We start from the raw sequence: 54,862 nt of genomic DNA, 5'->3' as shown, positions 1-54,862 counted from the left end.
GGCTCTATGCTCCGGTGGGCGATAGCGCCGATGAGCACCGCCGCAAGCAGGAAGCCGACGAGATACCCGCCCGTGGGACCCACCACGTACCCCAGGCCACTTCCCGCGTTCGAGAACACCGGCGCGCCGGCGATACCGGCCAGCAGGTACAGCCCGATGGAGAAGCCGCCCCAGCGCGGCCCCAGCAGCAGGCCGGCGAAGTAGACGCCAAAGACCTGGAAGGAGACGGGCGCGGGAAGCCCCGGCAACGGTATCGAGACGTACGCGAACGCGGCCGTCAGCGCCGCCAACAGCGCCGCGAGCGCGATGTTCGAGACGGCCTCATCACCGACGAGGTCGACCGACTGCGTTCCTGACATACCAACGAGTGGCCCGTCAACCAAGAAATAGCTAGTGGTTTACAGCGCCGTCACCGCTGGGAGTCCCGCAGGATAAAGGGGCCGATAGCGAGCGTTCGCTTGGCGACGGTGGCGATGCGGGCGATGTACGACACCAGCAGGAGGAAGGGGAGCAGGGAGACCGTAAAGGCCCCGCCGACGAGCCAGAGGATGTTCCGGACGCCGGCCGTCATCCCGGGGACCGGCCCGCTCCCGAAGAAGGCGAGCATCCCGCCGGCGACGACCAGCGCTGGCACCGCCACGTAGAGGATGAGCTGGGAGAGGTCGATGAGCGCCCACTGGAAGTACAGCGTCTTGATGTGTTCGCGGGCCGGCCCGAACATCGACAGCGTCGTCCGCAGTTCCTGTAGCAGCGTCTCGGTCTCGTCGTCGATGGCGTCGCCGTAGTCGTGGGCGAGTCGCTCCACCTGGAATATCTTCCAGCCGTAGTTGAAATCGAGCGCGGCGAACAACACGTCGAAGGAGCCAAACGTCGCCCCGTCGAGTTCGTCGCCCACCTCGTCGGCGTTGCCGGTGACGCTGTCGGTGAACTCGTCGACCTCCCCGCGGAGTTCGTCGTCGTCGCTGCCCGAGACGGCGTCTCGCAGGGCCTTCGTCCGTCGGCGTGTCTCGTCGACGAGCGTCCGCAGGAACGCCGAGGGGTCCGCCGGCGTCGGCTCGTCGAACAGTTCGCTGGCGTAGTCCCGGACGTCCATCGTGTTGCTCATCCGTTCGTGCTGGTCGCCGAGGGGCCCGTTCTCCTGGGAGATGACGAGCTGACTGATGGTGACGACGAGCGTCGTGCCGGTGATAATCGCGCCCAGCATCGTCGAGAACAGGGTCGCCCGCGTGTCCCCCGACTGGAGCGTCGAGACGGAGTCCGGGACGACGACCGCACCGAGCGCGACGAACGTCGCGAAGACGACGGCGGCGAGGACGCCCGTGATGAGCAGGCGGTTCGCGCTGAGCAACACCCAGAGCTTGAACCGGCTCTCGCCGGCCCGTTCGCGCATCGTGTTGGCCGTGCTGATATCCGTGTCGCCGCTGGTCCGCATGTCGGTGTCGGCGTCGGGGTCGGCGTCGACGTCGGGCTCGGGCTGTTGACTCATTCGTCACCGTCTGTCGCCGGTCGCTTGAACAGGAGGTACTTCGTCCCGCCGCCGACGTACTCGACGGTGTCGACGAGCTCCCACCCCTCGGCGCCGAGGTCGTTCAGCGCCGCTTTCGGGTCGACGGCTTCCTTCTTCGTCGGCCCCCGGCGCGGCCGGAGCGTCTCGTACTCCCAGGTGGTTCGGTCGGCGTCCATACGCCGGGGAGGCGCCCCTCGGTGAAAAGGTCAACGAGGTGACTATAGAGAGCCGGAGCCCGTGCTACCGGGCGTGAGAAAACGGGAGAACGGAAGCGATATTACCGCGCTGCGGCCGCGACGCGCTCTTTCTCTTCTTTCTGGTTGACCGAGTAGGTGCTGACGTCGTTGTTGGCGGCGCCGATGAGCAGGGACGCCAGGGCCTCCTCGGCGCTGGTGGTCGTCTTGAACGAGCCGCCGTAGGTGCCCTCGGCGATGAACTTCAGTGCCTGGTCGACGCGGCGCTGGGGCGCGACGTCGACGGCCTTCGGGACCGAGATACCGCCGTACTTCAGGCGGACGGTCTCCTCGCGGGGCGCGCTGTTCTCGACGGCCTGGACGAGCACCTGCACCGGGTTCTCCTCGGTGCGCTCGTGGACGATGTCGAAGGCGTCGCTGACGATGCTGGTGGCGAGCTGTTTCTTGCCCGTGTTCTCGTCGGTCTGCATCAAGCGATTGATGAGCCGCTCGACGACGCTGATTTCGGACTTCTGGAACTGCTTGTTCGAGTGGCGACCCATCGTGTGAGCGATGGGCGTCACCGTGATGTACCGTTCCGTCGAGGGGTCCGAATACTCGATGTTGGTGACCGACCACTCGCCGAACAGCTCGGCGCGGGCCGGCTCTTCCTCGGGGACTTCGTCGGCCGATTCCTCGGGTTCGGGGGCGTCTTCGTCTGCACTCATGGTTATCGGACCGGTTTCTCGGCGTTACCGCGGACGAGTTCGAGCATCGAGACGCCGTTTACCTTCTCGACCTTGTAGTTGACACCGGAGAGGTCGCCCATCGCGCGACCCTTCGCGCCGCCGATACCGGCGATGGTGACCTCGTCGTGTTCGTCGATAAAGGAGATAGCGCCGTCGCCGGGACAGAACGCGGTGACCTGCTTGCCGTTCTTGATGAGCTGGACCCGCACGCATTTCCGAATCGCGGAGTTGGGCTGTTTGGCCTCGATGCCCACCTTCTCCAGCACGATACCGCGGCCCTGAGGAGCGCCTTCGAGCGGGTCGGACTTCTTGCCGAGCCCGCGCTCGCGTCGCGCGTAGTCCGAGTCGGACCACCGGTGTTTCTGGCGGTCCTTCTTCAGCTTGCGCGCGGCGTATTTGCCGTTTGCCATAGTACACGTCGGTATCCTGCCGAGCTACTTAAGACTCCTCTTTCGTCGTCGCGGACACGCCAGTGTCTGGCGTTCACACGGGACGACCGACGCGTCGACAGCCCGCTCGCGCGCGGCGCGACCGGCCGGGTTTCAGCTGGTGAAGGAGCCGACACCATTAATTGTAATGCTGATGTCTGGGAGACAATGCTGTCCTCGCTCGCGGAGTGTATCGACACCGCGCCCCGGACCGAGAAGGCGCTGGTCACCGTCAACAGACAGGGGCCCGATACGCTCCTGTCGCTGCTCCGTCGGGCGTTCGAGAACCAGGGTGTCAGTCTCGGTGATGTCTACGTCCCCGAGGGCGACGACGACGTGGTCCTGCTGGTCGAGGACGGCCGCGTCACCGCCACCTCACCGATGGCACAGCTCCGCGATACCTTCCTGCTTGTCAACACCGACTACTACCGGACCGGCCCGAACCTCCTCGACGAGCGGGCCGTCCCGGACGTGCTCGCCGGGCTGAGCGACGTCGAGTTCCACGTCCGGGGGTTCCCGGCCTCGGCCAAGGAGAAGCTCGTACTCGTCGTCATCTCCCGGCTCATCGAGGGGCGGGCGCTGTCGGCCGCCGAAGGGACCTACCACGTCGGCTTCCAGTACCTCGCGCGGCTCGACGCCGAGGGCGGGACGCGGGCCGTCCACGAACGGCTCGCGGAGACGGCGCTCGACGTACACATCTACGGGGGGCGCGAGCACGGGAGCCGGGTCGCCGACGCGCTCGACGCGACGGTCCACGCGGCCGGCGGCGAGGAGCTGCGGCGCTCGTGGTTCGTCGTCTACGAGCCCCCCGACGGGGGGCCCGAACACATCGCCCTCGTCGCCGTCCTGGTCGGCGACAACGAGTGGCGAGCCGTCTGGACAGAATCCCGCGAGCTGGTCGAGGAGACCGCCGCCTACCTCGAAACCGCGCTACAGTCGGGTACCCGCGACTGAGTTCGCGAGCCCTCAGGTCAACTCGATGCCGTCGATGTCGAAGTGTCGCTTCGCCAGGGTTCGCGCGGCGTCGATGTTGCGGCCGTCGCGTCCGATGGCCGCCCCGTGGTCCTCCTGTGGGACCTCGACGTAGGCGACGGTGTCGCCGTTCTCCGAGACGGTGACGTTGTAGACGGCCGCTGGTGCCAGGGCGTTGGCGACGAAGTCCTCGGCGCGCTCGGCGTCCTCGATGAGTTTCACGTCCCGGCCCAGTCGCTCCTCGACGCGGGAAACGGTGGTGCCGCCGGGGCCGATGGCGTCGGCTATCTGACCGCGCTTGACCAGGTAGACCACCTGTTCGTGGGCCTCGTCGACGACGCAATCCCGGACGGTGACACCGGCCTCGTCCTCGAAGAGGGCGACCAGCCGCCGGGCTTCGTCCGAGATTTCGACGCCCATCAGTCCTGTGTGGTGCCCATGCGGAGGTCGACGTCGCCGGTGCCCAGCTTGATGGGCTTGCCGACGATGACGTTCTCCGTGACGCCGTCCAGTTCGTCGACCTCGCCGTGGATGGCGGCGTCGAGCAGGTGGTTCACCGTCACCTCGAAGGCGGCCCGCGCCAGCACGGAGTCTTTCGACCCCGAGATGCCGTGGCGGCCGATGGACTCGATGGTCCCCTCGTTGGTCATGATGTCCGCGACCAGCATCAGGTGGCGGACGTTCACGTCGTCCAGCCCCTGCTCTTCGAGCGTGTTCATCGTCTCGTTGATGAGCGTCTCGCGGGCGGCCTCGACGCCGAGGCTCCGGTAAATCTCGTGGATGTTGTTACACGTCGTCCGGGAGGCGTCGACGCCCTCGATGCCGAGGACTTCGCCGAAATCGGAGCCCTCGGTGTAGAGGACGAACTCCTCGCCGTCTTCGAGGTCCTCCTTGCGGATGACGACGCGGGATATCTCGTCGATACCCTTGAAGACGATGTCGCGCAGTTCCTCGACCAACTGGAGCAGGTCTCGGTAGCTGGGCTCCTCGGGGCCGAACTCGATGACAGTCCCGGCCTGGCGGGCCTGGACGCCGAGATTCGACTCGATGGTCTCTGCGATCTCCTCGGCGATGGCCTCGGTGTTGTCGACCGTGGGCCACCGCTCCTGTAAGGTCTCCTCGTTTAAGTCGATCTGGACGAGCATGTCCGCGACGTTCGTGGAGATATCACCCAGCGCGAGGATGCGCGTGGCCTCTATCTTCCAGACGACCTCGTGGGCCTTCTCGCGGTCGTCGGCGTACTCCTCGTCGAGATGGACCGTCATCATCGGCGTGTCCGGCGTCTTCCGGGCGTCCACGAGTTCGATGAGGCGTGGCAGCCCCTGGGTCACGTCGATTTCGGCGACCCCCGCGTAGTGGAACGTGTTCATCGTCATCTGCGTTCCGGGTTCGCCGATGGACTGGGCCGAGACGGTTCCGACCGGGTCAAGCGGGTCGACGCGGGTCTGCATGTACCGGGACTCGACGGCCTGGGCGATGCGGTCGGCGTCCTCGACGCCGACGCCGCGTGCTTCGACCGCGCTGTACACCTCGTCTTTCAGCCGCCGGGGGAGCTCCGTGTCCTCGACGACGGCCTCGATGTCATCTGATACCATTAGTCGTCACCCTCCGCCATCCACCAGTCGTCGGCGTGTTCGGAGAGGTTCGTTCGCTCGGTCCGCTGCCCGAGGAAGCTCTCTTTCTGTTTGTCGCTCTCGAACTCCTCGTCGAGGACGCTGTCGGCTATCCCCTCGACGTCGACGGCGGCCTCGTCCTGGTTCGAGGAGACGTCCACCGGCGAGGTGCCGTCCTCGCCGAACTCGAACTGGACGATGGTGTCGCTCGTGTCCCGGACGGTGCCGTCGTACTGGGTCTCCAGTTCGGAGAGCGCGTTGATGAGCCGGCGCTGGAGGTAGCCGGATTTGGAGGTCCGGACTGCCGTGTCCACCAGCCCCTCGCGGCCACCCATCGCGTGGAAGAAGAACTCCTTCGGACCGAGGCCGGACCGATAGGACGACTCCACGAAGCCGTGGGCGTCCGAGGAGAGGTCGTTCTCCTCGAAGTGCGAGAGGGTGCGGTTCTCGTAGCCGCGGTTGATGCGCTCGCCCCGAACTGCCTGCTGGCCGACACAGCCGGCCATCTGGGTCAGGTTCAGCATCGAGCCACGCGCGCCGGACTCGGCCATCACGACGGCCGGGTTGTCGTCGTCGAAGTGGTCCTCGGCGATGTCACCGGCGGAGTCCCTGGCCTTGCCCAGCGTCTGCATTATCTTCATCTCCAGGGTCTCGTCGACCGTACGGCCGGGCAGCGATTCGAGGTCGCCCCGCTCGTAGGTCTCGATGAGTTCCTCGACGCGGTCGTAGGCGTTGTCGATGGCGTCGTTGATCTGCTCTTCGGCCTCGTGGGGAATCGACTCGTCGTCGATACCGATGGAGAAGCCAAAGTGCATGATGGAACGCATCGCCAGCGCGGAAATCTCGTTGACCAGGATTCGGGCGCGGGTCTTCGAGTAGTCCTTGGCGATGACGTCGACGACCTCGCCGCCGAAGGCGCCCACGCCGTCCTCGTCGATGGTGCCCGAGACCATCTGGCCGTCCTCGATGACGACGGTGTCGCCGGCGGAGGACGTAAATTCGAGGTTCAGGTCGTCGGGCAGCAGCTCCGAGAACAGCGTTCGGCCGGTCCAGTAGGGCTCGCCGGTCTCGTCCTCGCCGTCCGGGGCGGGCAGCTCGTCGATACGCGTCGCCCGGAGCATGTCCAGGGCCTGCGTCTCGTTGAACTGCGGGTTGGTGTGGGTCAGCAGGTAGGTCCCGCTGATGTGGTCCTGGATGGCCCCGATGATGTTCTCGCCGAAGCGCGGCGAGAGCATCTGTTCCTGCACGCGCATGAGGACCCGGGCCTCCGCGCGGGCCTCCTCGTTTTGCAGCGCGTGCATGTTCATCTCGTCGCCGTCGAAGTCGGCGTTGTAGGGCGGACAGACGACGGTGTTGAGCCGGAACGTCTTGTACGGCATCACCACGACCTCGTGGGCCATGATGGACATCCGGTGCAGCGACGGCTGCCGGTTGAAGATGATGATGTCGCCGTCGACCAGATGCCGGGACACTTCCCAGCCGGGCTCGACCTTCTCTGCGAGTTCCTCGCAGTTCTTCTCGGTCACCTTCAGGCGGCGGCCGTCGGGCCGGCGGACGTAGTTGGCGCCGGGGTGGCCCTCGGGCCCGTTGGCGACGTAGCGCCGGGCGTTGTCGAGGTTGCGCTCGTTGACGTTCATCGTCTGGGTCATCTCGCGGGCGACCCGTTCGGGGACGCCGACCTCGTTCAGCGAGAGGGTCGGGTCCGGCGAGATGACGGTACGAGCGGAGAAGTTGACACGCTTGCCCGACAGGGAGCCACGGAAGCGGCCCTCCTTGCCCTTCAGGCGCTGGGAGAGGGTCTTCAGGGGGCGACCGGAGCGGTGTCGCGCCGGCGGCGTGCCCGAAATCTCGTTGTCCATGAACGTGGTGACGTGGTACTGCAGCAGCTCCCAGAGGTCCTCGATGATGAGCTGTGGGGCACCCGCCTCGCGGTTCTCCATGAACCGCTGGTTGATGCGGATGATGTCCACGAGCTTGTGGGTCAGGTCGTCCTCGCTGCGCTGGCCGTTGTCCAGCGTAATCGAGGGACGAGCGGTGACCGGCGGCACCGGCAGGACGGTCAGAATCATCCACTCCGGCCGGGAGCGCTCGGGGTTCATCCCCAGGACCTCGATGTCCTCGTCCGGGATGTCCTCGAACCAGTCCCGGATGTCGGAGGGCATCAGCTTGTTCATGTCCTCCTCGGTGAGGTCGACGGAGAGGGCCTTCTCGATGGCCCGGCGGTCCTCCTGTCGCGGGCGGAAGTCACCGCTGATAATCTCCTGGACGCGGCCGGCGTCGATGCCGGTCTCCTCGGCGAGGTCGCTTGGCGTGATGCGGTCGTCGGCCTCCTCCATGGCCTCGGCGATGCGGCCGGGGTAGTCGGCCGAGAGCACCTGCTGGACCTCGTAGTAGGTCGTCGGCTTCTCGTGTTTGATGTCGTACTGCTTCTCGCCGCAGAACGGACACGTGTCCTTCTTGCGGGCCTGCCGGATGGCGGCCTTGGTCACGTCGTTCAAGTCACGACCCAGGTCGCGGGTCCGCTGGAGTCGGTCGCGGAACTCGTCGCGCTCGTGCTCGTCGAGACAGAGCCGGGAGCACTCCCGGCAGGTGCCCCGAAGCAGGCGGCGAATGAGCTTCGCGAAGCCGACGTGGATGACGGGCGCGGCGAGTTCGATGTGGCCGAAGTGGCCGTTGCACGACCCGCTGTGTTTCCCGCAGGTCTTACACTCCAGGCCGGGGTCGATGACGCCCAGGCGCGGGTCCATCAGCCCCATGTCGATGGGGAAGCCGTCGTCGTCGTAGGTGTCGGCCGTGATCACTTTCGTGGCCGACATCTCGCGGTACTCCTCGGGGTCCATCAGCCCGAAGCTGAGCGACCCGATCTCCTGTGGTGTCTGTTGTGAACTCATACGGCGTCCTCCAGTTCGATGCGCGGGGCGATGCCCAGCGCCTTCATCTCGTCGAGCAGGAGTTTGAACGCGTAGGACATCTCGACCTCGTGGATGTCGGTCTCCTCCTCGCAGTTGGGGCAGTAGATACGTCGCTGTTCGACGTTCTCGACGGCGGTCATCCCACACTTGCCACAGACGTTTATCCACTCGCGGTCGGACTCGTCGAGCAGGCGCTCCTTGAGCGCCATCGCCGCGCCGTGCCCGATGAGCACGTCGCGTTCCATCTCACCCACGCGCAGGCCGCCCTCGCGGGCCCGGCCTTCCGTGGGCTGGCGGGTCAGCACCTGCACCGGCCCGCGCGAGCGGGCGTGCAGCTTGTTCGAGACCATGTGATACAGCTTCTGGTAGAAGATGTCGCCGACGAAGATGTCGGCTTCAATCTTCTCGCCGGTCACGCCGGAGTACATCGTCTCCTTGCCCGAGGAGTCGAAGCCGTGTTCCTCCAGGGAGCCACGCAGTTCCTCCTCGTCCTCCCCGGTGAAGGCGGTGCCGTCCACGCGACGCCCTTCGAGGGCGCCGACCTTCCCGCCGATCATCTCCAGGATGTGGCCGACGGTCATGCGCGAGGGCAGCGCGTGCGGGTTGATGACGAGGTCCGGGACGACCCCCTCCTCGGTGAAGGGCATGTCCTCCTGGGGCGCGATGTGGCCGACGACGCCCTTCTGGCCGTGACGGCTGGCGAACTTGTCGCCCAGTTCGGGGATGCGCTCGTCGCGCACGGAGACCTTCGAGAGCTTGGAACCGTCCTCACCCTCCATCAGCGTCACCGTGTCGACGACGCCGGATTCGCCCGAGCGCATGGTCACGCTGGTCTCGCGTCGCTTCTGGGGCGAGAGCCCGCCCATGTCGTCGGGCTCTTCGAGGAACCGCGGGGGCGACGTCTTCCCGAGCAGGACGGCGTTCTCGCCGACCTGGGTCTCCGGGTTGACGAGGCCGTCGTCGTCGAGGTGCGTGTACGCCTCCTCGCCGCGAGCGCCGCGCACGTCCTCGTCGGGCATCTCGAAGCGGTCCTCCTGCCCGCCGGGGTAGCGCCGTTCCTCGCCCTCGTAGGTCCGGAAGAAGTGGGAGCGAGCCAGCGCGCGGTCGACCGACCCCTTGTTCATCACGAGGGCGTCCTCGATGTTGAACCCCTCGTAGCTCATGACGGCGACGACGAAGTTCTGCGCGGCGGGCCGGTCGTCGTAACCGATTTGCTCCGTGGTCTGGGTCTTGACCATCGAGAGCTGCGGGTAGTGCAGCAGGTGCTGGCGGGTGTCGGGCCGGATGCGGTAGTTCGCGCTGGGCAGGCCCAGCGACTGCTTTATCATCCCCGACCCCATCGTAATCCGCGGGCTGGCGTTGTGCTCGGGGTACGGAATCATCCCCGCGCCGATACCGAACATCAGCTGCGGGTCGACTTCGAGGTGGGTGTGGTTCTCCGTGAGTTCGTCCTCGCTGACCCCGACGAGGATATCCTCCTCCTCCTCGGCGTCGATGAACTCCACGAGGCCGCGCTCGACGAGTTCCTCGAACTCCAGGTCGCCGTTCTTGACGGCCTCGACCTGTTCGTCGGTCATCAGCGGCTCGCCGTTCTCGACGACGAGCAGCGGGCGGCGGGCCCGTCCGGCGTCGGCGTTGATGATGACCTCGTCGGTCCGTCCCTTCACCGAGACGTTGACCATCTGGGAGACGTCCCCCCGGCGTCGGGCCTGTCGGACCTGTTCTGCGAGCTGTTCGGGGTCGGGATGTGTCCCGACCAGGCTACCGTTGACGTATACTTTGGCTTCTCGGCTCTGACTCATGTTAGTCGTCCGCGGGCGTCTGTTCGATGGATTCGATACCGGGGATGCCCTGGACCCCCATGTCCGCGAGTTCCTGTTTCAGCCCCTGTGCGTCCGCGACGTCCTGTGACAGCTCCATCGCCTGTGCGAAGTTCTTCACGAGCCCGCAGTTCGGCCCCTCCGGCGTCTCGGAGGGACAGATGCGACCCCACTGGGTCGCGTGCAGGTCCCGGGCTTCGAAGTGTGGCTGGGAGCGGCTGAGCGGCGAGCGCAGGCGCCGCAGGTGTGAGAGCACGCCCATGAAGTCGGTGCGGTCGACCAGTTGGGAGACGCCCGAGCGACCCCCGACCCAGTTCCCCGTCGCGATGGGGTGTTCCAGCCGTTCGGTCAGCACGTCCGACCGGACCACCGTGGAGACGGAGAGCTGCCGATTCCGCATGTTCGCGCGTTCGAGCTGGTACTTCACGTCCCGGGCGAGCTTGTTCAGCGCGGTCCGGAACAGGTCGGTCATCAGGTCGCCGCTGACCTTCAGACGCTTGTTTGCGTAGTGGTCCTTGTCGTCGGCCTCGCGGCGTTCCAGGGCGAGTTCGAAACACGCCTCGGCCATCCGGCAGAGGTAGTACGCCTTGTTGATGCGGACCTCCTCCTCGTCGACGCCCTCCTCGTGGAGGTGTGGCAAGAGGTAGCGGTCGATGACGTAGTTCGCCCGCTTGAGCTGGTAGTTCTTGCCCTGGCCGGAGGCGACGCGCTGGCCGAGCGTCTCGATTGCCTCCTCGGTCGTCTGGACCTCCGCTTCCTCCAGATTTTCGAGCATGAACTTCACGATTTCCGGGTCCTCGGAGACGCGGTGGACGATCTCCTCGTCGGATTCGAGTCCGAGGGCGCGAACGAGCGTGACGAAGTCGATAGAGCCCGAGACGGAAGGGAAGGAGACCTCAAGAAGCCCGTCGCGGGTCCGCTCACAGAGGACCAGCGCGCGGTAGCCACGGCGCTGGGAGAAGGTCTTGGCGACCTGCACCTCGTCGCCGTACTTCGTGTCGTACTCGGCCAGAATCTTGTTCGGCGCCAGGTCCTCGCTCGTCATCAGGACGCGCTCGGAGCCGTTGACACAGAAGTAGCCGCCGGGGTCGGCCGGGTCCTCGCCGATGTCGATGAGTTCCTCGCGGGTGAAGCCGGCGATGTTACACTTGTTCGAGCCGACCATGATTGGCATCCGGCCAATCTTGGTCTCGGTGCGGTCGACGACTTCCTCGGGTTCCTCCTCGCCGCCCCGGACGATGGCCATCTCCATGAACACCGGCGCGGAGTAGGTGATGTTCCGGAGGCGGGCCTCCTGGGGATAGAGCAGTTCCTCGCTCCCGTCGGCCTCTCGGACGCGGGGCGTGACGACGCGGACGTCGCCCAGTTCGACCCACACCGGCTCCTGGCCTTCCTTGTCGCCGATGTCGGTGTCGATGGTCTCTTTCTCGTCGACCACCTGCTGCATCCCTCGGTCGAGGAAGGCGTTAAACGAGCGGAAGTGGTGTTCTGCGAGCCGTTCCTTCGCGAAGTACTCACGCGATATAGCGCGTCGGTCCTGTGTGTCCATTATTCGACCACCAGTCGATAGACGACTGCCGTGTCGGTGGTTCGCGAGTCGCGTTCGATTCGGATGACGTCACCGACCTCGGCCTCGTCCGGCAGTCCGGGGTCGGCGCGTTTTATCTTCGGGAGGTCGGTCTTCTTGATGTCGTACTCGTCGAGCACTGCTTCGAGGTCTGCCTCGTCGACGACGCTGTGGTCGGGGACGAGGTCGTGTTGACTTACATCTACCATGTGTGTGTGCGTGCGTGGGGCCTGTGGCTGGAGAAGGTGGCTGTCACGAGATACTACAGGTCGCTATAGTCGGCACCCTAATAACACTTACCAACTCGGCCGGCAGTAGCTACTGGACCCCCGACCCACTGCGGGGGAGAACGGCTTGCGTTATCACCGGATTCGCCCAGAACGGATATAGAGGTTTGGGTCCCGTCAAGTGGTTCCATGGCAGGGCGCCCTCCTTTGGAAAGCCTTAATACTAACACCGGGATACGATTGAGTGCAGTAAGGCAGCGTGCCCGGATGGTGTAGTGGCCCATCATACAACCCTGTCACGGTTGTGACGCGGGTTCAAATCCCGCTCCGGGCGCTTCTTCGAAATCAAACTCCCAAGCGACGCGTTTCATCGCGTCGCGTTCTGGTTTCGCTGGACGACCGAGAGGGATTTGAATCACGCGAGACGAACGTGGTGAGTCTCGCTCGGGTTCAAATCCCGCTCCGGGCGAGCAAAAACGGATTTGTAAACGGGGTATAACTATACAGGAAATTGCGTGTACATTCCGTATGCACAACTGGCTCAGATGGAGCGGCATCTGGCTAAGCGCATGGCTACTCACCACCGCGGTCATCGGTATCTTGTACGCCGTGTTGGCTACGGTCGGGACGGTCGCTCTGGTGGAAGTTATCTCGACGCTGTTTGTGATAGCTGTTCTCGATGCTGTCGTCCTCGCCGGGTGCGTAGGGCTGTACGGTATGGACCGTCAAAAGGCGAGTCGGGTCGTCGGGGCCGGAGGTGTCGTTCTCGTCCTGGTGATCGCGCTCGGACCGGTGTCCCCTTCTGGTCCCGACTCCGGTGGGCCGCCGTACAGTGGCACAGTGGCCTCCGAAGATCCGCTCCAAAACCAGTCAGAATCGTACACTCTCAGCGTCGACAGCGGTGACCGAATTACGATCGATTTCTCGGACGGTGCTCGGGGCTACTGGTCGATCGGCCTCCCAGAACCGAAGCAGACGATATCCGGCCGGATACCTGCACGAAAGGATTACGCGACCGTCAGAAAGGTGACACACGACACGGGCACCTTCGTGTACACCGCGAATCAGTCCGGCTCCCACGAGATCAGTATTTCGGCCGAAGTGTACCAATCCGCGAGCTATCGCATCTCCGTAGCCGAGTCCGGATAGCCGCCGGGCTCCGTTGTCCACTGGTAGCGGACCACACAGTTGTCCGAAGCCCCGAAAGTAGGGCAAAAGATAGCCCGGAAGCCACAGCGCCGTCACTCGCCGGAACCACGCGCACCAACGGGGGCAAAGCCCCCCGTCCCTGTCATAGGTCCACCTCGGGGTGGACGTGTGGTACGTCACCGTACCACGGTATATCTTTTGTGCCCGCCGACAGACTGTTTAGTCGGCCGGTACCATGGGCAGGCATGGACGATATCGAGGGTGAGGAGATGCCGGGCGCCATCGTCGAGGCGTTCCTCGACCGGGAAGAGGGGGTCCGGGCGCTGCTGGAGGAACTGGAGAAGCTCACCATCGAGGGGCGCCACGGGGCGGTCCGCGAGCGGCTCCGGAACCTCGCCGACAGCGACGAGGCGGTGTTTTACACGGTGGCGTTCTCGCTCACTAACTCGCGGCAGTTCTTCGGCGACGTCGAGGCCCAACTGGACGTGACCGCCGCCGACCGGCTGCGGGACCTCGCCGGCACCTACCCGACGCTGGCGGAGCCGTTCAACATCGTTCGGACCGAGCGTGCTGAGGACCGCCTGAACCCCGTCACGGACACGAGCTACACCGTCTCGTACCACCACGGGGTCGAGTCGCCGATGATAACCTACAGTCCGCTGTCGGGCGACCAGGAGCTGTACGAGTCCCGGGGGACCCCCAGTGAGGTGTTGCGCGTCTCGACGGATCTGGCGGCCGCGACCACCGACGCCCTGGACGTCGCCCTTGACGAGGACTTCTCGGTCAACACCGAGGAACTGTCGACGCTCATCGACCGCCGTGAGGAACTGGAGACGGAGCTGTCGAAGCTGCGCGACCAGCTCGACGAGTTGCGGCGCAAACCGGTAGAGGAGTAACGGGGGTCCGACCGGAGGGAGGACCCTCGTTACAGGAACGGAGTGACCCGCGAGCAGCGGGAGAGTGAGCGACCGTCACATCCGGACCGCGGCTCTGCGGTTCCCTACGGTCACCGCTTCGCTTCGAGGCCCCTCACTGCGTTCGGGGCCTCGCTCTGGAGGACGGCGCTTATATACCGTCACCGGATACCTCTAGATACGAATGGGCATGGAGCGACTACGCGATCAGGTCGAGAAGGAGAGCCGGGACCTCTCGATACTCGGTGCGGTCATCGACGACGGCCCCATCGGTATCGTGCGGCTGGCCGAGGAGACCGGGATTCCCGAACACAAGGTGCGTTACTCGCTGCGGATGCTGGAGGACGACGGGCTGGTCGAGCCGACGCCACAGGGCGCGGTACCGGCAGACGACATCGCCGAGCGCGTCGCGGACATCAACGCCGGGCTGGACCGCCTCGTCGAGCGCCTGGAGGAGTTGGAGTCGGTCGTCCCGGCGGCCGAGGCGGCGGAGTAACCGGCGACCCGACGAACTGTTTTGTCCCGCGGGCGAGAACCCCGGCTATGGATATCGCGCTCATCAGCGATACGCACATCCCCTCGCGGGCGAGTCGGATTCCCGACCCGTTCCGCGAGCGCATCGCGGCCGCCGACCACGTGGTCCACGCGGGCGATTTCGACAGCGAGGGCGCGCTGTCGAACGTCCGCGCGATGGCCGCCAGGCTGACCGCCGTCGGCGGGAACATGGACCCCAGAATCGGGCTGCCAGACCGCGCGACGGTCGAACTGGGCGGGGTGACGTTCGTCGTCACGCACGGCACCGGGTCGAAGCGCGGCTACGCGGACCGCGTCGCGACCGTCGTCCGCGAGGAAGCGAGTGCGGAGGCGGTCGGCGTGGCCGGCCACACCCACGAAGTGATGGACGCGACCCACGGCGGCGTCCGGTTGTTGAACCCGGGGAGCGCGACGGGGGCGGCGCCGGCCGACCGGGCGACGATGCTGACGGCGACGGTCGACGACGGCGCGCTGGACGTGGAACTACACGAGGCGTAGCGAGGGCGACCGGCGGGAGGCCTCGAAAGCGAGCGGAGAGAGCGACCCGTGAGCAGCGAGGACCCGGACGGAGTGGCGGTCGTCACCGGCCCACGCGTCGCGGACACCGGCAGCCATTGCCACGAACGGCGGGCCTTGCGAGTAACGGCGTCCTTTTTCCCGCGGAGTCCACAGGGAGGGTATGGAGGTCTTCGCGGTCGAGGGGCTGCCGGAGGTTCGCCGCGGCGACGCGGTCGCCGAACTCGTCGCCGAGCAGGCCGACCTGCGCGAGGGCGACGTGGTCTGTGTGGCAAGCACCATCGTCTCGAAGGCCGCGGGCCGGCAGGCGGACCTGTCGGAGTTCCCGGCGGGCGAACGCGCCCGGCGCATCGCCGACGGCATCGCGGAAATCGCGGGCGAGGAGAAGGACCCCCGCTTCGCGCAGGCGGTCATCGAGGAGAGCGAGGAGATACTGACCGAGGCGCCCTTTATCCTCGCCGTGACGCGCTTCGGTCACATCACGGTCAACGCGGGCATCGACCGCTCGAACGTGCCCGACGCGGACCTGCTGCTCCTCCCCGAGGACCCGACGGCCTGCGCCGAGCGAATCCGGGCGGGGCTGGCCAAACAGTGCGGGGTGGACGTGGCGGTCATCGTCACTGACACCTCCGGTCGACCCTTCCGCCTGGGCCAGCGCGGCGTCGCGCTGGGCTGGGCCGGGACGGCCGCCGCCCGCGACTGGCGGGGCGAGTCGGACCGCGACGGCCGGGAACTCGGCGTCACGGTCCAGGCCGTCGTCGACGAACTCGCCGCCGCCGGGAACCTCGTCACCGGCGAGGGCGACGGCGGCACGCCGGTCGCCGTGATTCGTGGCTTCGACTTCGGCGACCACGCGGGCAGCGACGAACTCTACCGCCCAGACGACAGAGACGTCGTCCGGGACGCACTCAGGGAGTGGTCTCATGTACGCGATTGAACTCACACCGGAAGAGCCAGTGGCACAGCTCACCGACTACGCCGTCACCGCCGAAGAGGAGGGGTTCGACGCGGTCTTTGCGAGCCATCACTACAACAACCGCGACCAGTTCGTGGCGCTGTCGTCGATGGCGCAGGCGACCGACGAACTCCTGGTGGGACCGGGCATCGCCAACCCCTACGAGACCCACCCCGTCACGCTCGCCTCGCGGGTCGCGACGCTCGAGGAAGTGAGCGACGGCCGCGCGCTCTTCGGCGTCGGGCCGGGCGATAAGTCCACGATTCGGAATCTCGGGTTCGACCACGACGACGCCTTGCGCCGGGTGCTTGAGACGTTCAAGGTCGCCCAGCGGCTGTGGGACGGCGAGCGCGTCGACCACGACGGCACCTTCCGGGCGGACGACGCCGGGCTGAACTACGAGGTCGGCGAGATTCCGGTCTACGTCGGCGCGCAGGGCCCACACATGACGAAGATGGCCGCCAAACACGCCGACGGCGCGCTGTACAACGGCTCGCACCCGAAGGACCTCGCCTGGGCCCGCGAGCAGGTCGACTCGATGGCCGAGGACCGCGTCGCCGAGAGCGAGTTCGACCTCGCGGCCTACGCCAGCGTGAGCGTCGCCGAGGACGCCGACGCGGCCCGCGAGGCCGCCCGGCCGCCAGTGGCGTTCGTCACTGCGGGCTCACCGCCCCCCGTCCTCGACCGCCACGGCATCGACCGCGAGGTCGCCAGCGACATCGGCGACGCCATCTCCGCCGGCGAGTTCGAGGACGCGTTCGGCCTCGTGACGGAGCCGATGCTCGACGCGTTCTGTATCGCCGGCACACCGGCGGACGTGGCCGAGCGGACCGAAGCACTGCGAGAGTACGCCGACAGCGTCGTCTTCGCCTCGCCGCTGGGTCCGGACGTCGAGGACGCTATTGCGCTTCTCGGGGCGGCGACGGACCGCTTCCCGGCCGAATGACCAGCGAGACCACGGCGCCAAGCGTCAGATAGCCAAAGACCGCCGAGGCGGCGCCGACCAGGACCGCGCCGACGAGGATGAGCACTGCGGAGAGGGGGTCGGCCATCGCGATGTCGATGAACTTCCCGGGCATGTCGAGGACGCTCTGGACGAACTGCGAGACGAGACTTTGCATACCCGCCGCTTTGCGGTGGGCCTACTTTGTGTTTCCGCTCGCCGCTGGTGTGACAGGGCGGAATTGCCGTTCGTCCCGGGACAGGGACACCGTGTAAACGGTTCGAGATGGTCACGCTGGTAGCCACGAGACGATTTTTGTTCCCGTCGCTGTCATGTGTCGGCATGGACGTCCGCGAACTACTCACCGAAAGCGAGCGCCGTGGGGCAGTCCCGATTCTCCGCCAGCTGTGGAGCGATGCCGACCCCGAGGACGTACTGGCATGGACAGGGGACGACGAGTACCACCTGTTCGGGGGCTTCGTCGGCGACGAGTTGGTCGGCGTGGCTGGCGTACTCGTGAGACAGCACCTGCACCACACGCGCCACGCATGGCTCTACGACCTGGTCGTAGACGAAGCGAACCGAGAGCAGGGGTACGGCACGTCGCTCTTACGACACGTAGAAGAGTGGGCTGACGAGCGCGGGTGCGAATCCGTCGCGCTGGCGTCCCCGCTGGCCCAAGCGGAGACACACCAGTACTACGAGAACAGAGACTACGAGAAGTGGGGGTACGTCATCGAGAAGGACATCTGAGTGCTGTCCACGCGGTATCGACCGGACCCCAGACCACGGGGCGGTGGTTAGTTTAGCGGAGAACGACTGATAGAGCCAGAAAGCCCCACCTATAGCCGGTGGAGCTGCTGGCATGGGTGGGGCTTTCTGGCTGTTCGCAGTCTATTTCGCTCATCTACAGACGACCGGCCACGGAAAGCAGACAGCTATTTGCCGCGGGCGGACACAGGGCAAGGCATGAGCGAAGAAGCCTCGCTGGACGATTTTCTCGGCGGCGAGTCGGGCGAGGACGCCGAGGCGCAGCAGGCCGACGCGGAGGCGGGCGAGGCGGCCCACACGGAGTCAGGCGAGACGGATCCGGCGGCGGCCGCCGAGACGGACGGCGTCGAACCGGCGACGACGACCTACGCCTGGGACGGCGCGGGCGCCGAGTGTGGGGCCTGCGGCGAGACGGTTCAGCGGCGCTGGCAGCAGGAGGGCGAACTCGTCTGTGTCGAGTGCAAGGACTGGGAACGGGCCTAGAAGCGGCGAGATTTGCCGAGGGGGCGCTACGTACGTAATAACCTTGCCCTCCAGCAGAGTTACATATTCCCGTGCCGAACAGGCAGGTAACTGGAACCAGACGCCCTGAACGGCCGGGGTTCCGGCCCGATACTCCCCTCAACCCTTATCACCCATGACAGACACGACAGCCAGCCAGCAGTCGGACAGCGCGCTCCGGGACGCGTCACGCCTCGCGACCGGGGTCATCGAGAACGTCGAGGAGGTCATCGTCGGCCACCACGAGGCCATCGAGCACATCGTCACGGCGCTGCTGGGTCGTGGACACGTCCTGCTGGAGGACGTCCCCGGCGTCGGGAAGACGATGCTGGCCCGGTCGGTCGCCGCGAGCGTCGACGGGGAGTTCAAGCGCGTGCAGTTCACGCCGGACCTGCTGCCGACGGACGTCACCGGCGTCAACGTCTACAACCAGAAGACCGGGGAGTTCGAGTTCCGTCCGGGCCCCATCTTCGCCAACGTCGTCCTCGGCGACGAGATAAACCGGGCGCCGCCGAAGACACAGTCGGCGCTGCTGGAAGCGATGGAGGAGGGGCAGGTCTCGGCCGACGGGACGACCCGGGAGATTCCCCAGCCCTTCACCGTCATCGCCACGCAGAACACCGTCGAACAGCACAAGGCCTACGACCTGCCGATGGCCGAACTCGACCGGTTCATGACGAAGCTGCGCCTGGGGTATCCCGACGCCGCCGAGGAGACGGCGATGCTCGGCGAGGTCGTCGGTGACCACCCCATCGACGAGCTCTCCGCGGTCGCCACGCTCGGGGAACTGCAGGCGGCCCGCCAGCGCGTGGGGGCGGTCACGGTCGAAGAGCCGATTCGGGCCTACGCGACGCGACTCGCCGCGTACACCCGCGAGCACGCCCGCCTGGGCGTGAGTCCGCGAGGGAGCATCAACCTGCTGCGGGCCGCGCAGGCGCGGGCGGTCCTCGACGGTCGGGACTACGTGGTGCCGGACGACGTCCAGACCGAGGCCCCGGTCGTCCTCCCCCACCGCATCCGGACCGACGACAGCGAGCAGACCGCCGACGCACTCGTCACGGCGGCCCTCGACCGGGTCGCCGTCGAGTGAATGCGCCCGACCCTCCGGGGCGTCGGCGCCCTCGCTATCGCCGTCGGGGCGACCGTCGTCGGCACGCAGTTCGGCCAGCCGGGGCTGGGCGCCATCGCCGCGCCGCTCTTTGTCGCCCTGCTGGGCGCGGCGGTCCAGGTCTCGCTGACCGGCATCCCGGCCGTCGAACGGTCGTCGCTCCGGCGGGGCTTTGCCGGCGAGTCCCGGACGCTCGAACTCACCGCCGGGGGCAGCGGCGTCGCCCGGCTCACCGACCACCGACCGGACGCGCTGGGCGGGACGGCGACGGCGCGCTGTTCGCTGCCGGCGACCCTCTCGTTCGACCTGCCCTACGAGCGCCGGGGTGAGTACGACCTGGGGCCCGTCGACGTGACCGTCACCGACTCGCTCGGGCTCGTGACTGCCAGCGGTACCGTCGAGGCCACCGACAGCGTGCTGGTGTTCCCGCCGGTGTACCGGCTGGGCGGGCCCGACGCGTTCGTCCGCACGTTCACCCCCGACGCCGAGAACCGAGAGACGTTCGACCGGCTCCGTGAGTACGCGCCCGAGGACTCGCTGCGGGACATCCACTGGAAGTCGAGCGCCAAGCGCGACGACCTGCTGGTCACGGAGTTCGACGACGACAGCGAGGACGAGGAGTTGCTCGTGGCCGCGCGGGCGAAGGCGGGCCACGGGGACGCGATGGCGGCCGCCGCGGCCACCGTCGCCGTCGGCGCGCTCCGGAGCGGCTTCGGGGTCGAACTGGCGACGCCCGACGGGACCGTGCCGGCGGGCTACGGCGAGCGTCACCGGACCCGGCTGCTCGAAGCCCTGGCACGCACCGGCGAGGGCCCGAGCGGCCGCGAGGAAGAAGCGGACGTGCTCGTGAGCGCCACCGACGGCGGCGTCGTCGTCCACGTCGCCGACCGGACCGAGGCGTTCGACGACCTGACCGCGGGCCGCGAGAACCCGCTGGTCTCGGGGGTGGGCGCGTGAGCCGTCTCGCCGGCCGGCTCCCGTGGTCCCAGCCCCGCGTCCTCGCCCTGCTTGCGGTCGCGCTGGCGCTCGGAGCGCCCCTGCGGACGATGTACCACCTCATCGACGTGGTCGGCTCGCCGACGCAGTTCCTGCTCGTGGCCGCCGTCGCGCTGGTGGCGGCCGCGCTGCTGGCCCGACTGGTCCACCCCGTCCTCGCCATCGTCATCGGCGCGGCCCTCTTCGGGGCCGGGCTGCTGTGGTACGTCACGAACCTCACGACCAACCCCTCCTTTGGCGTGTTGCTCGCCGACACCGTCGAGTTGCTGACCGGGCGCCGACTGCTCCAGATTGCGAACGTCCGGCTGTGGGTCACCTCCTTCGTCGCCGCGCCGGTGTTCCTGACGACCTACTTCGCGCTCCGGCGGTGGTACGTGACGGCCGTCTTCGTCGCCAGCCTCACGCTCTCCTTTTTCGTGTTGACGACCGACGCCGGCGTCGTGACGACGCTGCTCGGGGTAGTCGGGGGTATCGCCGGTATCGGCTTTGGCACACTCGATTCGGTCGCGAGCGAGGGGCGCGCGGGGACGGCCCCGTCGGGCGCTTCGCCGACAATCACCGACGGCGAGGACGGTATCGACGCCGGACGGCGGTCAGTGCTGGCACAGCTCGCGGCCGTCGTCGTCCTGCCGACCGTCGTCTCGCGCATCCCCGGCGTCGAGGGAACGGTCCTGTCGGTGCTTGGCGGCTCCGGCGGGACCGTCGAGGGGAGCCTCGTCGACGCCGGCGAGTCGCTGACGGTCCAGGGGTCGCTGTCGCTCTCCTCGACCCACCGCTTCACCGTCACGGCGCCGGAGCCCCGATACTGGCGCGTCGGAACCTACGACCGCTACACCGGCGACGGCTGGGTCCGGACCGGGAGCGTGAGGGAGTACGACGACGGGGAGTACATCGGCGACGGGCCGGCCGACCGGACGCGCGAACTCAGCCAGACCGTCGAGGTCGAATCGGACATCGGCACCGTCCCCGCGGCGTGGAAACCGGTGCGCTACGAGGGCGACCCAGAGGTCCTGGTGACGAGACACGACGGGCTCCAGCCCGAGTCGGGGCTCCGGGCCGGCGACAGCTACCGGGTCGAGAGCGAACTCGTCGACGCCAGCGAGTCGGAGCTTCGGACCGCCGGCGACGACTACCCCGACGACGTGGCGGAGACGTACCTCCAGTTGCCCCAGAGCACGCCCGACCGGGTCGCCGAGACGACCGAGACGCTGACCGAGAACGCCGAGACGCCCTACCAGACCGCGCTGGTCATCGAGCGGTGGCTCAGGCAGAACCGCGACTACTCGCTTTCCGTCTCCCGGCCGCGGCGCAACGTCGCCGACCGGTTCCTCCACGCGATGAGCGAGGGGTACTGCACCTACTTCGCGACGACGATGGCCGTCATGTTGCGCACGCAAGACATCCCCGCCAGGATGACCGTCGGCTACACCCCCGGCGAGGCAGTCGGGCCGGACCGGTGGAAGGTCCGCGGGCTGCACTCCCACGCCTGGGTCGAGATGTACGTCGAGGACTGGGGCTGGGTGCAGTTCGACCCGACGCCGGGCGGTCCCCGACAGGCGGCCGAGCAACAGCGCATCGACGAGGAGGAGGCCGACGACGGTACCGACGAGGAGACGCCCACCGAGAGCGGGCCCACGCCGACACCGACGGCCACCTCGTCCGAGACGCCGGCGCCGGGACGGACCCCCACGCCGACGCCCACGCCCACAGAGACGCGGGAACCAGGGGCGACGCGGACGCCCGGGACCACGGCCACGGGGACGGGGACCGGCGACGACGACAGTCAGTTCCCCGGCCTCCCCTCCCGCGAGGAGGCCGCGCTGGGGGCTATTGCCCTCCTGGGCACCGCGGCCGGACTCCGCCACGCCGGCGTGCCCGAGCGTGTCTCGCGGGGCCTGTGGCTGCGCTATCAGTCGCCCGAGAACCCGGAGCAAGACATCGAGACGGCGTTCCAGCGGGCGATGTACGTCGTCGGCGAGCGCCACCGCGAGCGCCGGCCCGGCGAGACGGTTCGGGCGTACCTCGACGCCGTCGACGCCGACGACGACGTGCGACGGCTGGCCGGACTGCGCGAACGGCTCCGGTACGGCGGGACCGTCTCGGAGGCCGCGGCCGAGGAGGCCATCGACATCGCCGACGCCGTCGTTTCCGAGCGGTAGGCCGGGCTTTCCCCCGACAGTGTTTAATACGAAGGTTTCGTACGGCCCATTGTAATGTCGGAAGTCTGCTCGACGTGCGGGTTGCCTGAGGAGCTCTGCGTCTGCGAAGACGTGGCCAAGGAGTCTCAGGAGATCAACATCCGCATCGACGAGCGCCGCTACGGGAAGGAGGTAACGATAATCGAGGGGTTCGACCCGAAGGACGTGGACATGGACTCGCTGTCGTCGGACTTGAAGTCCAAGTTCGCCTGCGGCGGGACGGTCGAGGACGGCCAGATCGAGCTCCAGGGGAACCACACCGGTCGCGTCGAGGACTTCCTGCGCGACAAAGGGTTCAACGTCGCCTAATCTCCCGTCGTTCGCTCGGTCGTAGCGTATTTCGAGTAGCGGCAGGCGGTTTTTCGAGCGGCGTCACGTCCACAGCCCCGCGTCAGTCACAGGTACGGCCCGAGGATAGCGACGACGAGCAACCCCACGACGAAGCTACTCGTCGCGAAGAGGGTCGTCCGCCGGAGTCGCGACGGGACGGCGTAGCCGGTGCGCTCGCCGAGCGCGGCGAGCGACTCCGAGAGGACGCGCCCGCCGTCCAGCGGGCCGACGGGCAGGGCGTTTAACAGCCCGACGTTCGCGTTCAGCAGGACGAGCCAGAAACAGACGTTCGTCAGCGGTCCCAGCGCCGCGACGGCCGCGGCCGTGGGCGCCGTCCCGCCCGTCGCCGCCCAGCCGAAGTAGGTGAGGAATGCCTCGGTCGGCGAGGCCGTGAGCGGACTCAGGAGGACGGCGCCCGTGAGGAGGGTCACGACGAGGTTGTGCTGGACCCCCAGCGCGAACACGCGCATCCGCGTCCGGGCGCCGGCCTCGTCGAGCGCGTCGGCGGGCAACACGTAGCCCGCCAGCGGGACGACCCCGCCCAGCAGCGCGACGCCCCACTCCTCGATGGGGACGCCCTCGGCCCGGCAGGCCAGCGCGTGGCCGCCCTCGTGGACGACGGTAGCGACCACGAGCGCGAGGGCGATGTAGGGCGTCGAGGCCAGCGGCATGAAGTCGTTGACGCCCGGAATCGCGACGGTGTTGACCGGGTCGTTCAGCGCCGTCGGCTCCCGGCCCAGCGCGTTGCCCGCGGCCACCGTGACCAGCGCCAGCGTCCCGACCTGCAGGGCGAACAGCGTGAGAATAGCGAGGTCCGACCAGCGACGGACGAGGGGCCGGTCCGCGAACGCGTCGAACCGCGCCGATTTGCGGGTCGAGAACCAGTAGAGCACGCCCAGGCCGACCTTCAGCGACGGCGGGAGGTGGTCGTTGAGACGGTCCTCGACGGCCGCGACGCGGTCGGCGATCCGGCCAATCGTCGCACCCATCCCAGCCATGTTGTCGGACCGACAGTGGCCGGCTACTACTGTGTTTCGGCGGTCGCGAAGCGAAGCGCGCTGAGGGCCACGGAGGAGGACCGCACCGGTAGGACAAGCTTCGGTATAGCATACGGCGAGCGAAGCGAGCCGTTTCAACGCGAATCGCCTCTGGCGATTCGCGCTTTTTTCATGAACGTTTTTTGCCCGGGGTTGAGCGCTCGCCGGAGGCGAGCGCGAGGCCCCGGGCGAAAACAGGTTCTTTAGAAGAACTGGAACAGGTCGTCCCGCTCGGCCTCGTGGAGGTGGTGTCGAACCGCGTCGGTCAGCGCCGAGATGTTGCCTCGCTTGGCGCTGATGGGGGCGACGGTCTCCTGCCACTGTTTCCAGGGCGGATAGAGTCCGAGGCGGTCACAGAGGTCGTTCAGCCGCTCGTCGCGGTCGTCGACCTTGTCCATCTTGTTGACGGCGACGACGGGTTCGACGCCAACCTCGCGCAGGAAGTGAAACATCTCGACGTCGTGGGGAATCTCGTCGGGGCCAGAGTGGCGGTCGATGATGTCGATGACGCTCTTGCCGTCGACGACGAGGATGCCGACGAGGATTTTGTCGGCGTTGTCCTCGACGTAGCGGACCACGTCGGTCTTTATCTGCTCGCGGACCTCGTCGGGGACGCCCTTCATGAAACCGAAGCCGGGCAAATCGGTCAGCACGAAGTCGGGGCCGGTCCAGTCGTAGTGGTTGGGGCTGCGGGTGACGCCGGGCCGTTGCCCGGTGTCGAAGGTGTGGCCCGTCAGCTCCCGCATCAGCGTCGACTTGCCGACGTTGGAGCGACCGACCAGGACGACTTCGGCGCTCCGGTCGGGGCGAGAGTCGAACATACCCGCGATACTGCGCCGACGGGGAAAAACGCGTCAGTTTCCGTTTCTGGGACGGTGGGTAATCGGCGAGCGTCGCGTTCCGCGGAACGGTGACCAGCGAGTGCCGACAACCAGCCGTCCGTCCCCGCGTCACCACCCGGGTTTTTATCCACAGCCACCACAGCGGTAGCCGTGCGGCTCGTACAGATTTCGGTCCCGCGGGGCAAACTCGACGCGGTGGAGGGCGTCCTCGACGAGGAAGGGGTCGACTACATCGTCCACGAGGAGGCGAGTGGCAGAGACATCGAGGCCGTCGTCTCGTTCCCGCTGCCGACGAACGCCGTCGAGCCGGTGCTGGAAGCGCTGCGCGACGTGGGGCTTAGCAGCGACACGTACACGGTTATCACGGAGGCGAACACGGTCCTCTCGCGCGATTTCGATGCGCTGGAAGAGCGCTACGCCGAGGCGAAAGACGAGGACCGCATCGCCCGGGAAGAGCTGACCGCGAAGGCCGAGGCGCTGGCGCCGTCGCTGTCGACCTACGTCGTCATGACCGTCGTCAGCGCAGTCATCGCGACGGCCGGACTCCTGCTCGATTCGCCGGCGGTCGTGGTCGGCTCGATGGTCATCGCGCCGCTCATCGGGCCGGCGATGACGGCCAACGTCGGCACCGTCGTCGACGACCGCGAACTGTTCGTCCGCGGCGTGAAGCTCCAGGCCGTCGGCCTCCTGCTTGCCATCGCGAGCGCGACGGCCTTCGCCGTGCTGGTCCGGACGGCCAACGTCGTCCCGCCGATAGCCGACGTGACGACGGTACAGCAGGTCCGCGAGCGGGTCGCGCCCGACTTCCTCTCGCTGGTCGTGGCGCTGGGCGCGGGCGCGGCGGGCGTGTTGAGCCTTACCTCGGGCGTCTCGACGGCGCTGGTCGGCGTGATGATAGCCGTCGCGCTCATCCCGCCAGCGGCGACGGTCGGCATCGGTATCGCCTGGGGCCAGCCGCTGGTCTCGCTGGGCTCGGGCGTCCTGGTACTGGTGAACATCCTCTCTATCAACCTGGCCGTCCTCGTCGGACTGTGGTACCAGGGCTACCGGCCGGAACACTGGTTCCGCGAGAGCGACGCGCGCTCGGCGACGATACAGCGCATCGGCGTGCTCGTCGTCTCCATTCTCGTCCTCTCGGCGTTTCTCGGCGGCGTGACACTCGACTCGTTCACCCGGGCGACGACCGACGCAGAGATACGAGAACAGGTCGAAGGCAGCGTCGAGCCGCCGGCCCGCGTGCTGAGCGTCGAAGTCGAGCAGAGCAACGCCGTCATCTTCCGGGAACCCCGTCGCGTCGTCGTCACCGTCGGTATCCCGCCGGGGACCGACCCGCCCGAACTGGCCGGCCGACTCGACCGCGTAGTCGACGACGCGGCCGGCCGGGACGTGGATACCTCCGTCCACTACATCTCCGTCGAGCGGGCGTAGAAGGGTCAAACGCGGGTTTGAACGTCCGATGCGGTAAATACCGCTGGGGGACATCTGGCACGTATGGATACGCAACCACTCGCGGCGATAGGCATCGCAGCGCTCCTGCTGGCCGGCGGCGTCGGCTTCGTCCTGGCTGACACCGGCGGCGCGGGGACCGCGGCACCGAACGACAGCACCCCTGCGACGGCGAACGCCACCGTCAGCGTCGGCGCCGACGCGACGGTCGAGCGGAGCCCCGACGAGGCGACGGTCACCGTCGCCGCCGTCGGTCGCGGCGAGACGGCCGCCGCGGCCCGGAACAACGTCAGCGGCGACGCCGACGCCGTCAGCGACGCGCTCGAAGCCGAGGGGGCGACCGTCACCTCCTCGCGCTTTACCGTCCGGCCCGAGTACGACTACAGCCAGGACGGCCGCGAACTGGTCGGCTACGTCGCCGTCCACACCGTCGCCGCCGAGACGAGCGACGTCGACACCGTCGGGTCGCTCGTCGACGCCGCCGTCGACAACGGCGCCGACCGCGTCGAGGGCATCGCCTACAGCCTGAGCGACGACACGCGGGCCGACGCCCGGGACGAGGCCCTGACGACGGCGATGGACCGCGCCCGCGGCGGCGCGACGACGCTCGCGACCGCAGAGGACCGCAGCGTCGGTGACGCGCTGTCCATCCAGACGAGCGCCAGCGGCCAGCCGGTGGTCCGCGCCGAGTACGCGACCGCCGCCGACGCCGGCGGCCAGACGAACATCTCGCCGGGCCCGGTCACGGTCGATGTGAGCGTCCAGGTCACCTACGAGCTAGAGTAACACAGCGGGCTCCGCGGCTCGCTCCGTTCGCCGTCGTCGGGCGGCACCGCCGCCCGACTGCCTGCGGGACCTTCGGTCCCGCTCTGTTTCGGTCCGAGGGTGGCGCTACGTGCCGCCCTCGCGACTCGCGGATCACTTCGTTCCCCGCTCGTCTACTCCGAGAATTTCGCTCGCTACCCTCGCTCAATTCTCGCTATCCTCCACGGCTCCCGTCGGTCGCCGTTCCGGTTCGAGGTCGGCGCTACGCGCCGCCCTCGCTATCCTCGAACGGCAGCTCTATCTCCCAGTCGACGGCCTCGATAGCCGCGTCCAGCACGCCCTGGACGTTGTCGTCCTCGGTGACGCTCATGAAGTGGTCCGCCTCTACGTCCGTCGAGCGGTCGCTCTTGTTCCCGACGGTCAGCACGGGCACGTCGAAGCGGGCTTCGATGGCGTCCCGGAGTTCCAGTTGCTGTGCCAGCGGGTAGCCACACTCGCCGCTGGGGTCCACCAGCACGAGGACGGCGTCGGCGAGGTGTTCCAGCGCGCTGACGGCCTGGGACTCGATTTCGTTGCGCTCCTCCGGCGGCCGGTCCAAGAGTCCGGGGGTGTCGACGAGCTGGTAGCGGATGCGTCCCGACTCGACGTGGCCGACGCGAATCTGGGTGGTCGTGAACGGATAGGAGGCGATTTCGTTGTCCGCACGGGTGACGCTGTTGACGAACGACGACTTCCCGACGTTGGGGTAGCCGGCGACGACGATGACGGGTTCCTCCGGGCGGATGTCGGGCAGCCCCTTCAGCGCGTCGCGGGCCTTCGAGACCGCTTCGAGGTCGTCTGCGACCTGCTCGGTGATGTCGGCCATCCGGGCGAAGGCCTGCTTGCGCAGTTTGCGGGACGTGTCCACGTCGCTGCGGACGACCCGACCCTCGTACTCCTGGCGAATCTCCTTGGCCTTGCGTCCGGCCCAGGAGATGTTCGAGAGGTGCTGTTTCAGGGCGTCGACGCCGGGGTCGTCGTCGGCCGGGTCGGTCTCGCTGACGACGGCGTCGGCCAGTTCGACGTAGAAGGGGTCCAGTTCGTCGATGGTCGGCCACTGTGTCGCGACGTTCTCCAAGTTGTCGGAGATGATGTTCGAAGCGGTCATCAGCATCGACTGCTGGGCCTCGATGCCGCTTTTCGACCCGGAGGCCCGCGTCGCCCGCGAGAACGCTTTGTCCAGTATCTCCTCGGCCCGGGGCGTGGTCGGGAGATTCTCGAAGGGATGGCTCATTGCGGTGGTGTACTCTGTCACCGGGTAAAAGGTCGTTCAATCGGGATTCGGGCTACCTTGCTCCGCTGTGAACGGAACCGTGAGCGGCCGGAAAGCCCCGCTAGCTGTGGAGTGAAACGGTGCCGCCGACAGCCAGAAAGCCCCGGCCTGTTGCACTCCCGCGGCTCGCTGCGCTCCAGTGGGTGCTTGCGTCGCCGGGGTTCGTGCAACAGGCCGCCCCTTCCAGTCCCACCCCGCGGTAGTTGTCGAGCCGGCGATACCGGGGCCGACGGTGACCCCGCTCGCAGCGAGCGGGTTGTTGGGCGCGACGGCGTCCGAACCACGTTTTAGTTCGTCGCGCCCTCACACCCGGTATGGCACACATCGACGCCGGCGAGATTCTGCCCAACGAGCACGTCCAGCAGATGGCCGCCGAGGGGAGAGTCACGCAGTTGCACCGCGGCCACGAGTACGCCGAGGAGGGCGACACGTTCGATATCGACGACCAGACGTTCGAGGTGACGGACGTGACCCACCGGACGCTGGGGGATCTGACCGACGAGGACGCCCGCCGTGAGGGGTCCGAGGACCTGGACGCGTACCGCGAGCGACTCGAGGCGGTCCACGACACATTCGAGTGGGACGACGACAGCGAGGTCGTCCGGCACAGGTTCGAGCCGGCAAACGACGAGTGAGGCCTCGAAGCACGGGGGACGCAGTCGCCCGCCGATTCGAGTCGGTCGGGGAGTGACGGAGCGGGCGGGGACGTCTCGGTCGGTGCCCGGCTCGTGGGTCGTCACTGGGACGAGGACGTACTGGGCAGCTTCGGAATCAGCCAGGCGAGGAAGGCGTCGGGACTGCGGGTCTGGGTCCACACCGTCCCGTCGCCGGTGAACTCACAGACGAGCCCCTCGCCGCTGAACAGCGTCGACTTCAGCCCGCCGACTTTGCGGACGCTGAACGCGACGGTGTCCTCGAACGCGACGATGTGGCCCGTGTCGACGGTGAGCGGGGTCCCCGGCTCGACCGTGTGCTCGTCGATGGCACCGTAGCTGGAGAGAAAGGCTGGCCCGCTGCCCGACAGTTTGAGCAGGAACAGCCCCTCACCGCCGAAGAAGGACTTCCCGCCGCCGAACTTCGTATCGACGGCGATGTCCGGATGGGCGGCGATGAACGACGTGGACTGGACGAACAGCGTCTCGCCGTCGAGGTCGTGGTGCTGGATGTCGCCGGCGAGCGCGGGCGCCAGCTGGACGGAACTTGGTCCGTGGGCGGTGAAGGTGTTCATGAAGAAGGACTCCCCGCCCAGCATCGACCGGGAGAGCGATTTCAACAGCCCGCCTTCGGCCCGCGTCTGAATCTCGATATCGCCCGACTGGCTCACCATCGCGCCGGCCTCGGCGCGAACGGTCTCGCCCGCGTCGAGCGAGAGGGTGAGCTGTGCGTACGACGGGCGGTGGCTAATCTCGTGCTCCACGGCTACCGTTCCGATGGCTGACCATTAACGATGCCGGCGCCCGACGGGGCGTCCGCCGACAGCGCGTCGCCGCCTGTCTCGGCCCGAGTTCAGAACCCGCCGTAGCGCAGGTACACCATGTCCGCGATGAGCACCAGTTGCACGAGCCCCTGGACCCCGCCGAGTTTGGCGTTCTGCTGGCCGATGGCCGAGATGACGCTCGCGTCCGGCGACGGCGAGACCATCTGCTTGTAGATGCGAATCTCGCCGGGCATCAGGAAGCCAAAGCCCTGCACTGACAGCAGCGTCACCAGCGCGAGCGCGACGACGAGGGCGGGTTCGGTCATCTCGAAGGCGCCGATAGTCGTCGCGACCCACGCCAGCGAGCCGACGGTGCCGACGGCGAAGGGGACCTGCCAGCGCCAGTCGCCGACGGCGTCGAGCCGCCAGCCCAGCAGGAGCAGGATGGGGACGACGTTGAAGAGGGTAAACAGGGCGAGCCACGGGCCGGCGTTCGGGAAGACGCCGAGCCGTAGGGCCAGCGGGATGCCCGTCGCGATGGTCAGGAAGGCCATCGAGGGCAGGAAGAAGGCGGTTTTGGGCGTGAGCCGTTCGAAGACCGCGGCGCTCGCCTCCTCGTCGAGCCCCCCGATGACCGGCCCGAGGATAGCGCCGATGAAGAGGTCGGTCCCGGTCCAGAGGACGCCGGCCATCACGTGGACGTAGGTGTGGTGCTGGATGGAGGCCATCGTCGTGGCGTAGGCCAGCGCCGCCAGCGCGACGGCGACCACCCCCACGGCGAAGGCCGGATTGGCCCGCTGTCCCATCCCCGCTATCGTCCCGCGCACTGTGGTCGTGCTCATGTCTCACGGTAGCTCGCGTCGAGGATAATAAATCCCGCCGTCAGAAGCGTCACTTGGCCGAGTTACCGCCGCTCGGCCAGTTCCGCCCGCAGGTCGGCGAGGTCCATCTCCTTCATCGACAGCAGGACGAGCATGTGGTAGACGATGTCGGCCGCCTCGTGGGCGAGTTCCTCGCGGTCGTCGTCTTTCGCCGCCAGAATCAGCTCCGTCGACTCCTCGCCGAGTTTCTCCAGGACGGCGTTCTCGCCTTTCTCGTGAGTGAACAGCGAGGTCGTGTACGAGTCCTCGGGGAGGTTCGCCTTGCGGTCCTCGATGACCGCGAACACGTCGTCGATGACGTCGTCTGTGTCGTCGCTCATACCCCCACGTCGGCGGGGACGCCCTTCAGCGCGTCGTTACGTGCGTGTCAGAGCCACGCCGGTTGGGCAGCGAGATTCGCTGTCAAGCCGTGCGGAAGGGTAGCTGTCCGCGGCCGACGGCCGCGGTTCGACCGCGGCGAGCCGACTACCGCGGGCCTATGGCCCGCGACAGGAGGCGAAGCCGCGATTTTTCCCCATGTTTTTGCACGACTGAGGGCGCGCAGCGCCCGAAGGAGTTGCAAAAAGTGGTTAGGACTCCACGCTGTCGAAGAAGGCCAAGTCGTGGATTCTGGGGTCGTCTGTCAGTTCGGGATGGAAGGAAGTGCCGACGACGGGGCCGTTGCGGATGGCCACGGGGCGGTCGTCCCAGGAGGCAAGCACCTCGACGCCCGTCCCGACGTAGTCGATGACCGGCGCGCGGATGAACACCGCCGGGAACGGCTCGTCGAAGCCCGTGACGTCAAGCGGCGCCTCGAAGCTGTCCTTCTGGCGACCGAAGGCGTTGCGCTCGACGGTGGCGTCGATGAGGTTCAGCGTCTCGACGCGGTCGTCGTGGGCGTCCGTGGCGGCGACGATGAGTCCGGCACACGTCGCAAGCACCGGCTTGCCCGCCTCGACGTGGGCCTCTATCTCGCTCGCGATGCCCTCGCGGTGGATGAGCCGGGAGATGGTCGTCGACTCGCCGCCGGGCATCAACAGTACGTCACAGTCGGGGACGAGGCCGGCTTCGCGGATTTCGACGACTTCCGCCGACTTGTCGTGGGCCGCCGCGGCCCGCTCGATAGCCCTCGCGTGTTCGGAGACGTCACCCTGTACGGCGAGGACACCTGCCCGTAGACTCATACCCGCCCTTGGACTGTGACCCCCAAAACCTTCTCGTCTCGCGGGAGTATCGTCGCCGCGATATCGGCCGACTGGCATAGCACGGGCCAAACGTTAGGTGGCGGGGCCCCGACCTTCCGCTATGGCCGAACGACCGCGAGACCCGGTCGAGCGAAAGTCAGACCGGTCGGTTGACCTCTACGAGATAACGGACTGGGAGGTCCGGTCGGTGTTCGACCGACTGGTGTACTTCCTGTACTACGCCGGTCAGTGGGCGTTGCGCGGGCTCGTCATCCTGCTGGCAATCGCGATTCTCGCCGTCCAGATTGCCTTCGGCGGGCTCGGCGCGCTCGGGGCCCAGCCCCTCTTTGCCGCGCTCGCGGCGCTGTCGGCGATTCCGGCGCTCGTGCTGGCGGGCTACATCTACTACGCCGACGTGACCACCGACGAGCCCCTGACGCTGCTCGTCGGCACGTTCATGCTCGGCGTGCTCTTTGCCGGCTTCGCCGCCATCCTGAACACGGTGTTGCGGGGCCCGGTCCAGTTCGTGGGCTCGATAGGCGGCCTCCTGCCGTTCCTGGGACAGGTCACCTTCTTCCTCCTCATCGTCGGGCCCGTCGAGGAGAGCGTGAAACTGCTCGCGGTGCGGCTGTACGCCTACCGCGACGACCGCTTCGACGCGGTCATCGACGGCGCCGTCTACGGCGCGATGGCGGGGCTTGGCTTTGCCACCATCGAGAACGCGCTGTACATCGTCCAGAACACCGAGATGGTCGCCGGAACGCTCCAGGCCATCAGCGCGGGCAGCGGTATCGCGGCGGTGCGGGCGCTGGCCGGGCCGGGCCACGTCATCTACTCGGCCTTCGCGGGCTACTATCTCGGGCTCGCGAAGTTCAACCCCAAGAACGCCGGCCCCATCGTCCTGAAGGGGCTGCTCATCGCGACGGTCATCCACGCGGGCTACAACTCGCTGTCGGGCGTCGTCACCGGGCTGTTGTCGTCGGTGTACGGCGTCCCCCAGTTCGTCGCCTTCGTCGGCTTCGTCGTCGTCTACGACGGCATCTTCATCCTGCTGCTCCTGCGCAAACTCGACGCCTACCGGCAGGCGTACAAGCGGGCCCAGCAGGGCGGGAACCCACAGAGCGAGCCCGGCGTCCCCGACTTCGAGTCCTAGCAGAGCTGTTCGACGTACTTCGCGACCACGTCGACCTCCAGGTGGACGGGGTCGCCGACCGACTTCTCGGAGAGGGTCGTCTCCTCGTAGGTCGTCGGGATGACAGCCACGTCGAAGCCGTCCGCGCGGCGGGCCGCGACCGTCAGCGAGATGCCGTCGACCGTTATCGAGCCCTTCTCGACGAGGTAGTCGCGCTGGGTCTCCGGCAGCGAGAACGAGAAGGTCCAGTCACCGTCGTACTCGCTTCGCTCGGACGACGAGCCCCCACTCGCGTCGCTCGCGGGAACGTCCCCCTCCCGTTCGATACCCACGACCGCCGCCGTCGCGTCGACGTGGCCCTGGACGATGTGGCCGTCGAAGCGGCCGTCGGCCGGCATCGCCCGCTCCAGGTTGACGCGGTCGCCCTCCTGCAGGGTGTCGAAGAAGGTTCGGTCGAGCGTCTCCCGCGCGAGAAAGAGGTCGACCCACTCCCCGTCGGCGTAGTCCTCGACGGTGAGACACGCACCACTGATACTGATTGACTGGCCGTGAGAGAGGTCGGTAAATGGCGTCCCCACGCGGACGCGCCGGCCGCCCTCGCCGTCCGTGACCTGCAGTACCTCGCCCGTCGCCTCGACGATGCCGGTGAACATACCCGCCGGTAGGGAACTGCCGGGCATAGGGGTTTGGCTCTCCGGCGGGGGTAGTCGGGTCGTGAGCGGTACGACTGCCAGAAAGCCCCGCTGCTGGCTCACGCTTCGACGGCTTGTGACTCGACGACGGAGTCCTCACCCAGCGCCAGCCGGACACTCTCCTCGAAGCCCGTCAACTCGGGCCGGACGTGGTCGTCGATGCTGTGGTCGGTGACGACGACGCGGTTTTTCAGGCCGTCGACCAGCGGTTTGGCGACGCTGACGGGCACGTCGGTCACCAGCCCGAGCCAGCGGGCGGACAGCCCCGGCGAGAGGACGGGGACCGGCACGATGAGCGGCGGCCGGCCGACCAGAATCCGGGCCGTCGTCGTCAGTATCTCCTGGTAGGTCAGCACGTCCGGACCGCCGATTTCGTAGGTCTCGCCGGTCGTCGCGGGCGCTTCGAGGACGCCCACGAGATACGCCACCACGTCGTCGATGTAGATGGGCTGGCACTCGGTGCGGACCCACGACGGCGTCACCATCACCGGCAGGCGGGCGGCGAGCTGGCGGATAATCCGAAAGCTCGCCGACCCCTCGCCGATGACGATAGCGGCCCGCAGCGCGGTCAGCGCCGCGTCGCCCCCGCCGAGTAGGCGTTCGACCTCGCGGCGGGACTGGAGGTGTTCAGAGAGCCCTCGCTCCTCGTTGCCCAGCCCGCCGAGGTAGACCACGCGCTCGATACCGGCCGCGTCGACGGCCCGCCGGAAGTTCCGGGCGGCGCGGCGGTCCCGCTCCTCGAAGTCCTCGCCGGCCGCCATCGAGTGGACGAGATAGTAGGCCGCGTCGACGGCCGGGAGCGAGAGGTCGGGGTCCAGCACGTCGCCCTCGACCACCTCGACACCCGCCGGGGCGACGTACGTCGCCGGGTCCCGCGTGAGCGCGACCACGTCGTGGCCCCGGCCGAGCAGGGCGGGGACGAGGTGGCTCCCGACGAAGCCGGAGGCGCCGGTGACAAGGACACGCATACCTGTGGATGGAACTCCAGTGGCTTAACAACAGGCCACGGTGGTTCCAGGTCGGCCACCGAATCCCGGCCGACTGGTCGCGGGTCGGACACGAGACGCGTACGACATCGACGACGCGTCGGCAACCGCCGAGTCAGTCGTCCGCGTCCGTCTGCGCCCGGCGCTGTATCGCCCGCCGGACGAACTCCTCGGGGAGTTCGTCGATTTCGCCGGCCTGAACCGCCCAGAGGTTGGCGTACAGGCCGTCCCGCGCGAGCAGGTCGTCGTGGCTGCCCCGTTCGACGACGCGGCCGTCTTCCAAGACGAGGATTGTGTCGGCGTCCTTGATAGTCGAGAGGCGGTGGGCGATGGCGAAGGTGGTCCGGTCGGCGGTCAACTCGTCGAGCGACCGCTGGATGAGCATCTCCGTCTCCGTGTCCACGTCGCTTGTCGCCTCGTCGAGCACGAGGATGTCGGGGTCTTTGAGCATCGCGCGGGCGATGGCGATGCGCTGGCGCTGCCCGCCCGAGAGCTTGACGCCCCGTTCCCCGACCATCGTCTCGTAGCCGTCGGGAAGGTTACGGATGAACTGGTCGGCCTCGGCGGCCTCGGCGGCGCGGCGTATCTCGTCGTCGCTGGCGTCGAATGTGCCGTAGGCGATGTTGTCCCGGACGGAGCCATAGAACAGGAACGTCTCCTGGCTGACGTAGCCGATGGCCCGCCGAACAGAGGTAATCTGGACGTCCTGAAGGTCCTGTCCGTCGATGCGGACCGCGCCGTCGTCGGGGTCGTACATCCGCAGGAGCAGTTTCATCACCGTCGACTTGCCCGCGCCGGTGGGGCCGACCAGGGCGACGGTGTCGCCGCCCGCAACCTCGAATGAGACGTCGTCCAGCACGGGGTCCTCGCCGTAGCCGAAGGTCACGTCGTCGTACGCGACCGCGCCGTCGGTGACTGACAGCGCCGGCGCGTCGGTGGCCTCTTCGAGCCGTCCCGGCGTCTCCATCAGCCCGAACACCCGCTCGGCGGAAGCGTAGGCCCGCTGGTACATGTTGATGACCTGCCCGAACTGGGCCATCGGCCAGACGAACCGCTGGGTGTAGATGATGAAGGCGACGAACCCGCCCGTGGAGAGCGCGACGCTGAAAAACGCCGGCGCCTGCCCGACGACGATGAGCCCGCCGATGACGAACGTCACGACAAAGCCCAGCCCGGAGACCAGCCGCAGTCCCGGGAAGAAGGTGATTCGGGTGCCGATGGCGTCCCAGTTGGCGTCGAGGTAGTCCTGTGAGCTGTCCTTGACGCGGTCGGCCTCGTAGTTCTCCGTGTTTGCGGTCTTGATTATCTGGATGCCACTGAGGTTGTTCTCCAGCCGGGAGTTCAGCGCCCCGACGGAGCCACGGACCTCGGCGTACTTGGGCTGGATGGTCTCGATGAACCACCTGGTGAACACGGCGATGAGCGGCACCGGCAGCAGCGCCACCAGGGCCAGTTGCCAGTTGATGTAGAAGAGATAGCCCGCGATACCGAGGACCATGATGACCAGCCGCGAGGAGGAGTTCATCCCGTCGTTGAGGAACTTCTCTAACCTGTTGACGTCGTTCGACAGCACCGACATCATCTCGCCGGTCTGCTTGTCGGCGAAAAACTCCATATTGAGCCGCTGCATCGTCTCGTAGGTGTCGGTGCGGACCGCGTGCTGGACGTGCTGGGCGAACTTGTTCCACCCCCAGTTTCGCGTGTAGTGAAAGACCGCACCGAAGCCAAAGGAGGCCGCGATGAGCCCCGCCGTCAGCCAGAGCTGGCCGCTCGTGCTCCCCGGAATCCACGCGTCGGGCACGAACAGCAGGCTGTAGCGTTTGTTGTCCTCGATGACGGCGTCGATAGCCAGCGCGAGCAACAGCGGCGGCAACAGGTCCAGCATCCTGGCGAAAATCGAACTCACCAGCCCGACGACGAAGGCCAGTCGCTGGCCCCGACCGTACTCCGTAAAGAGTCGCCACATCGGCCGCTCGACCCGCTCGCGGGCGTCCTCGAACGCGTCGTCGTCCGACGCCGCCTCGATATCCATTGGCTACGGTTACGGTTCGAGCCGGAAATACGCGTCGGGCTCTGATACGGGAGCGGGCGTCTGTGAATCACCGAGTGGCGGTGCAACGACGGGTTCGACAGCCAGTGACGACGTGGACGGCCAGAAAGCCCCTGCTGGCTGCGGTCGGGGACTCGTTGCGCTGCTCGCTCACTACGTTCGCCGTGGTGTCCGCTCACGGGCCGCAACCCCGTTCGCACGTACCGCGGCGCGTCGCGCCTTACGTCGTCCGCCTTCCCGCAGTCAACCGCCCCTTTCAGTCCCACCCACAGCAGGTTGACCAGTCGGCACGGGTGGGCCCGCGCGGAGCCGGCGGCTCCGCGAAGGTCAGAAGATGCGACGCGTCTTCGGGGCCTTTCTGGCTGTGTACAGTTCCCCGTCGCCCGTTACTTATGCAGGAGGTCCCGCCACCCCGCTTGGCAGTTCCACGCGGTCGCCGACGCCCACGCCGGTCCGGTTGGCCCAGCCGCGGTTCACTTCGAGGACGTACTTCCCGCGGCCGGCGTAGCGCTCGCTGTAGCTCTCGCCCTCCGGCGGCGCTGACGCGTGGTGGACGGTGGTGATGGTCCCGTTGGCGTCGATGAAGATGATGTCGATGTCGAAGGCCATATCCCGCATGACGTAGGCGTACTCGCCCTCCTGGTCGTGGACGAACAGCATCCCCTCGTTCGGGCCGAGCGACTCGGTGTCGCTGAGGCCGGTGTAGCGCTGGGTCTGTGTGTCGGCGATGCGCACGTCGACGGTCGCTAACGTCTGCGAGCCGTCACAGGCCGACACCGCGGTCCGGTTCGGTGGCGCCGTACACGGCGTCGTGTTGTCGCTACCGGCGACCGTCACGGTTCCCCGGTCGTACTCGCCGACCCCGACGACATCGACCCACAGGCCGGTCTGGAACGCGAGAACGGCGACGGCGACTGCGACGATGACTCCGACGAGGGCGGCGACTGCCCGGCGTGCCATATCCGGAGGGTGGGCCAGCCGAGGGGTAAGCGTTCCGACCCAGAGAGAAAGCGTTATTCCTGCCGGTGGAAAAATCGCTAGTGCGGGTCCGTGGTCTAGTTGGTTATGACGTGGCCTTTACAAGGCCGAGGTCGGTGGTTCGAATCCGCCCGGACCCATAGATTCTCCCGCGAACGATACGTGAGCGGTGAATCTATCCTCCGGGCGGTTCGAATCAGGGAACGAAGCGGAGCGGAGTGACCGTGGTTCGAATCCGCCCGGACCCACTATTCCTGTCGCGAGCAATCCGCGAGCGACGGAATCGTGACGGAGGACGGATTCGAACCCCGGAAGACGAACGCAGTGAATCTTCCTCCGGTTCGAATCCGCCCGGACCCACTTCTGACGGCGACTGCGACGAGTGTAACGAGGAGCCAGCGCCGTCTGTGTGGGTGACAAGGGTTCGAACCCTGAGAGACGAGCGAAGCGAGTCTCTCTCCGGTTCGAATCCGCCCGGACCCATCCTACGGCCAGCGTAGCGAGTCGGTCTCCGGTCCAAATCCGCCAGCCCACTGTCACCTGCCGAAAGCCACTTACCCGGGGTCACGGTACCATCACGCATGATAGACGGCTCGACGTGTCCCCACTGTAACGGGCACGTCTCGACGGAGGACGGGACGGAGTACACCTGTGACGACTGCGGAGCGGCCTTCGACAGCGCGGACCTCTTTCTCCCCTAGGGCGGCGGGGTATCGAAATCCTTTTTTCTACCGTCGTCCTCGCTCGACATGCGCCGCCTTAGCTCAGACTGGGAGAGCACTCGACTGAAGATCGAGCTGTCCCCGGTTCAAATCCGGGAGGCGGCATTTTCCTGCGGTTCGTTGCGTATTGACCGTATAGCGCCGGATTTCGGCAGGTACGCCCCCGCGAATCGCGGGGAGATTTGAACCGGCTCACGAACGCACCCTTCGCCGTCGGGCGTTTCATTACATTGTACGTACCGAGGCCCTTTCAGTCCTTCCCCTGTTTCGGAATGGATTGTGTAGATGTGGCTCCTGTGCGTGGCGTTTTCGAGGTATTAAGTTTTCAACGATAGCCGTCTATCCCGAGGTCAGCCGCGCGCGCTCACCGCAGGTGTTCGAGTATCTGTAGGATACGGAATCCGAGTTCCCCGTAATCCTTCTCGGTCTGCCCTGCCCTCTCGCGCAGTGCTTCTATCCGCTCGGTGTACTCTTCATTGATTACGAGTTCGAGTTCCGCGCCAGTTTCGTCTTGGAACTCGTCGGCCATGTCGTAGAGGCCCGCAAGCAGGTACTTTTCGTCACGGTTCCCGCGCACGACGGGCGACCAGAATTGGAACACGAAAGAGTAGTCGTCGGCATCGAAGAGGTCAGTGACGTACTCCCTGTCTGAATTGAACTTCCGCCACAGCCGTTCGAGGGTGTGCTGGTAGTCGCCGTTTCCGTACTCCACCCATCGGTCGGTGTCTGGTGTCCCCGAGTAGTGCAATCCGTCGATGTGGGTCACGACCTCGCAGGTGTAGACGACTCGTTCTCCCTGTTCGGTGCTGTCTACCCCTATCACGTCTATTTCGAGTTGGTCGCCTTGCTTTTGCGAGCGCTGATTGTACATAACCAACTCACATCCTTCTACGAGTCGAAGGTACGAGCCGACGAGAAGTTCGCCTGATTCGGGCTGTTCGGTCATACGTCTACCCCGAAGCGCTTCATGTAAAGCGTTCAGCCCGAGTTACCCGGTCACGCCCCTCTTTGCTTTCTTACCCTGTTTTCGCGCCCGTCGGATGTAGAGGATTCCGAGTGGAATCCCTATGATAGTCGCACAGAGTATCCCGCCTATCAGGGAGTTTTTCCGCTGTTTGCTCTTGTAGTCCGAAGGGTCGTATCCACAGTTTGGACAGCGACTCACACCCTCATTGACGCCTTCACCACACTCAATACAAGATTCTGTTTGGTGGAAGTCCGCAGGAGTAGAACCAGCCGAACCGCTCGTTTGGGGCCGTTCACCACTCGCCTGTTCTCGCATGAACTCCACCATCATCTCCAACTCGCTATCGTCGGGCTTGTCGGCGCGGAACGAGTAGTCCTTTCCTTGTACAGTGCGGAATTTAACGCGCGTACCAGTCAGTCCACTATTGCCAAGGTCGGCACCCGCAATTTCGTCGTACTCAAACGATTCGACATTGGTCCCTATCGTCTTCGGAATTTTCAGGAAGACCCGCTGGTCGGTAACGACCAAGCGTGGGCGTCCTCGGATATAATTGAGGTTGTCCGTTGAACCCCTGTAACTCACCTCCACGTCGTTTCCTCGGGCAATGAATTGTACTTCTTCGTCAGCTCGAACTTCGTCTTCGACCTTGCCAATCGTTTTGTCCGTGACGTAGCTTCCTTGGGGCATTTCAGGACACCAGTTCTGTTAGTACATGACACGTATTCGGCAAATAACTGTCGGCGTAGTTTACGCTATGTTAGCTAAAGTATACGATTCGTGATATGTAACGACATAGGCCGTGACTCCCCGATAATGAGGAAATCGGCGGAGTGGATGAGTATAGCAGATGAGCGGATTCTTGAGTTCTTGAGCGAGAACGACTCTGGTACTCCATCAAGCATGGCCGGGAGTGAATACGTCCGATTCAGCCGCCCTCATATCCACGACCGCTGTCAGAAATTGAAGCGCCACGGACTAATCCGATTTCTCGGAAACGGGGTCTATGTTCTGACCGACGAGGGCCAGCAGTATCTCGATGGCGACCTTGACGCGGCGGAACTCGAACCCTACAACGAAGAGTAGCGCCGGTCAGTGAACCGTTCCCTATTCGGCCATGAACAGCAGTCTTGAGTTCTCTACCTTACCTTTCGGGAACACCTGTTACACCAGCGGAGCCGTAGACCGGCCCATGACCACGCTCACGACGTTCGTCGCCCTACCGAGTGGATTGGGGCGTCGTTTCTGACGTGCGCTCTGCGGCGCTGTACGGCTGTGTGAGTGGGCGCTAATTCTTCTTGCGCATTGTCTATAGCGTTATAATTCCCTACAATTATAATGCCACAGCACCTACTATATTGTACGGAGTCACTGTCTCTTCGGGGTAATCTCGCTACGAGAAAGCCCGGCGCTTGGGACGCCGGACAGTGGCTTTCGGGAGTGAAAGCCAATGCAAACTACGCCTGCCGAGAGACATGAGAGTACCGACCTCGAACAGCGCGATGTACGCGCCCTGACGGAGTACATGACCGTTCTCCCTCTCGGGGGCGACGTGTATTCCGTAACAACCGAGAGCGGGTCAGAGTACCGCGTGGACGCTCTCAAAGAGCGGTGTACCTGCCCGGACAAGCAGTACAACCTCGAAGACGGCGAACTCTGTAAGCATGAGCGCCGAGTTCGATTCGCCACTGGTCAGTGGGCTATTCCCGCGTGGGTGGACGCCGACGAGGTAGACGCCCAACTCGGGGAACACCTCGAAGAGACTCCCAAGGTCGCCGCGACCGACGGAGGTGTGACTCTCGCAGAGTTCACTACCGGGGACACCGACGAAGACGAGTGCTGGTGCGAGGACCACGACTTCCCGTGCTTCAACTGCTACAACGAGGGACGCCGCGACCTTCCGGGTGAGGGCGAATGAGTCGTCCGTCACCCGCGGCGGCTCTGAACGGCGTACAGGTGGGCAACATCTGCGACAAGTGCAACCGTCGGATTCGGACGGGCAACAAGGCTGTCGTCTACGCGACCTACTACGACGCCGATGGATGGTTCGTCCGACGCGTGATGTGCGACTGTGGAAGCCGTACTATCGGACTGCCAACCGACGGGGCCGACGAGGTGATTGTCGAGGCCGTGTACTGGTCGGGACGGCTCGTGGGTGTGAAGACCGTAGACCGAAGCAGACCGTAGACGTAGCAGGCAGATTTTTGACAGTCGGCTCGGTGGTTCGCGTTATGCCAGACTTTGCTTCGCTCGAATCTCAAGAGGTACGCGAGTATTGGGAACACGAGGCCCAAGAGTTCACACCGTGGATAGCGAGTGAGATACGCGCCGAAGACGTTTCCGAGTTGGAAGATTCGTTAGGATTGGACCTTGAGATAATCGAGGAAGAGAAGAGCGTCGGACGCTATAACGTCGATATTCTCGCGGAAGTCGTAGACGACAACCGAAACGTCGTGATTGAAAATCAACTGAATCCTTCGGACCACGACCACTTGGGGAAATCTATTGCCTATGCCTCGGGCGTTGACGCTGACATCATCGTGTGGATTTCGCCACGGTTCCACGACGAACACCGGGACGCGATACAGTGGCTCAATGAGAACAGCCGCGAGGGTGTGGACCTATTCGCTATCCGTCTCGAAGTGTGGAAAATCGGAGACTCTGACCCTGCTGTTCGATTGAATCCTGTCGCAGAACCGAGCGAGTGGAAGGAGAAGGCAAAGCGGTCAGAGGGCGAACTAACGGACACGGAGAAGTTACAGGAAGAGTTTTGGACCGAGTTTCGGGACCTGATTGAGGACCGCGATACTCCCTTGAGCGCTCGAAAACCGTATCCCGAATACTACTACAACAACCCAATTGGGAAGGCAGGGTTTGAACTTCAGTTTACTATCAACTCGCGGGACAACGAACTCGGGACCGGGCTTGTGATTCGAGACGACGCCGAGGCGTACAGGCAATTGGTCGAAGAAGCCCAAGAAATCGAGGCGGAGATTGACCGTGAATTAACGTGGCACGAACCAGAAGAGACGCGTTCCGGAAAAGAACGGAGTCGAATCGCCGTCGAGAAGCCTGCTGACGTGACCGACCAAGACAGATGGGACGAGTACCTCGAATGGATGATTGAACACGGCGAACAGTTCCATGACGTGTTCTACGACCGGATACAGCGGCTATAATCGTCTATTCCAGAAGGATACCGACGGGAGCGAGAACGTTCTATAAGTAGGAGTAGTGGCCGGTCCGGTGAACTTTTTCCCCATTTCGGAGTGAAAGGTTTCCTTCATCATCGAATGATGGTTGTTTATGTGACAGAATGGTCCTGTTTTCTGAATCCTCAAACAGTTGTTCCACACCGGCACCATCTCGAATATCTATCCAGCCGGTAGCCAGTATCCTATCCGCCACTTTATTGTCGAATATATCACAATATGAAATACTGATACCAAATCCAAGCGTACTGACGCCCTCTTCTATGAGTTCTGCTACACCATCACTGAATGAGAACCTGCTTGGTTGTTCTCCGCCGGGGTCTACATATCGCTCGAAATAGAGTGAGAAGTTCAAGTCTTGTTCATCGTCTTCACGAAGAATCTCTTCTGTACGGGTTTGCGGTAGGTCTTCATCAGCACCAACCCTCTTCGGTGTAGTTGCACCGCCTGCGTAGGTGGCACGAAATGTAACCTCTCCCCGTGGTGTGTCCTGTTCAGTACTGGTGAAAACCTTGTCAGAGAGCGGTTCCACCTCTACACCCATATCATAATCAGCAGGTCCGTCTATCGCTTCTTCACCAACGTAGAACTCAACATCAATTTTGAATTGCTTGGCAAGGCCAGTTCCTTGATTGGAACAGTGAATAGTGATAGAATCATCCGAGGCTTCAGTTACCGAGATATCGACAGCAGGAATGTACTCGGCCTCCATTATCTCCTGCTGTCGTTCTTGTATTGAAGTCTGTTCTTCACTGATTGACGTTTGCTCTTCTGCGATAGACGCTTGTTCTTCGCTAATGTCTCTCTGGTCTTCCAGAACCCTCGTCTGACGAAGGTATATCCATATCAGACCACCTGTAAGGAGAGTATTCACGAGAATAGAGATAACTGACAACGAGATATTCCCTGCTTCACTCGGAGTTGCGTTCGGAAAAATAGAATCGATTGCTGTTGTAAGGAGGCCCATTGAAAACAGGGTTAGCCCGACAACCAGAAGTGCGACGTGAGAGAAGACAACGGCTATTCCGACTCCTTTTTCGACGGATAGTTTCTCACTACGGAGTCTTTGCCAGTTCATAAATCCGATTTCGTGAAAATCAGGTTCGTGCTATTTTGTTCCAGCCACTTGGCCTTCTCCTTGTACTCCGGAATGTGTTCCCCGACTAACTCCCAAAACTCCCTACCGTGGTGCTGTTCAGTCAGGTGGGCGAGTTCGTGGACGACGAGGTAGTCCACAACGTCGGGTGGGGCCATGATAAGCCGCCAGTTCAGGCTAATCGTCCCTCCAGTCGAACAACTACCCCACCGCGTTCGCTGGTTTCGGAGTTCGAGTTTCTCATACTCATCACCCATCTGCTCGGCGTAGTGGTCGGTGCGGTCGGTAAGGTAGTCCCGCGCCCGGCTCCGGTAGAAGTTTTCCAGAACTCGTTTGACCGACGACTGTTCAACGGCACTCTTTCGGAGACGAATCGAATCCTCGTCCACTTCGTGCTTCTGACGGGACTCTATGACGAGTTCTCGGTCTTGGCCGAGCAAGGGGAAGCACTCGCCAGCCTCGAAGGTCCGGTCGGGAACTTGCTCACGGTAGCTGTCGTACTTCCGTTGCTGGTCCACGACCCACGCCGCGTTCTCCTTCAGTAATCTCGATGGACGAGCGTTCTCGGACTCCGGAAGGACGACCGTCACGCCGTGTATGTCCACGTCGATACGCGGCTCGTTGGCGTCGGCACTGCGGCGTACCTCGTACTCGATGGGGTTCCCCAATAGGTCGATTTGACGAGGTTGTGCTTTAGCCATTGTTCGCAATGAGGTAGTTCCGAATCGCGTCTACGAAATCGTCGTCGTCCTGAATCAAGTGTCCAAGGTCGTACTGTTTGACCAGCACGTCCAGCAGGATTCGCTCGATTTCCGCGATGGTCTGTTGGTTAGTCTTCCAGCCGTGGTAGCCACGGTCCACACGGTCGCGGAACTGCGAGACGATTTCCTCGGCCACTTCCTCGGCTTGTTCCTCGGAGTCGATAGCCTCGGTCGTCTCTTCGGTCAGATGGGTGTAGATAGCGAACTCGGCGGCTTCCATCCCCTTCTCGTCGGCCTCGGCTTCCACGTCCAGAATCTCTTCCTCGACCGCTTTCAGGGCTTCAACCGCCTCGGGGTCGCCTATCTCGTCTCCCTGCCACCGTTCCACTATGTCCGTGACGCGCTCGCTCAAGCGCTTGTAGCGGGGGTTTTGATTCTCCCGAGGGTGCAAGTGTTCGCGGGTCGCGTGGGCAATCTGTGACGCCTTCACGCCGGGGTTGTCCAACCCTTCCACGTCTTCGAGGTATTCCTCACCGAGTTTGTACGTAGGAAAGTCTCGCTTGATTTCCCCGATTTCGACGTTCTCGCTGATTATCTCACGGGTCTTCTCCTGCATGTCCTCTTCGGGGTCGTCGTCGCCGGACGTGGTTCGCTTGAACGCGACGTGAACCCGACTCAACCACTTGTAATCGTCTTCGATACCATCCTGAATGAGCCGTTTGTCGGGCGCGACAGCCTCGTAGAGCGATTGGAGCCGCCGGAAGCCCTGTTTGAACTGGCGACGTTCAGGATGGGTGCTGACGCGCTCGACGGCCTCGTAAGCGGCCTCTTGGGTGTCGTTCTTCGGAATCCCGTCGAAGATTCCCATGACTGTTTCCAACTGGTCTTTGAGGTCGTCGTAGAGTTCGCTCTTGTCGCGGGCCGCGTAGGCTTTCGTCTCGTCGTCGTAGTCCAGTGCCTCGTCGATGTTCTCGAAGACGCCTTGGAAGTCCACTATCTCGCCGTTCCCTTTGCCCTCGGCAGGCCGATTTGTCCGGGCGATAGCCTGCATGAGCGTGTGGTTCTTGAGGTTCCGGTCGAGGTAGATGGTCTTCAGTATCGGAGCGTCGAAGCCCGTCAGTAGCATGTTGTGGACGACCAGTAGTTTCGGGTCTTCGTCTTCCTTGAACGACTTGATGATACTGTCGCGCTCGTCGGGGTCAGTGTGGAACTGCTGAATCAAGTCCGGGTCGTCGTTGGTGGTCGTGTAGAGAACTTCCACCTCGTCCTCGCCGCGACGGTCGATTAGTCGCTCACCGTACATGGCGGCTGACCGACGGCTTGGTGTGACGACCATCCCTTTCCAGCCGTTCGGGGAAACGTGGTCGGTATAGTGCTGGTCGATTTCCTCGACGGCCTTGTCTACACGGGGTTCGATTTCTGCGAGCGTGGTCGTGTTGACCGCCTCGCGGATGAACTCGCGCTTCTCGTCTTTGGTGAGGCCCCGAAACTCTTGGTCGAACTCTTCGTCAAGCCCGGCCTCGTCAATCTTCCACTCCATCTCGTGCCGGAGCGTGAAGTAGACGGGCAGAATCAGCCCGTCCTCGATACCTTCTTTGACCGTGTACTGGTGTAGGTATCGTTCGCCTGTTCGGTAGTCTTCGTCGTCGGGTGAGAACTCACGGAAGGTGTTTCGGGCCTTCTGTGTCTCACCTTCCCTGACGGGGGTACCGGTGAATCCGAAGTGATAGCAGTCCGGAAGCGCGTTGTCGAGACGACTCCCGAGGTCGGCTTCCATGAACCGGTGGGCCTCGTCGCTCATGACGATTACCTCGTCGTTGCCCTGCGCGTCTGGCTCTACGTCCTGAAACTTCTGAATGGTCGTCAGGACGAGTTCGCTCTGACCCTCTTCGATGAGTTCTTCGAGGTGGTCGATACCCTTGGCTTCGGTCCACCGTTCGAGGGAGAGGTTCGCCAGTTGGTCCCGCATTTGAGAGTTCAGTTTGTCCGTGTCCACGATGATGAAGACCTGCGGGTTGTCGGCCATATTGCGGACCAGCAGGTTCTCGGCGGCGTAGAGCATGGTGAAGGACTTGCCCGACCCCTGCGTGTGCCAGATAAGGCCGGTCTTGTCCTCACCCTTGGCCACACGGTCGAGAATCGCGTTCACGGCGTAGTACTGCATGTACCGAGGGACGATTTTCGCGTCCCCTCCGGCCCGGCGCTCGTAGAAGACGAAGTTCTTCAACAGGTCGAGAAGGGTGCCGGGGTTACACAGCGCCTTGACGGCCTGTCGCATTTCGTTGTCGTCCTTGAACTTCTCCGGGGCGTCGTTCCACGGCTCGTAGAACTCCTTGGGCGCACCGACTGCGCCGTAGCGCAGTTCCATCGTGTCGGCGGCGACGTTGAACAGACCGGGTGTGAACAGCCGGGGAACGTCCTCTTGGTAGGCCAGCAGGTCGCTTACGGCGTCGTGCCAGTCGTTGTCCTGTGCCCGACTCTTGAGTTCCATCGTCACGAGCGGAATCCCGTTGACGAAGAGATTCACGTCCGGGCGGATGGTCGTCTCCCGCGACACCGAGAATTGATTCACGGCGTGGAAGGTGTTGTTCTCGGGATTCTCGTAGTCTATCAGGTCTACGTAGACGGTCTTCGTCACCCCATCAGGGCGGCGGACGGAGAAGGTCTTGCCCTTCGTCAGCAGTTGGTAGAACGCCCGATTGCCGTCTATCAGATTCTCGCTGTCGAGGTCGCGCTTCAGGGACGAAATGAATTTCTCGACGTTTTCCTCGGTCACGTCCTTGTTTAGCGCTATGACCTGCTCGGCAAGTAAATCCCAATAGACGACTTCGTGGCTCTGTCGGTCGTATGCGGCGTCGAGGGCGCTGGCACCACGGTCGCCGTCCTCTCCATAGGTGTCCCACCCGACGGTATTGAGCCACGACAGTAGCGAGTGTTCAACGCCCTCTTCGGATGGTGCTGTAGTCATTAGAAGCCCCCCGTGGCCGCTTCATACTTTACAGTCCACACGGACAGCCCCACAAATATGTACACAATCACCGTCAGTACGGCCTTAATCGGCCTGTCCATCGCCCACGCGACTATCGGCAACATCGCATTAACCAGTTCCAGTATGAATACCCCGAGCGTGTCGGCTATTTCAGAACTTGAGCCGGAGTAGAGTGGTGGGAGAATATTCAGATACGCAAGTGAGACATTGACGATGAAAGCGACGGACGCGCCAGTAGAATACATGTTTCGCCACTGGCTTGGCCCGGCGAGAAGATTCCCAAGAGCGTAGTTCAGTCCCCTATCACTAACCATGCTGTTCGATTTCTTCTGGCACCTCTATGTTAGTGTTGGTTGTTCGGACTGTTCCTGACAACAGGTCTTGCAAGAGGGCCTTTTTGAAGCGGATGAACTGGTCTGCTTCGTTTTGGAGGGCCGTCACATACTCATCGAAACCCCATAGAATCGAAGCAATCTCATTCTGTTCTTCAAGACTTGGAAGCGCGACTTTCAAATCAAGCAAGTCGCTTGTCGCAATCCCCGATATACTGGTTTCCGTTACAATCCGCTCAATAGAGCGAGAACCAACCGGCCCCTCGAAATATTGAACATAGAACCTTGGATTCACGTCTTCAGTGAGCCTCACGCGAATCAATGAAGACTCAAACACTGTGAGTTCGTCAAGTTCAGGGACATAACAGCAATCCCCTGCCGCAGACACCTCCTGCGCTCGGCGGGCGAAAATCAAGTCCTCTTCCCGCAATCCATACTTTTCCTTCTCTTCCTCTGTCAGTTCAAGCCTATCAGCAGACGACATGTCCAAGACACGATTTTCGAGAGCGTTCCCCATTTTGGCTATCGGATACCCCTCTCCGTAGGCGTCTCCAGACTTGTACAGCCCGTTCCGATTAGAACCCACAATTTCGGAGAACTGAACCACATCCCACGATTCTGGTATCTCACCGGGCCAAGTTTGCTTCGTGTCTTCCCTATCAATACCGTAATGGAATAGGTTTTGAGCGACACCCCTCTTAACCCGTTTCGTTTGTTCGATAATTTCTCTTGTTTTCCGAACTGCTCGGTCTGCATTTTGAAGAATGGTGGCGATTCGACGTTGTTCCTCAAGAGGGGGAAGAGAAACGTCTAATTCCCGACGGAAGACACTGAATGGGACACGCTGGCGACCCGTAGAACCACGCATTCGAGAAACTGCGTAATCATGAATCGAATGAGATTTTCCGACGTAGTACAGGTACCACGGATTGATTCGTTCGGTCTTGGGCGATAGGACTGCGTACTCGGTCGAACCGATACCGACCTTTGTATCCATCTCGGGGACGAGCGCGGCCTTCCCATTCTCGGTACACGGTGTGATTCGGGCGAAGAGCGTGTCTCCGGCAGTGAACGTCTTCCCGCTGTACTCCGAGGCGTTCCGTTCCCCGAAGTAGCGAGGCCACGGAAGTTCCGTATCGAGTGCGTCCATCTCGATGTAGGTGTTTGGTTCCTCGTCGGGCTTCGGGTTGGGATTCACGTCATAAACGTCGGTTCCGTCCACGAGTTCCCAACCATCTGGTATCGTTCCCCAAAACCGGCTTTCGGGTTGCTCGGAGTCCTCTTCGGAAGCCGAATCAGCATAATCGTCCAGCGTAACTTCCTCACTCATAATTCAAGGCCTCCATATGGCTGTCCATCCGGGCTTCTATCTCATTGCGCTCGTTCTGCAACTCGCGTAGTTTGCCGAGTTCTTCCTGAACGTCAATCTCTTCCTCCGGCTCGGCGGTATCGACATACAGCGCGATATTCAGGTTGTAATCGTTCTCCCGAATCTCGTTTAGTTTGACCGTTCGACTAACGCGTTCCTCCGTCGTCCAGTTACGGAAGTTCTCTACGATGTGGTCAAGACCCTCTTCCGTGAGTTCGTTCTGATTCGAGAGTTCGCGGTAGAAGTCTTCGTCAGCGGCATGAACGAACTGTACCTCGTTCGCCCGTTCCTCGGGCTTGTCGGTGTTCAGCACGAGGATTGCCGAGGGGATACTGTTGTTCTGAAAGAGATTACCCGGAAGACCGACGATGGCTTCCACGAGGTCGTCTTCGAGCATTGGCTCGCGGAACTTGCTCTCGTGCTTGCGGAACAGAACGCCGTGGGGAATGACGATAGCCGCCTTCCCACCCGAATCGTCACCTCGGTCGGGGTCTTTCAGTTGCTCGGCCATGTGCATGATGAAAGCATAGTCGCCCCGGTCGGCGCGAGGGAGTTTGTCGTCCCAATCGAAGCGACCATACGGGTCGTCCTGAAGGTCGCTCTTGGCCCAATCCGCCGAGAAGGGGAAGTTCGCCAGCACCCGGTCGAAGCGCGTGAGTTCGTTGTCGTCCTCGTTGGTGAACGCCGGACTCGACAGCGAGTCTTCGCGCTCGATGGTGCCATTCAGGCCGTGAATCGAGAGATTCATCTTCGCAATCGCCGCAATGTCGGGATTGATTTCCTGCCCGGTGAAGGTCATCTTCGAGGGGTCGCCACCCTGTTCCTCGCGGTAGTAGCGAGCGGCCTCAATGAGCATACCACCCGAGCCGACGGTCGGGTCGTGGAAGGTGTGGCCGTCCTCGAACTCGTCCACGAGACGAACGCAGAGATTGACGATGTGGGGTGGGGTGAAGAACTGGCCGCCAGACTTCCCTTCCTCTTCTGCGAAGTGGCGAACCAAATCCATGTACGCCTCTCCGAGCATGTCCGGCGGGATACTGTCCCGGTCGAGGTCGTGCTTCGAGAGGTGTTCAACGAGTTTCCCGAGACGGTCGTCGTCCAGCGCGTCGGCGTCGATATAGTCAGCCCGGAAGAGGCCCTGAAGTTCCGGGTTCTCGTCGGTGAGTGCGTCGAACGCTTCGTTCAGTTCCTTGTCCACGTTGTCCGAGACGGAACGAAGGTCGTCCCACAGGTACCCCTCGGGAACGACCGGAATGTCGTACAGGTTCTCCCGGCGGGCGAAGTCCTCGCCGTACTCTTCGAGGTTCTGCTGATACTGCTTCTCGAACTCGTCAGAGATGGATTTGTAGTAGACGAGCGGCAGAATGTACTCCTTGTAGTCGGTCGGGTCTACGGCGTCACGAATTATGTCGGCGCATTTGAAAAGATGTGAGTCCAGTTCTTCCAGCGAGAGGGTCATATGCCTCTCATTTCATGCGAGCGTGTTATTTGCTCCGGTGAAGTTCGGGGACGACGAGCGCGTAGTTGCCAGAATATGCCTGCCCACGTCCTTCCCGACTGGTAGGGGGCTTTGTTTATTCGGCGGGGCTGTTGGGGGTATGCACTCCTTCTCCGATTTCTGGCCGCCCTTCCTGAACCTGTGCGCGAATCTCTTCGAGTGCGGCGTTCTTGTTGTGGTCGAAGTCGGGGTTGTCGGTCGAGTTGAACGGAACACCGTCGTTCCGGTAGGCGTCGGACGGAGGTTCTTCGAGAGCGAAGTCCCCGGATTCGACCGCTTTCACGAAGTCCCACGGGAAGTAGTGGGTCCAAGGCCCCTCTTCAGACAGGTCGCTCACGTCCGCGTCGTCAACGACGACAAACTGAAAGTCTTGGTCGGGGAACGCGGCTTCATACACATCCCGAATGAGCCGAAGACCGTCACGGCGACGAGGCTTGATGAAATCCTCGAATTGGCTGTTCTCGTACTCGTATGGCTCGCCCGTGACGTACTCTTCCCATGCATTTTCGGCTTCACGGATACCCGGAATCTTCGCCTCGGCTCGTAAGTGCTGGTTGCCGGTTGCGAAAACCGGAATTTCGAGTTCGTGAGCGAAAAATTGCACCCACCCTATCGGAACAGCCCGGTGGTCGGGGTGCGGGTTGACCGAAAGGGTGTCGTCACGGTCGAAGCACAACACGACCCGAGTCGTCGTATCTACCGCGTTGCTCACTGGCGGGCCACCTCTATGTCATATTATCGTCAAGAAATATCAAAAGGATTCCGGCGGCCCCACTTAACACCGACGAGCGGGAGGGTATCGAAGCATATTCACATGGGTTCGGTTGGGACTGGTAGGTCGCTCTTGATAGCCCTATCAGGAAACATCCCGAAATAGGGAAAGAGGGCCTGCAAAAGCCATATACAGGCAAATGCCGTAATCCCTGTAACGACAAAACGGTCTACGGAAGCAATCCCAAGGGACGGAATTGGAAGGGTGAATTGAGTATTGGATTGCCCTTCCTGTGGACGCCAGTTGTCGTCTGGTGAACGACATGAGTAATTCACACGCTACGAACATAACCCTGACGCATAGGGAGAACGACCAGTCTCGAACCGCGCTCCGGATTTCGGACGGACTTACCCTATTCGTACGATACGCTGAAACAGGCGACAACGGAAACCCCGACCAGTTCCATCGGCTTCACTCCCTGCGTGAGCCAGTCCCAGCTGTCGCTGATTTCGTTTCGCCGGTCTACCTGCTCACCGACGAGCAAGTAGCAAAGCACGACGAATTAGTGTCCAAGGACGACCGATTCAACGTTCGAGACTACAAGAGCATAGCCACGAAGATACAGTCCGAGTGCGAAGGCGACGGTCGCGTCCGGTATCCGGTCTTCGTAGAATCGGACGCTGACGTGCCATACTACGAAATGCGAGCGGGGCTGAAACGGTTCATCCGTGAAGTCCTTGAGGTAGACCCGGACGACGCGAAGTGGCTCTTCTCTGGTGGGAGTTCGCTTCACGTCCATCTCCCGTACTACATGGCAAGCGAAGACGCCCTTCGACGGTTGCGACGGGGAACAAAGGAGTACAATGAGAACGCCACGGTAACGGTTGACGCCTCGAACTTCACGAAGAAGAGCCTCGTCCGGCTACCCGGTGCCGAACATCATGATACGGGTATCAGGAAGGCACCTATCTCACCCACCTCGTCGGACGAGAAGTTACAGGCACGAATCGGGAAACTGGTTGGTGGTGGTGTCGCCCCCAAAGGGGAAGGGAAAATCAGTTATTATGCGGGAACGCCCGAAATCGTCCGATACAGCCTCTCTGACGAATCGGGGGTCATAAAAGACGTTCCGACGCCGATTATCGAACAGCGGGACAAGCCGGTCGATACAGGGAACGTCGAGCTGTGGAAGCGATACAACCGTCACCCGTTCTGTCCCTACGCGAACGCGGGGAACCAGCGACGAAGCGTGGTAGTCGCACAGGTGAAGGGGATGCCGTTCTGCCGGAAGACGACTGTCAACGGTAGAGAAGAGTGGCGTACCTATATCCCGACGTACATCCACGGAGCCGTTGGTTGTGACGGTGAGTACACCGTGTGGCAAGAGAACGCGCCGGTACAACTGTCGAAGCAGGACTACAAGAAGTGGGAGTACGAGCCGGGAGACACCATCGTTCTCCTTGGCGGGAATAGCACCAGTTCACGGATTCTCGAACTTGAAGATTCGTTTGAGCGAGAGGTTGTCGTCGGCGCTCTGCTGAACGATTCCAAGTGGTTCAACGAAGGGAAAGACGGACGGCAAGAAGCACTAAACCAATTGCGCTCATTCGGCTACGAAGTTGGTTCAGCGGGGAAGAACGGCCCGAGACGAGAAGCCAGTACGAACGACCAAGGCTTCCAACCGACCGACGCGTATCGGCTACAGCAACGGGCTGAAGAAGACGACGTGGAATCGTTGGGCCACTACGAACGGTTGGACGTTGCGAACCGACTACTCCGCGTCCGTGGTTGGGACGGAGCGGACGAATGGTTCCGGGAACAGTACGGGGAACGGTACAGCCAAGAGATTACCCACAAGTTCCTTCGGAGTGTCGCGGAACAGTACGACGACCTTCCTTCGCCCCGGTAAGGGAGAGTGAAAATCAGTTATTATGCGGGAACGGCCATAGAGCGCCTGAAGCGATGGAATCCGATTCAGAGGTATTTAAAGAAATCTCACCACTTGATATGGGTATCAGTCCGGTTCGCTGATAGGGATAATAGCAGAGCGACGAAGGCGAATCGCTCAAAATCAGGTTGGGATGTGGGACTCCTACCGGGTCGTATTGAAATCGACACCGGGGGTGTTTTTAGACAACCCACCGGGGCGTCTCCTTGTTCATTCCCTATGTTGGAATGAGGGGGGTGAACAGGTCAAATCGAATCGACCGGCTATTCCGATACCTTTCATTTTCAGCAAGGGGTCGAAACGGGAGAAACCGGTTTTAGACGCTCTACTGGTTGTTTAGGGGTTGGTAGAGAACGCTGTAGCGGCCCTCTACGAGCTTGTGGGACTGTCTCTGGTAGAGCCAGCCGACCCGTAGCCCACCCGGTTTACACACTCGCAACACAGGCACAGGTACCAGCAGAGCGCAGAGAGGCAGGGGTCGGGTGGGTACCCCGTAGGGCGGGGTAGGCTGTTAGGGGTGAGAAAGCGGGTGGCCCCCGTGGGGACGGGGGGTCGCCGGGTCGGGACAGCCGGGGTTGGGGTGGGGGACTGTAAGAGCGGTAGCGAAATGTGTGACCGGTCTCGCTCTCTCCTTGAGAGTCCGTTTCAGCGGTGGTCGAACCCACAGATTTTCATAGCGGCATGAAGCGATACAACGTCTCTGTGCCGGTCGTGAGCGTTGTCATCATCGACGTGGGGCATGGCGCTGGCGTCAAGCTTCAGAGGCGAGGGCGATGGACTGCGGGCCGAGAATGGGGTGGTGGCGGTAGTCGGAGAGGGTCAGGTTTGGTGGCCGAATCCGCTGTTTTCCTGACACCGATGTTTGCCACGCCTTTATACGTTTTATACGTGCGGCGCATATCTCCAACTCTCAAAGAACATCGCCATGTATCAACGACCAGAACCGGTGAGTAATGACTAACAGCGTCAAGAAGTAGTGCGCCATCAGGCTGTAGACGATTCCACTCACGACAAATGCGAGTCCCGAACCAGCGGTGCCGTCTATACGAGATACCACAATTCCGAAGACCAGACAGATTATGAGAACAACACCTGCCAGAATCGCATAGAGCGTGAACTCCTTCGTCTTTCTTACTGTCCGTTCCTCGTAGGGATGGCTACCATCCTTGTCGTACCTCATAAGCAGGATGATAGTATTTATCGAAAAGCCTGTCAGGACGCTCAAGACCGAAGCAGAAGCAGTGATGAATCCCGACCAAAGCACGACGTAGTTAGCGAGAACGAATCCTACGATGGCAGGGAACACGGCGAAGATACCAGCCAATACGATGTAATCAAGAGGATTCTTTAGACCAGTCTCTTGGCCGAGAGATGAATAGTGGTCGCTGATGATACTCCCGATATTGCCGAATATCATTTTTCGATGTTGGCTGTCCCGGTAACTGGTTCTACAATCTGCTGGTCCAAAATGTCGTTGGCCAAGTCGTTTGCTTCACTTCGGAGAGAACGTGCGGTTATGAGGCCAGCGTCAGTTCGGAGTTCATCACTATCGAGGTCTTTCCGCATAGCCACTTCCTCGTTCAATAGCGAGAACGTTTCGCTCCTACCACCGTCTTTCTGAATGGTCACGGTGAAGTCTTCTACATCATCGCTGACAATTGTTCCAAAGTGCGTATCGCGGTCTTTGAGGCTCGCCGCCTTGTTCTTCACCCACTGAAAATTCCCGCCATGTTCC

The 54,862-nt window shown here is 63.7% G+C and carries 57 protein-coding genes and 3 tRNA genes (2 of these 60 only partly in view); 25 read left to right on the top strand and 35 right to left on the bottom strand.

The genetic code is table 11. The features are described from left to right. The 5 genes from NDI86_RS00625 to NDI86_RS00605 form a co-directional block, all read right to left on the bottom strand. A protein-coding gene (locus NDI86_RS00625) for a biotin transporter BioY (protein ID WP_310898451.1) crosses the window boundary here: on the bottom strand, positions 1–359 show its 5' portion. It extends 238 nt beyond the left edge of the window; the window shows 359 of its 597 coding nt (coding positions 1–359); its start codon is at positions 357–359; the stop codon falls past the left edge of the window. 50 nt (positions 360–409) lie between these two features. Continuing rightward, positions 410–1,486 (bottom strand): DUF7972 family membrane protein, encoded by a 1,077-nt coding sequence (locus NDI86_RS00620; RefSeq protein ID WP_310898450.1) that lies wholly within the window; start codon positions 1,484–1,486, stop codon positions 410–412. Beyond that, positions 1,483–1,683: a DUF4177 domain-containing protein gene (locus NDI86_RS00615; protein ID WP_310898449.1), complete on the bottom strand. Its 201-nt coding sequence runs from the start codon at positions 1,681–1,683 to the stop codon at positions 1,483–1,485. Before NDI86_RS00615 ends, NDI86_RS00620 begins: the two co-directional genes overlap by 4 nt. A 101-nt stretch (positions 1,684–1,784) precedes the next feature. Next, positions 1,785–2,408 carry a 30S ribosomal protein S7 gene (locus NDI86_RS00610; protein WP_310898448.1) on the bottom strand — a complete coding sequence of 208 codons (624 nt, stop codon included), beginning with the start codon at positions 2,406–2,408 and terminating at the stop codon, positions 1,785–1,787. A gap of 2 nt (positions 2,409–2,410) precedes the next feature. Continuing rightward, positions 2,411–2,839, bottom strand: a complete 429-nt coding sequence (locus NDI86_RS00605) for a 30S ribosomal protein S12 (RefSeq protein WP_220589566.1) — start codon at positions 2,837–2,839, stop codon at positions 2,411–2,413. 186 nt (positions 2,840–3,025) lie between these two features. Here NDI86_RS00605 and NDI86_RS00600 point away from each other — a divergent pair, with 186 nt between their 5' ends. Continuing rightward, complete coding sequence (locus NDI86_RS00600; RefSeq protein ID WP_310898447.1) at positions 3,026–3,811, top strand: DICT sensory domain-containing protein; 786 nt, start codon at positions 3,026–3,028, stop codon at positions 3,809–3,811. 12 nt (positions 3,812–3,823) lie between these two features. Here NDI86_RS00600 and NDI86_RS00595 read toward each other — a convergent pair whose 3' ends face one another. The 6 genes from NDI86_RS00595 to NDI86_RS00570 are packed head-to-tail and all read right to left on the bottom strand — an operon-like array spanning position 3,824 to position 11,950. Then, a complete protein-coding gene (locus NDI86_RS00595) occupies positions 3,824–4,249 on the bottom strand; it encodes a NusA-like transcription termination signal-binding factor (protein ID WP_310898446.1) in 426 nt (141 codons plus the stop codon). Then, a complete protein-coding gene (gene rpoA2, locus NDI86_RS00590; protein WP_310898445.1) occupies positions 4,249–5,424 on the bottom strand; it encodes a DNA-directed RNA polymerase subunit A'' in 1,176 nt (391 codons plus the stop codon). The genes NDI86_RS00595 and rpoA2 overlap by 1 nt, the downstream gene beginning before the upstream one ends. Then, positions 5,424–8,333, bottom strand: a complete 2,910-nt coding sequence (locus NDI86_RS00585) for a DNA-directed RNA polymerase subunit A' (RefSeq protein ID WP_310898444.1) — start codon at positions 8,331–8,333, stop codon at positions 5,424–5,426. The genes rpoA2 and NDI86_RS00585 overlap by 1 nt, the downstream gene beginning before the upstream one ends. Beyond that, complete coding sequence (gene rpoB, locus NDI86_RS00580) at positions 8,330–10,156, bottom strand: DNA-directed RNA polymerase subunit B (RefSeq protein WP_310898443.1); 1,827 nt, start codon at positions 10,154–10,156, stop codon at positions 8,330–8,332. The genes NDI86_RS00585 and rpoB overlap by 4 nt, the downstream gene beginning before the upstream one ends. 1 nt (position 10,157) lies before the next feature. Continuing rightward, positions 10,158–11,723 (bottom strand): DNA-directed RNA polymerase subunit B'', encoded by a 1,566-nt coding sequence (locus NDI86_RS00575; RefSeq protein ID WP_310898442.1) that lies wholly within the window; start codon positions 11,721–11,723, stop codon positions 10,158–10,160. After that, positions 11,723–11,950, bottom strand: a complete 228-nt coding sequence (locus NDI86_RS00570) for a DNA-directed RNA polymerase subunit H (protein ID WP_310898441.1) — start codon at positions 11,948–11,950, stop codon at positions 11,723–11,725. The genes NDI86_RS00575 and NDI86_RS00570 overlap by 1 nt, the downstream gene beginning before the upstream one ends. Before the next feature lie 279 nt (positions 11,951–12,229). On the opposite strand from NDI86_RS00570, the gene NDI86_RS00565 reads away from it, so the two are divergent. From NDI86_RS00565 to NDI86_RS00545, 5 genes are all read left to right on the top strand, one after another. Beyond that, positions 12,230–12,302, top strand: a tRNA-Asp gene (locus NDI86_RS00565). A gap of 194 nt (positions 12,303–12,496) precedes the next feature. Continuing rightward, the gene (locus tag NDI86_RS00560; RefSeq protein WP_310898440.1) at positions 12,497–13,117 is read left to right on the top strand and encodes a hypothetical protein; all 621 of its coding nucleotides are present in this window, start codon (positions 12,497–12,499) and stop codon (positions 13,115–13,117) included. A 245-nt stretch (positions 13,118–13,362) separates the two neighbouring features. Then, entirely contained in the window at positions 13,363–14,013 is a 651-nt protein-coding gene (locus NDI86_RS00555; protein WP_310898439.1) for a hypothetical protein, read from the top strand. Positions 14,014–14,221: 208 nt separating this feature from the next. After that, a complete protein-coding gene (locus tag NDI86_RS00550) occupies positions 14,222–14,527 on the top strand; it encodes a winged helix-turn-helix transcriptional regulator (protein ID WP_310898438.1) in 306 nt (101 codons plus the stop codon). Positions 14,528–14,574: 47 nt separating this feature from the next. Beyond that, a complete protein-coding gene (locus NDI86_RS00545; protein ID WP_310898437.1) occupies positions 14,575–15,063 on the top strand; it encodes a metallophosphoesterase family protein in 489 nt (162 codons plus the stop codon). On the opposite strand, the gene NDI86_RS00540 is transcribed toward NDI86_RS00545, so the two are convergent. Then, positions 15,049–15,180, bottom strand: coding sequence for a hypothetical protein (locus NDI86_RS00540; RefSeq protein WP_310898436.1), 132 nt, complete (start codon positions 15,178–15,180; stop codon positions 15,049–15,051). The two genes, NDI86_RS00545 and NDI86_RS00540, sit on opposite strands and share 15 nt — an antisense overlap. A 64-nt stretch (positions 15,181–15,244) precedes the next feature. Between NDI86_RS00540 and NDI86_RS00535 the strand changes: the two genes are divergently transcribed. Further along, positions 15,245–16,018 (top strand): coenzyme F420-0:L-glutamate ligase, encoded by a 774-nt coding sequence (locus NDI86_RS00535; protein WP_310898435.1) that lies wholly within the window; start codon positions 15,245–15,247, stop codon positions 16,016–16,018. Then, positions 16,005–16,982, top strand: a complete 978-nt coding sequence (locus NDI86_RS00530; RefSeq protein ID WP_310898434.1) for a 5,10-methylenetetrahydromethanopterin reductase — start codon at positions 16,005–16,007, stop codon at positions 16,980–16,982. The genes NDI86_RS00535 and NDI86_RS00530 overlap by 14 nt, the downstream gene beginning before the upstream one ends. Here the strand turns inward: NDI86_RS00530 and NDI86_RS00525 are convergent. Beyond that, positions 16,936–17,157: a DUF8024 family protein gene (locus tag NDI86_RS00525; RefSeq protein WP_310898433.1), complete on the bottom strand. Its 222-nt coding sequence runs from the start codon at positions 17,155–17,157 to the stop codon at positions 16,936–16,938. The genes NDI86_RS00530 and NDI86_RS00525 overlap by 47 nt on opposite strands. 164 nt (positions 17,158–17,321) lie before the next feature. Between NDI86_RS00525 and NDI86_RS00520 the strand changes: the two genes are divergently transcribed. From NDI86_RS00520 to yciH, 6 genes are all read left to right on the top strand, one after another. Continuing rightward, positions 17,322–17,732 carry a GNAT family N-acetyltransferase gene (locus NDI86_RS00520; RefSeq protein WP_310898432.1) on the top strand — a complete coding sequence of 137 codons (411 nt, stop codon included), beginning with the start codon at positions 17,322–17,324 and terminating at the stop codon, positions 17,730–17,732. Positions 17,733–17,948: 216 nt separating this feature from the next. Continuing rightward, complete coding sequence (locus tag NDI86_RS00515; RefSeq protein WP_310898431.1) at positions 17,949–18,233, top strand: DUF7573 domain-containing protein; 285 nt, start codon at positions 17,949–17,951, stop codon at positions 18,231–18,233. 154 nt (positions 18,234–18,387) lie between these two features. Beyond that, the gene (locus NDI86_RS00510; RefSeq protein WP_310898430.1) at positions 18,388–19,341 is read left to right on the top strand and encodes an AAA family ATPase; all 954 of its coding nucleotides are present in this window, start codon (positions 18,388–18,390) and stop codon (positions 19,339–19,341) included. Further along, the gene (locus NDI86_RS00505; RefSeq protein ID WP_310898429.1) at positions 19,342–20,316 is read left to right on the top strand and encodes a DUF58 domain-containing protein; all 975 of its coding nucleotides are present in this window, start codon (positions 19,342–19,344) and stop codon (positions 20,314–20,316) included. After that, the gene (locus NDI86_RS00500) at positions 20,313–22,514 is read left to right on the top strand and encodes a transglutaminase TgpA family protein (protein ID WP_310898428.1); all 2,202 of its coding nucleotides are present in this window, start codon (positions 20,313–20,315) and stop codon (positions 22,512–22,514) included. Before NDI86_RS00505 ends, NDI86_RS00500 begins: the two co-directional genes overlap by 4 nt. A 54-nt stretch (positions 22,515–22,568) precedes the next feature. Beyond that, complete coding sequence (gene yciH, locus NDI86_RS00495) at positions 22,569–22,862, top strand: stress response translation initiation inhibitor YciH (protein WP_004516073.1); 294 nt, start codon at positions 22,569–22,571, stop codon at positions 22,860–22,862. A gap of 86 nt (positions 22,863–22,948) precedes the next feature. Here yciH and NDI86_RS00490 read toward each other — a convergent pair whose 3' ends face one another. Further along, complete coding sequence (locus NDI86_RS00490) at positions 22,949–23,881, bottom strand: site-2 protease family protein (RefSeq protein ID WP_310898427.1); 933 nt, start codon at positions 23,879–23,881, stop codon at positions 22,949–22,951. Between the two features lie 242 nt (positions 23,882–24,123). After that, positions 24,124–24,741 (bottom strand): GTP-binding protein EngB, encoded by a 618-nt coding sequence (gene engB, locus NDI86_RS00485; protein WP_310898426.1) that lies wholly within the window; start codon positions 24,739–24,741, stop codon positions 24,124–24,126. A 171-nt stretch (positions 24,742–24,912) separates the two neighbouring features. Between engB and NDI86_RS00480 the strand changes: the two genes are divergently transcribed. Continuing rightward, positions 24,913–26,190, top strand: coding sequence for a TIGR00341 family protein (locus NDI86_RS00480; protein ID WP_310898425.1), 1,278 nt, complete (start codon positions 24,913–24,915; stop codon positions 26,188–26,190). 63 nt (positions 26,191–26,253) lie between these two features. After that, entirely contained in the window at positions 26,254–26,994 is a 741-nt protein-coding gene (locus NDI86_RS00475; RefSeq protein WP_310898424.1) for an SIMPL domain-containing protein, read from the top strand. A 241-nt stretch (positions 26,995–27,235) separates the two neighbouring features. On the opposite strand, the gene NDI86_RS00470 is transcribed toward NDI86_RS00475, so the two are convergent. Next, positions 27,236–28,246 (bottom strand): NOG1 family protein, encoded by a 1,011-nt coding sequence (locus NDI86_RS00470; protein ID WP_310898423.1) that lies wholly within the window; start codon positions 28,244–28,246, stop codon positions 27,236–27,238. Between the two features lie 353 nt (positions 28,247–28,599). Between NDI86_RS00470 and NDI86_RS00465 the strand changes: the two genes are divergently transcribed. Beyond that, positions 28,600–28,920, top strand: a complete 321-nt coding sequence (locus NDI86_RS00465) for an ASCH domain-containing protein (protein WP_310898422.1) — start codon at positions 28,600–28,602, stop codon at positions 28,918–28,920. A 101-nt stretch (positions 28,921–29,021) separates the two neighbouring features. On the opposite strand, the gene NDI86_RS00460 is transcribed toward NDI86_RS00465, so the two are convergent. The 4 genes from NDI86_RS00460 to pdxT form a co-directional block, all read right to left on the bottom strand. Next, positions 29,022–29,702 carry a TIGR00266 family protein gene (locus tag NDI86_RS00460; protein ID WP_310898421.1) on the bottom strand — a complete coding sequence of 227 codons (681 nt, stop codon included), beginning with the start codon at positions 29,700–29,702 and terminating at the stop codon, positions 29,022–29,024. 89 nt (positions 29,703–29,791) lie between these two features. Continuing rightward, entirely contained in the window at positions 29,792–30,508 is a 717-nt protein-coding gene (locus NDI86_RS00455; RefSeq protein WP_417936241.1) for a hypothetical protein, read from the bottom strand. A 98-nt stretch (positions 30,509–30,606) separates the two neighbouring features. Then, a complete protein-coding gene (gene hisE, locus NDI86_RS00450) occupies positions 30,607–30,903 on the bottom strand; it encodes a phosphoribosyl-ATP diphosphatase (protein ID WP_310898419.1) in 297 nt (98 codons plus the stop codon). A gap of 249 nt (positions 30,904–31,152) precedes the next feature. Next, complete coding sequence (pdxT, locus tag NDI86_RS00445) at positions 31,153–31,746, bottom strand: pyridoxal 5'-phosphate synthase glutaminase subunit PdxT (protein WP_310898418.1); 594 nt, start codon at positions 31,744–31,746, stop codon at positions 31,153–31,155. Positions 31,747–31,867: 121 nt separating this feature from the next. Here pdxT and NDI86_RS00440 point away from each other — a divergent pair, with 121 nt between their 5' ends. Next, entirely contained in the window at positions 31,868–32,899 is a 1,032-nt protein-coding gene (locus NDI86_RS00440) for a PrsW family intramembrane metalloprotease (protein WP_310898417.1), read from the top strand. Here the strand turns inward: NDI86_RS00440 and ribE are convergent. The 4 genes from ribE to NDI86_RS00420 form a co-directional block, all read right to left on the bottom strand. Then, entirely contained in the window at positions 32,896–33,531 is a 636-nt protein-coding gene (ribE, locus tag NDI86_RS00435) for a riboflavin synthase (protein ID WP_310898416.1), read from the bottom strand. The two genes, NDI86_RS00440 and ribE, sit on opposite strands and share 4 nt — an antisense overlap. A gap of 98 nt (positions 33,532–33,629) precedes the next feature. Next, positions 33,630–34,538 carry an NAD(P)H-binding protein gene (locus NDI86_RS00430; protein ID WP_310898415.1) on the bottom strand — a complete coding sequence of 303 codons (909 nt, stop codon included), beginning with the start codon at positions 34,536–34,538 and terminating at the stop codon, positions 33,630–33,632. A gap of 133 nt (positions 34,539–34,671) precedes the next feature. Continuing rightward, positions 34,672–36,588: an ABC transporter ATP-binding protein gene (locus NDI86_RS00425; RefSeq protein ID WP_310898414.1), complete on the bottom strand. Its 1,917-nt coding sequence runs from the start codon at positions 36,586–36,588 to the stop codon at positions 34,672–34,674. Positions 36,589–36,996: 408 nt separating this feature from the next. Next, positions 36,997–37,566 carry a DUF192 domain-containing protein gene (locus NDI86_RS00420; protein WP_310898413.1) on the bottom strand — a complete coding sequence of 190 codons (570 nt, stop codon included), beginning with the start codon at positions 37,564–37,566 and terminating at the stop codon, positions 36,997–36,999. A gap of 84 nt (positions 37,567–37,650) precedes the next feature. Between NDI86_RS00420 and NDI86_RS00415 the strand changes: the two genes are divergently transcribed. Then, positions 37,651–37,724 (top strand) — tRNA-Val (locus tag NDI86_RS00415). 613 nt (positions 37,725–38,337) lie between these two features. Beyond that, positions 38,338–38,411, top strand: a tRNA-Phe gene (locus tag NDI86_RS00410). Between the two features lie 259 nt (positions 38,412–38,670). On the opposite strand, the gene NDI86_RS00405 is transcribed toward NDI86_RS00410, so the two are convergent. Beyond that, positions 38,671–39,252, bottom strand: a complete 582-nt coding sequence (locus NDI86_RS00405) for a hypothetical protein (protein WP_310898412.1) — start codon at positions 39,250–39,252, stop codon at positions 38,671–38,673. A 42-nt stretch (positions 39,253–39,294) separates the two neighbouring features. Further along, positions 39,295–39,960 carry a PH domain-containing protein gene (locus NDI86_RS00400; RefSeq protein WP_310898411.1) on the bottom strand — a complete coding sequence of 222 codons (666 nt, stop codon included), beginning with the start codon at positions 39,958–39,960 and terminating at the stop codon, positions 39,295–39,297. Positions 39,961–40,050: 90 nt separating this feature from the next. On the opposite strand from NDI86_RS00400, the gene NDI86_RS00395 reads away from it, so the two are divergent. From NDI86_RS00395 to NDI86_RS00380, 4 genes are all read left to right on the top strand, one after another. Continuing rightward, positions 40,051–40,356 (top strand): MarR family transcriptional regulator, encoded by a 306-nt coding sequence (locus NDI86_RS00395; RefSeq protein ID WP_310898410.1) that lies wholly within the window; start codon positions 40,051–40,053, stop codon positions 40,354–40,356. A gap of 364 nt (positions 40,357–40,720) precedes the next feature. Further along, positions 40,721–41,188, top strand: coding sequence for a hypothetical protein (locus NDI86_RS00390; RefSeq protein WP_310898409.1), 468 nt, complete (start codon positions 40,721–40,723; stop codon positions 41,186–41,188). Beyond that, positions 41,185–41,457: a DUF8112 family protein gene (locus NDI86_RS00385; RefSeq protein ID WP_310898408.1), complete on the top strand. Its 273-nt coding sequence runs from the start codon at positions 41,185–41,187 to the stop codon at positions 41,455–41,457. Before NDI86_RS00390 ends, NDI86_RS00385 begins: the two co-directional genes overlap by 4 nt. 44 nt (positions 41,458–41,501) lie before the next feature. Continuing rightward, positions 41,502–42,449, top strand: coding sequence for a DUF4268 domain-containing protein (locus NDI86_RS00380; protein ID WP_310898407.1), 948 nt, complete (start codon positions 41,502–41,504; stop codon positions 42,447–42,449). 40 nt (positions 42,450–42,489) lie between these two features. Here NDI86_RS00380 and NDI86_RS00375 read toward each other — a convergent pair whose 3' ends face one another. The 7 genes from NDI86_RS00375 to NDI86_RS00345 form a co-directional block, all read right to left on the bottom strand. Next, positions 42,490–43,560, bottom strand: a complete 1,071-nt coding sequence (locus NDI86_RS00375; RefSeq protein ID WP_310898406.1) for a hypothetical protein — start codon at positions 43,558–43,560, stop codon at positions 42,490–42,492. Next, entirely contained in the window at positions 43,557–44,279 is a 723-nt protein-coding gene (locus NDI86_RS00370; protein WP_417936232.1) for a M48 family metallopeptidase, read from the bottom strand. The genes NDI86_RS00375 and NDI86_RS00370 overlap by 4 nt, the downstream gene beginning before the upstream one ends. Beyond that, positions 44,272–47,247, bottom strand: a complete 2,976-nt coding sequence (locus NDI86_RS00365) for a type I restriction endonuclease subunit R (protein ID WP_310898404.1) — start codon at positions 47,245–47,247, stop codon at positions 44,272–44,274. Before NDI86_RS00365 ends, NDI86_RS00370 begins: the two co-directional genes overlap by 8 nt. Next, positions 47,247–47,582 (bottom strand): hypothetical protein, encoded by a 336-nt coding sequence (locus NDI86_RS00360; RefSeq protein WP_310898403.1) that lies wholly within the window; start codon positions 47,580–47,582, stop codon positions 47,247–47,249. The genes NDI86_RS00365 and NDI86_RS00360 overlap by 1 nt, the downstream gene beginning before the upstream one ends. After that, a complete protein-coding gene (locus NDI86_RS00355) occupies positions 47,575–48,930 on the bottom strand; it encodes a restriction endonuclease subunit S (RefSeq protein WP_310898402.1) in 1,356 nt (451 codons plus the stop codon). Before NDI86_RS00355 ends, NDI86_RS00360 begins: the two co-directional genes overlap by 8 nt. Next, positions 48,923–50,428 carry a type I restriction-modification system subunit M gene (locus NDI86_RS00350; RefSeq protein WP_310898401.1) on the bottom strand — a complete coding sequence of 502 codons (1,506 nt, stop codon included), beginning with the start codon at positions 50,426–50,428 and terminating at the stop codon, positions 48,923–48,925. The genes NDI86_RS00355 and NDI86_RS00350 overlap by 8 nt, the downstream gene beginning before the upstream one ends. A gap of 115 nt (positions 50,429–50,543) precedes the next feature. Beyond that, on the bottom strand, positions 50,544–51,179 hold the full coding sequence (locus NDI86_RS00345; RefSeq protein WP_310898400.1) for a hypothetical protein: 636 nt from the start codon (positions 51,177–51,179) through the stop codon (positions 50,544–50,546). Between the two features lie 313 nt (positions 51,180–51,492). Here NDI86_RS00345 and NDI86_RS00340 point away from each other — a divergent pair, with 313 nt between their 5' ends. After that, positions 51,493–53,088, top strand: coding sequence for a hypothetical protein (locus NDI86_RS00340; RefSeq protein WP_310898399.1), 1,596 nt, complete (start codon positions 51,493–51,495; stop codon positions 53,086–53,088). A gap of 949 nt (positions 53,089–54,037) precedes the next feature. Here NDI86_RS00340 and NDI86_RS00335 read toward each other — a convergent pair. Both NDI86_RS00335 and NDI86_RS00330 read right to left on the bottom strand, forming a co-directional pair. Continuing rightward, entirely contained in the window at positions 54,038–54,544 is a 507-nt protein-coding gene (locus NDI86_RS00335; RefSeq protein ID WP_310898398.1) for a hypothetical protein, read from the bottom strand. Continuing rightward, positions 54,541–54,862, bottom strand: partial view of a hypothetical protein gene (locus tag NDI86_RS00330; RefSeq protein ID WP_310898397.1) — the final stretch only. The gene runs 674 nt beyond the window's last position; the window shows 322 of its 996 coding nt (coding positions 675–996); its start codon lies beyond the right edge, outside the window; it ends in the stop codon at positions 54,541–54,543. The genes NDI86_RS00335 and NDI86_RS00330 overlap by 4 nt, the downstream gene beginning before the upstream one ends.

Source organism: Haloarcula onubensis (assembly GCF_031624605.1).
GTDB classification, from domain to species: domain Archaea; phylum Halobacteriota; class Halobacteria; order Halobacteriales; family Haloarculaceae; genus Haloarcula; species Haloarcula onubensis.
This window is presented reverse-complemented; position numbering and strand designations above follow the sequence as displayed.

Bases quoted from the DNA above. Each gene is read 5' to 3' on its own strand.
- NDI86_RS00620 (WP_310898450.1), bottom strand. From the start codon at position 1,486: ATGAGTCAACAGCCCGAGCCCGACGTCGACGCCGACCCCGACGCCGAC.
- NDI86_RS00615 (WP_310898449.1), bottom strand. From the start codon at position 1,683: ATGGACGCCGACCGAACCACCTGGGAGTACGAGACGCTCCGGCCGCGC.
- NDI86_RS00610 (WP_310898448.1), bottom strand. From the start codon at position 2,408: ATGAGTGCAGACGAAGACGCCCCCGAACCCGAGGAATCGGCCGACGAA.
- NDI86_RS00605 (WP_220589566.1), bottom strand. From the start codon at position 2,839: ATGGCAAACGGCAAATACGCCGCGCGCAAGCTGAAGAAGGACCGCCAG.
- NDI86_RS00600 (WP_310898447.1), top strand. From the start codon at position 3,026: ATGCTGTCCTCGCTCGCGGAGTGTATCGACACCGCGCCCCGGACCGAG.
- NDI86_RS00595 (WP_310898446.1), bottom strand. From the start codon at position 4,249: ATGGGCGTCGAAATCTCGGACGAAGCCCGGCGGCTGGTCGCCCTCTTC.
- rpoA2 (WP_310898445.1), bottom strand. From the start codon at position 5,424: ATGGTATCAGATGACATCGAGGCCGTCGTCGAGGACACGGAGCTCCCC.
- NDI86_RS00585 (WP_310898444.1), bottom strand. From the start codon at position 8,333: ATGAGTTCACAACAGACACCACAGGAGATCGGGTCGCTCAGCTTCGGG.
- rpoB (WP_310898443.1), bottom strand. From the start codon at position 10,156: ATGAGTCAGAGCCGAGAAGCCAAAGTATACGTCAACGGTAGCCTGGTC.
- NDI86_RS00575 (WP_310898442.1), bottom strand. From the start codon at position 11,723: ATGGACACACAGGACCGACGCGCTATATCGCGTGAGTACTTCGCGAAG.
- NDI86_RS00570 (WP_310898441.1), bottom strand. From the start codon at position 11,950: ATGGTAGATGTAAGTCAACACGACCTCGTCCCCGACCACAGCGTCGTC.
- NDI86_RS00560 (WP_310898440.1), top strand. From the start codon at position 12,497: ATGCACAACTGGCTCAGATGGAGCGGCATCTGGCTAAGCGCATGGCTA.
- NDI86_RS00555 (WP_310898439.1), top strand. From the start codon at position 13,363: ATGGACGATATCGAGGGTGAGGAGATGCCGGGCGCCATCGTCGAGGCG.
- NDI86_RS00550 (WP_310898438.1), top strand. From the start codon at position 14,222: ATGGAGCGACTACGCGATCAGGTCGAGAAGGAGAGCCGGGACCTCTCG.
- NDI86_RS00545 (WP_310898437.1), top strand. From the start codon at position 14,575: ATGGATATCGCGCTCATCAGCGATACGCACATCCCCTCGCGGGCGAGT.
- NDI86_RS00540 (WP_310898436.1), bottom strand. From the start codon at position 15,180: ATGGCTGCCGGTGTCCGCGACGCGTGGGCCGGTGACGACCGCCACTCC.
- NDI86_RS00535 (WP_310898435.1), top strand. From the start codon at position 15,245: ATGGAGGTCTTCGCGGTCGAGGGGCTGCCGGAGGTTCGCCGCGGCGAC.
- NDI86_RS00530 (WP_310898434.1), top strand. From the start codon at position 16,005: ATGTACGCGATTGAACTCACACCGGAAGAGCCAGTGGCACAGCTCACC.
- NDI86_RS00525 (WP_310898433.1), bottom strand. From the start codon at position 17,157: ATGCAAAGTCTCGTCTCGCAGTTCGTCCAGAGCGTCCTCGACATGCCC.
- NDI86_RS00520 (WP_310898432.1), top strand. From the start codon at position 17,322: ATGGACGTCCGCGAACTACTCACCGAAAGCGAGCGCCGTGGGGCAGTC.
- NDI86_RS00515 (WP_310898431.1), top strand. From the start codon at position 17,949: ATGAGCGAAGAAGCCTCGCTGGACGATTTTCTCGGCGGCGAGTCGGGC.
- NDI86_RS00510 (WP_310898430.1), top strand. From the start codon at position 18,388: ATGACAGACACGACAGCCAGCCAGCAGTCGGACAGCGCGCTCCGGGAC.
- NDI86_RS00505 (WP_310898429.1), top strand. From the start codon at position 19,342: ATGCGCCCGACCCTCCGGGGCGTCGGCGCCCTCGCTATCGCCGTCGGG.
- yciH (WP_004516073.1), top strand. From the start codon at position 22,569: ATGTCGGAAGTCTGCTCGACGTGCGGGTTGCCTGAGGAGCTCTGCGTC.
- NDI86_RS00490 (WP_310898427.1), bottom strand. From the start codon at position 23,881: ATGGCTGGGATGGGTGCGACGATTGGCCGGATCGCCGACCGCGTCGCG.
- engB (WP_310898426.1), bottom strand. From the start codon at position 24,741: ATGTTCGACTCTCGCCCCGACCGGAGCGCCGAAGTCGTCCTGGTCGGT.
- NDI86_RS00475 (WP_310898424.1), top strand. From the start codon at position 26,254: ATGGATACGCAACCACTCGCGGCGATAGGCATCGCAGCGCTCCTGCTG.
- NDI86_RS00470 (WP_310898423.1), bottom strand. From the start codon at position 28,246: ATGAGCCATCCCTTCGAGAATCTCCCGACCACGCCCCGGGCCGAGGAG.
- NDI86_RS00465 (WP_310898422.1), top strand. From the start codon at position 28,600: ATGGCACACATCGACGCCGGCGAGATTCTGCCCAACGAGCACGTCCAG.
- NDI86_RS00455 (WP_417936241.1), bottom strand. From the start codon at position 30,508: ATGGGACAGCGGGCCAATCCGGCCTTCGCCGTGGGGGTGGTCGCCGTC.
- hisE (WP_310898419.1), bottom strand. From the start codon at position 30,903: ATGAGCGACGACACAGACGACGTCATCGACGACGTGTTCGCGGTCATC.
- pdxT (WP_310898418.1), bottom strand. From the start codon at position 31,746: ATGAGTCTACGGGCAGGTGTCCTCGCCGTACAGGGTGACGTCTCCGAA.
- NDI86_RS00440 (WP_310898417.1), top strand. From the start codon at position 31,868: ATGGCCGAACGACCGCGAGACCCGGTCGAGCGAAAGTCAGACCGGTCG.
- ribE (WP_310898416.1), bottom strand. From the start codon at position 33,531: ATGTTCACCGGCATCGTCGAGGCGACGGGCGAGGTACTGCAGGTCACG.
- NDI86_RS00430 (WP_310898415.1), bottom strand. From the start codon at position 34,538: ATGCGTGTCCTTGTCACCGGCGCCTCCGGCTTCGTCGGGAGCCACCTC.
- NDI86_RS00425 (WP_310898414.1), bottom strand. From the start codon at position 36,588: ATGGATATCGAGGCGGCGTCGGACGACGACGCGTTCGAGGACGCCCGC.
- NDI86_RS00420 (WP_310898413.1), bottom strand. From the start codon at position 37,566: ATGGCACGCCGGGCAGTCGCCGCCCTCGTCGGAGTCATCGTCGCAGTC.
- NDI86_RS00405 (WP_310898412.1), bottom strand. From the start codon at position 39,252: ATGACCGAACAGCCCGAATCAGGCGAACTTCTCGTCGGCTCGTACCTT.
- NDI86_RS00400 (WP_310898411.1), bottom strand. From the start codon at position 39,960: ATGCCCCAAGGAAGCTACGTCACGGACAAAACGATTGGCAAGGTCGAA.
- NDI86_RS00390 (WP_310898409.1), top strand. From the start codon at position 40,721: ATGCAAACTACGCCTGCCGAGAGACATGAGAGTACCGACCTCGAACAG.
- NDI86_RS00385 (WP_310898408.1), top strand. From the start codon at position 41,185: ATGAGTCGTCCGTCACCCGCGGCGGCTCTGAACGGCGTACAGGTGGGC.
- NDI86_RS00380 (WP_310898407.1), top strand. From the start codon at position 41,502: ATGCCAGACTTTGCTTCGCTCGAATCTCAAGAGGTACGCGAGTATTGG.
- NDI86_RS00375 (WP_310898406.1), bottom strand. From the start codon at position 43,560: ATGAACTGGCAAAGACTCCGTAGTGAGAAACTATCCGTCGAAAAAGGA.
- NDI86_RS00370 (WP_417936232.1), bottom strand. From the start codon at position 44,279: ATGGCTAAAGCACAACCTCGTCAAATCGACCTATTGGGGAACCCCATC.
- NDI86_RS00365 (WP_310898404.1), bottom strand. From the start codon at position 47,247: ATGACTACAGCACCATCCGAAGAGGGCGTTGAACACTCGCTACTGTCG.
- NDI86_RS00360 (WP_310898403.1), bottom strand. From the start codon at position 47,582: ATGGTTAGTGATAGGGGACTGAACTACGCTCTTGGGAATCTTCTCGCC.
- NDI86_RS00355 (WP_310898402.1), bottom strand. From the start codon at position 48,930: ATGAGTGAGGAAGTTACGCTGGACGATTATGCTGATTCGGCTTCCGAA.
- NDI86_RS00350 (WP_310898401.1), bottom strand. From the start codon at position 50,428: ATGACCCTCTCGCTGGAAGAACTGGACTCACATCTTTTCAAATGCGCC.
- NDI86_RS00335 (WP_310898398.1), bottom strand. From the start codon at position 54,544: ATGATATTCGGCAATATCGGGAGTATCATCAGCGACCACTATTCATCT.